Genomic DNA, 54,203 nt, shown 5'->3' with positions numbered 1-54,203 from the left:
GGCGGCCGCGGTGACGTTGGCGGCGGCGGCGAGTTCCGCGGGCGGAGCGAAACGGCGCTCCTCCTTGAGCAGGTTGGCCAGGCTCTCGTTGCTCAACGCGCACTCCTCATCGAGTTTCATATGCCGGGAGATCCCGTGCGGCGGGATTGTCCCGTGTGTTCCAGCGCACAGCTCACCAGGCGAACCGCCATGTTGACAAGAGGCAGCTGCTCTCAATTGGTTTAGACCTTTAAGTGGGCCGGCCCGGACGTGCGCTGGCGGCCCCGCCCTCGGGGGCGTTCCATCCGGCTCCCTGGTTGCCAACCGCCGAGCGCCAACCGACGGCTGCTTTCCGTCGACCACCGACCACCGATCACCGATCACCGACTGCGGGCGGGCTGCCACGAGGAGTATTGACGGCTGGTCCGGCGGGTAATCCACTGAAGGTACGGGCTCGTCGTCGTCACTCGCGGGCCCGCTCCTCAACGCAGCGCTCCCGTTCTTGGGGGGATGCACATGCCTGGAACTCCCGCGACCCCCGCTGCCTCGGCCCGCCCCGGGGAGCCCCTACTTCCGCCCCTTCCAGGGGACTTCGCCGTTGTCCGGATGAACGGCCAGGTCGGCCGCCTGATCAGGATCGGACAGTGGCTCAACGGCGATGGATTCGCCGACTTCGAGCACGCCTTTGTCTACCTCGGCGACGGCGAGCTGATGGAGGCCGAACCCGGCGGTGCCCGGGTCGGGCCGCTGACCGAGTACGAAGGCCAGCCGATCCGCTGGTCGACCGACAGGCTCGCGCTGACCGAGGAACAGCGGCAGGCCGTGGTCGCTGCGGCCCGCGGCTACGTCGGGGTCCCCTACAGTGCGGCCGACTACTTCGCGCTCGCCGCACACCACTTCCATCTTCCGATAGGCCTGCTGATCAAGGCCTATGTTGCGGACAGCCGGCACATGATCTGCTCCCAACTGGTCGACCAGTGCTACCGGGACGCCGGCATCCAGTTGTTCCGGGACGGCCGTTGGCCGGGCTACGTCACCCCGGCCGACCTGGCCAATCTGCTATGGCCCTGACCCACTCTGTCCAAGGTCACAACTACGGCCCCGAGCCTCGAACTCGAGGATCCCCTCGGGGGCCGGGCCCGGTTCTGCCCGACCGGGCCCGGCAGGCGCCGGAGGAGGCGCGCGACGTCAGGCTGCCACTGGCCGTTCGTCGTGCTTTTCCTCCGACACGGACACGAACCGGCTCTTCTCCCGGTCCAAGACGTACGCCTGGGCGGTGGCGAAGTCGAAGTACATGCCGACCAGTCGCAGGGTGCCCTCGTTGACCCGGCGTTCCACCGCCGGGTTGGCCAGCAGCTGATCCAACTGCTGGACCACGTTGGTGATGCAGAGCTGCTCCGCGAGGTCGACTACCGGTCGCCCGGCGAACTCGGCCGGTGCCCGCCTCAGCCGGGCCAGCGACCCGCGCCCGTTGCGCAGCCAGCGGGTCAGCGGTGTCGGCGGCCCCGGCTGTTCGTGGACCCCGTCCAGCAGGGCCTTCATGGCGCCGCACCCGGAGTGCCCGCAGATGGTGATGCTGCGGACCTCCAGCACCTCGACGGCGTACTGCACCGCTGCCGCCACCGAGTCGTCGGCGGCCCCCGGCTCGTACGGTGCCGGGACCAGGTTCCCGACGTTCCGTACGGTGAACAGGTCGCCGGGGCCGCTGCTGGTGATCATGCTGGTGACCAGGCGGGAGTCGGCGCAGGTCAGGAAGAGCTGCGAGGGCGCCTGGCCCTCACGCGCGAGCCGGGCAAGTTCGTGGCGGACCAGCGGTGCGGTGTGCTGCTGGAAGCCGCGGACCCCGTCCAGCAGCCGGCCATGCGGGTCCTCGTTGCCCTGCTCGATGCAGTGGTGACGACCCCAGGGTGTCCAGGCCCGGCAGCGGTGCGGGCCCGAGGAGCTGCCGGAGCGAACGGTGCCGTCCGGGTCCAGTACCCCGTCGTCATGCCGCTCCGTCAGCATCGAGACCCGGCCGCCTCCGGCCTGGTGGCCGACCCGCCAGGTGTGCACCTGCTCGTATGCCGCGTGGTCGAGGAACGAGCCGTCGTGGCATACCGTCACCCGGGCCCGCGGGGGGATCAGGGCGAGTGCCCGACTCAGTTTGGGGACAGCGGCGAAGGTGAGCGGGCCATGGGTGCGGACCAGGTACGAGCCGTCGGGCTCTACCGAGACGTCCACATGGGCTCGGGTCAGCCGGTACAGGGCCAGGAGGACGGCCATCGAGCCGCCCAGGGCGACACCGACCAGGACGCCGAGCAGAACCACTCCCAGCACGGTGGTGAGGTAGACGGGGAACTCCCGGTGCCGGTGCACCCGCCGGATGTGCGCGAAGCTCACCATCTGGATGCCGACCACTAGGACCAGCGCGGCCAGCGCCGCCAGTGGGATCCGGCGCAACCCGCCGGCCAGGGCGACCGCGGCCAGAGCCACCCAGACCCCGTGGAGGACGGCGGATTTGCGGCCGACGGCGCCGGCCCGGATGTTGGCGGTGCTGCGGACGGCGCCGCCCGCCACCGGAAGCCCGCCGAGCAGGCCGCTCAGCAGGTTGGCGACGCCTTGCCCGCGCAGCTCGCGGTTGAGGTCGCTCGAGCTGTGGGTCATCCGGTCCACCGCGACGGAGGAGAGCAGCGACTCCACGCTCGCCACGGCCGTCACCGTCAGCGCGGCGGCCAGCAGGACGGGCCAGTGCTGGACGAACACGGCGGGGCTGGGAGGTGAGGCGAGGGCGTGCCGGCTCCAGGCGGGAAGCTCGACCCGGGCCAGGCTCAGCCCGAGGCCCGCGGAGAGCGCGGTACCGCTGGCGACGGCCACCAGGGCGGCGGGAACCCTGGCCAGTGCGCCGCCCAGCCGGCCTGCCGAGCCCGGGAACCGGCCGAGCCGGGGCCAGCCGCAGAGGATGGCGATGGCGACGGCGCCGACCGCGAGCGCGGGCAGATGTGGACCGGAGAGCTGGCCGGGCAGCGCGAGGAGATTGGCCTGTGCGGAGCTCATCGGTGAGCCGCCGAGTACCACGTGCAGTTGGGCGATGGCGATGGTGAGGCCGACGCCGGCCAGCATCCCGTGCACGATCGCGGGTGAGACGGCGAGCGCGGTCCGCGCGACCCGCAGTGAGCCGAGCAGCAGCTGCAGCAGTCCGGCGATCACGGTGACGGCGCAGGTGACCTGCCAGCCGAACCGGGCGATCAGCCCGGCGACGATCACGGTGAGTGCCGCGGAAGGGCCGCTGACCTGGAGCGGAGTACCGCCGAGGAGGCCGACCACCAGACCGCCGACGGCGGCGGCCACCAGGCCAGAGGTGAGCGGGGCGCCGGTGGCCAGGGCGATGCCGAGCGAGAACGGGACGGCGACCAGGAAGACCACCAGGGAGGCGGCGAGGTCGTGCGGCAGGCCGGTGGGCCGCGCCGGGAGGGGGCCGGTGGCCGTGGTTTCCGGTGGCGCGTGGTCGGTGGTGTCGGAGGCGATCGGTGCGGTGGAGATGTCGAGGGTCATGTCTTCCCGTCTTTCCGGGGAGCGAACGCAGTCAGGTCCGGTGGGGGAGCTCGGAGGCGGATCGGCGTGGGTCGCGACGGTACGGCGGGATGGCGTGGGCGCGGCGGGGAGTGTCGCGGGCGGCCCATGAACCATCAAGAATCAGTAAACCGAGAGTAATGAAAGCTTTGCACAGGGTGAAATTGAGTGGAAGGAAACGGCCCTGGATTCATTCCTATGGGTGGCGGCCGGGTCTTCCGGGAATACGTCCTGACCTGCGCGAGGGCCGACCGGGCGTCGCCGGGCAGCGCGAAGGCCGGCACCCCCTAGGGATGCCGGCCTTCGCGAGGGCCGATCGGCGCCGGTGTGCGAGCTGGGTCGTCAGGCAGGGGCGGCGTCCAGTTGATCGGTGGCCTGTTCGACGCCGAGTGCGAAGTCCTCGTCGATCTGCGAGGCGAGGTCGATCCCGGTCCTCGCGTTGCCCCAGCTCTCCGCGTTGCGGAGGTGGAAGTGGACGGCCTGCCGGGTGTAGCGCAGCGGGTCGCGCAGTCTGAAGGCCGCGTCGGCCTCCGCCTTGAGCCGGGCGAGCACCTCGCGGTTCGCGGGCTCGAGCGTCCTCAGCTCCGGCTCGGCGCCCTGCTCCAGGTGGCGGACCCAGGTGGACTGGCCGAAGGCGGCGAGCAGGTCGTCGCCCACCTCGCGTCGGAGGAACCCGAGGTCGTCGGGGCTCTGCACCTTGTTGCCGACGACCCGCAGGGCCACGTTGAAGTCCCGCGCGTAGTCCTTGTACTGGCGGTACACCGAGATGCCCTTGCGGGTCGGTTCGGCCACCAGGAAGGTCAGGTCGAAGCGGGTGAACAGGCCGGAGGCGAAGGAGTCCGAGCCCGCCGTCATGTCGGTGACGACGTACTCGTCCGGGCCGTCGACCAGGTGGTTCAGTAGCAGCTCGACCGCGCCGACCTTGGAGTGGTAGCAGGCGACGCCGAGGTCCTCCTCGGCGAAGGCGCCGGTCGCCAGTAGGCGGACCGAGCCCTCGTCGAGTGCGATCGGCCGGGCGCAGGCGGCGTACACCGGGTTCTCCTCGACGATCCGCAGCAGGCGTGAACCCCGGCCGGGCGGCGTGGTTTTGATCATTTCCTCGGCGGAGCCGATCAGCGGGTTGCTGCCGCGTAGGTACTCCTTGATCTGCGGCAGGTGTTCGCCGAGCGCGGGCAGCGCGGCGGTCTGGTCGTCGGTCAGTCCGAGGGTTGTTCCCAGATGTTGGTTGATGTCGGCGTCGACGGCGATGACCGGGCGCCCAGCGGCGGCCAGGTGGCGGATGAACAGCGCCGACAGCGTGGTCTTGCCGCTGCCGCCCTTGCCGACGAAGGCGATCTTCATCTGGGACCCCGACTCTCGCTCGGGCGGGACGTGTGCCGCCGGGATTGTTCTTGGAAATCGTTATCGTCACCGATAGTGGCTATGCTAGCGGCGCGCCGGTGCCCCGCGAGGGCGGGAATCGGGGATTGCCTCAAACGGGTGATGGCGGGGTTGCTGTACCGGCCCCAGCGGGTGGTTCATTACTCTCGGGTAGGTGACCACTGGAACTGATCCCCTCGCCCCGCTGGCAGAGCTCCCCGGGGTGCCCGAGGCTGTTGCCGAGGTGCGCAAGGCCGTGGACCGGCTGTACGGACACCGTGTGATGCGCCGCCGTTCGCCCGAGGTGACTTCGGAGGCCGCACTGCGCGGTGCGCGTGCCTCCGCCGCCCTGGACGGGGCGGACTGGCCGCTGGAGGAGGTGCGCCGCCGCAGCGACTTCGGCGGCGATCCCGGGGCCCGGACGGTCGGCGCCGCGCTGCGGATCTCCGCCGAGGCCGGGCAGCTGCTGAGCGTCTGGCGGCACTCTCCGCTCCAGGTGCTGGCCCGGTTGCACCTGCTGGCGGTCGGGGATGCCGACGAGTCCGCCGGGCGGCCCCGAAGTGCGGGGGAGGGGGTGGCCGAGCTCTTCCCGCTGGAGCTGGCCGCGGTCGAGGGTGTCGAGGAGGCGGTCTCCGGCGCGGTGGAGCTCCCGCCCGCACCGCAGGTCGAGGAGGTCGCGGCGCGCCTCGATCAGCTCTCCCGGCTGCTGGTGGCCCGGGCGGAGGGCGCGGCGAGCGGAACCCCCGCGCTGGTCGTGGCCGCGGTGGTGCACGGCGAGCTGCTCGCGCTGCGGCCGTTCGCCTCGCACAACGGCATGATCGCCCGCGCCGCACAGCGGATCGTCCTGATCTCCGAGGGGCTCGACCCCAAGGCCATCTGCCCGGTGGAAGTCGGTCTCGCGGAGCTGGGCACGGCCGCCTATCAGGAGGCCCTGCGCGGCTACCTTGGCGGCACGCCCGAGGGAATGGCCGCCTGGATCGGGCACTGCGGGAAGGCGCTCCGCCTGGGCGTGCGGGAGAGCACGGCGGTCTGTGAAGCGATGCAGCGCGGCATGGTCTGAGCGACCCGGGCACCGTCCCGGCGCAGAGTTGCGGCGGCACCTGATCCTGCTGGGTGCCGCCGCTGGTACAGGTACCGAGTTACCAAGCATGCACCGTAAGTGCCCATCAGGCGGGGATCCTGCCCGTTCACCTGGTGCGGCGGCCCGACAGCGGGTCGGCTGCATGTGGGTGCCCAGCTATCTGTACGCGGTCCGTGGGCCTGAACTGCGTTGTCGGAACGACCCTCATTGGGTCCTGACCGGGTCTCGCGGGCCGTAACTCATTTCTATCGCGGTTCGACGGAAAGCGGAACCCGAAAAAAGAAGTCTTTGCTGTTTGTCCGTTTCGTCCTGATGGAGTGGTTTGCCGACTGGGCGCGCGGAAACCGACTGGGCGCGTAGACCAGTGCGGCGGCCCCGGTGTGACGTCGCCCGGGGCCGGTCGCATCAAGCGGACGGGCGCCGTCGCTTGGCCGCCGTGTACCAGAGCACCCCGGCCGTCAGCAGTGCGGTGCCGACTGCCACGGCCGTCACCACGGAGCGGCTCGGCGCGCTGAAGTCCGGGAGTCGACGTCGGAGTTCGACCGGGCGGTCGAAGGCCAGGACCGGCCAGTCGCGCGCCAGGGCCTCCTTGCGCAGAGCGCGGTCGGGGTTGACCGCGGAGGGGTGGCCGACCGCCTCGAGCAGCGGCAGATCGGTCGAGGAGTCGCTGTACGCATAGCAGTTGGCCAGGTCGTAGCCCTCGGCATCGGCCAGTTCGCGAATCGCCGCGGCCTTGTTCTCCGCGTAGGCGTAGTACTCGATCTCGCCGGTGTACCTGCCGTCCTCGATCTTCAGCCTGGTGGCGATCACATGGTCCGCGCCGAGTAGCGCGCCGATCGGCTCGACCACTTCGGAGCCCGAACTGCTGACGATCACGACATCGCGGCCGGCCGCATGGTGCTGTTCGATGAGCGAGGCGGCCTCGTCGTAGATGATCGGGTCGATCAGCCCGTGCAGGGTCTCGGCGACGATCTCGCGGACCTGCTGGACGTTCCAGCCCCGGGTGAGTGCGGAGAGGTACTCGCGCATCTTCTCCATCTGGTCGTGGTCTGCGCCGCCCACCAGGAAGACGAACTGGGCGTAGGCGCTCTTCAGCACGGCCCGACGGTTGATCAGTCCGCCCTGGTAGAACGGGCGGCTGAACGCCAGGGCGCTCGACTTGGCAATGATCGTCTTGTCGAGATCGAAGAATGCGGCGGTTCGCACCGCGCCATACTGGCGACGCGAGATGGCTGCAGGTGCCGGTTCAGTGCCGTCCGGTGCGGAACGGAACGCGGAGTTCCCGTCGTGCTCGGCGATGTCGGCGTTCTCGGAGGTGTCCACGGGATCTGAGGATAGAGGGCCCGGCAAAACACCCCGCCATTCGGCGTACTCGCGGGCGTGTGGGTTTGTGTTTCTGGCCGCTCGGGTACACCATGGAAGTCACGGATCGTTCGCGACCGTGCTAACCCGGTCCGGCTCCTCCCCCCCGAGTCGGGCTGTGGATAGACGACCCCCGCTCTCCCCCCCGGCGGGGGTCGTCGCACGTCCGGGGCCATTTTCCGGGCTTCTCGACGATCTCGGGGAAGGCTCGCCGACGGTATTCGCGATGGGCGAGAGCGATCTGCCGGGAGGGCTCATCGGCACTGATCCGTCACTCTCCGTGTCTATTGAGTCTTGGGTGGCGAGACGTGACTCCGCCCCCTGGCTGCGGATCTCGGGTGGGGGCGGGCCGCCGCGTTCCCGGGCTTCTTGGCAGTCTCGCGGGTGTCAATTCTTTGCTCATTAACCCCCCGTGCGGGTGAACAAAGTTATCCACAGACCCGACTTGTCCACAGGTAATCGGGAGGGGGCTGACGGATTCGGCCGCGGCCGCGACCTTGGTGTCCGGGCAGCAGTCGTCTCCGTTCTCGGGGAGGCCGCTGACAACCCACCGGCGGGCGCCGGGGCCATGTCCGGTGCCGGCGCCCGGACAGCACCTCACCGGGGGAGACAGCCATGTCCACACCCACCGCAGACCACCATTCGGCCGACCGGACGGCTCCGTCGGGGCCGCTCATCGTCACCGAGGACGAGTCCCTCGCCGAGAACCTGCTTCGGCTCTGTGTCGCCGCAGGCACCGACCCGCACCTGCTGTGCGGCGTTCCACCGTCCCGAGACCTGTGGGAGAACGCGCCGTTGGTGCTGGTCGGAGACGACCAGGCGGAGCGCTGTGCGGCTCTGGGCCGCCGGGCCGGCGTGCTGCTGCTCGGCCTCGATCTGGACGACTGCGAGGTCTGGGTCAGAGCCGTCAGACTCGGGGCCGAGCACGTCCTGTTCCTCCCCGATGCGCAGGCGTGGCTGCTGGACCGGATCGCCGACGCGGCCGAGGGCGTCGGCCCGCCCGCACTGACCGTCGCCGTGCTCGGCGGCCGCGGCGGGGCCGGCGCCTCGACCCTGGCCTGCGCCCTTGCGATCACCGCGGCCCGCACGGGACACCGCACCATGCTCATTGACGCCGACCCCTTGGGCGGCGGGCTCGACGTGCTGCTCGGTGGCGAGGGTGCGGGTGGCCTGCGCTGGCCCGACCTGGCTGCCTCCCGCGGGCGGGTCAATGGAGCCGAACTAGCTAGAGCGCTACCCGAGTTGCACCGGCTGGCCGCCCTGTCTTGGGATCGCGGCGACACGCTCGCCGTGCCGCCAGAGGCGATGCGCAGCGTGGTCGCCGCGGCCCGTCGCCGCGGGGGGCTGGTCGTTCTCGACCTTCCCCGGCACCTCGACTCGGCCGCCGGGCAGGCACTCGAACAGGCCGACACCGGGCTGCTGGTGGTTCCGGCGGAGCTGCGCGCGATGGCGGCGGCGGACCGGGTGGCCTCCGCCGCCCGGATGCGGCTCTCGGACCTGCGCGCGGTCGTCCGGGTGCCGGGACCGGCCGGGCTGGCGGCCCCGGAGATCGCCCGTGGGCTCGGGCTGCGGCTGGCCGGTGAGCTGCCACGGGAGCCCGGACTGGGCGTCGACGTCGAGCGGGGAGCACCGCCCGGTACACGCGCGAAAGGACCGCTGGCGCGGTTCTGCGCAGGTTTCCTGAACGAAGCGATGCCGCCGGTTCCGGCGGATGGAGGGGGTGTGCTGTGACAGGTCGTCTGAGGGGGTCGAGCCGGCCGGGGGAGTGCGACAGGACCACGACCGGCCCGCACCGGCGGCCGCTCGGCCCCGGTATGCGCCTCGGTGGCCGGCCGCACCGGCCGGGCCGGGCCGACACGGGGTATGCGGACCCGAGTCGAGCGGAGGCGGGCGGGCGAGGCCGGAGCGAAAGGGGTCAGGACGCCGGGCTGGACGCGGAAGCGGCGGCCGGCTCCGGGCCGCAGCTCGGGCGCGAGCGGCCCGGTGGAGCGGAGCCGGAGGGGCTGGGGCGGACCGGGGCGGCGGTGGTCCGCGGGCGGACCGATCCGCGAGCCGTGGCCTTGCTCGACGCCGTGCGGCTGCGGCTGGCCGAAGCCGGTGCACAGCCCACCGCGAGGTCGGTGGCGGCGGCAGTACGGGCCGCCAGGCCGCCGCTGGGCGGTGACGATGTCCTCGACGCGGTGCGGGTGCTCCGCTCGGAGCTGGTCGGCGCCGGGCCGCTCGACCAGCTGCTGGGTGAGCCGGATGTGACCGATGTCCTGGTGAACGGTCCCGACGAGGTGTGGATCGACCGGGGAGCCGGGCTGCAGCGGGTGTCCGGCATCCGGTTCCCCGACGCCGCCTCGGTGCGCCACCTGGCGCACCGGCTGGCGACTGCGGCCGGTCGACGTCTCGACGACGCCAGGCCATGGGTCGACGCCCGGCTGCCGAACGGGACACGCCTGCATGCCGTGCTGCCACCGATCGCCGCCGGGTGCACCCACATCTCGCTCCGGATCTCCCGTTCCCGGCCGTTCACCCTGACGGAGCTGGTATCCGGTGGCACGCTGCCCCAGGCCGGAGCGGACCTGCTCCTGGCGCTGCTGAACGCCAGGCTCTCGTTCCTGATCGCCGGTGGGACCGGCACGGGGAAGACCACCTTGCTCGCGGCCCTGCTGGGGCTGGTCGGGCCGGGGGAGCGGATCGTGCTGGCCGAGGACTCGGCCGAACTCCGGCCGGACCACCCCCATGTGGTGCGGCTCCAGGGCAGGCCTCCGAATCAGGAGGGGCTCGGTGAGCTGACCCTGCGGGATCTCGTCCGGCAGGCGCTGCGCATGCGGCCGGACCGCCTGGTGGTTGGTGAGGTCCGAGGGGCCGAGGTGGTCGACCTGCTGTCCGCGCTCAACACCGGTCACGAGGGCGGCTGCTGCACGGTTCATGCCAATACCGCGACCGATGTCCCGGCCAGGCTGGAGGCGCTCGGCTCGCTCGCCGGCCTGGACCGACTCTCCCTGCACAGCCAATTGCGCGCAGCCCTCGATGTGATCATCCACTTGGTGCGTGAGTCGCACACCGGGCTGCGCCGGGTCGCCGAGATCCACATGCTCACGGGCGACGAGCGAGGGCTCGCGACGACCACGTCGGCGGTCACGTTCACGGCCGACGGTACTTGTGAGCCGGGTCCCGGCTGGGACCGGCTGCGGCAGCGCTGTGCGGTCCGAGGGGTGGAGCTGCCGGGGAGCATCCGATGAACGTGCGGCAGATCGAGATCCTCTGGGCGCTGCTCCTGTGCGCCGCCGCGTTCGGTGCCTGGCGGCTGCTGCAGTCGGCCAGGAAGGGGTTGCAGTGATCAGCGGCCAGCTGTTCTGGGTGGTCGGAACGATCGGTGCGGTGGCCGGATTCCGGTCGACTCTGGGGCGCAGGACGCGAGCGGCCGAGCGGGTACGAGGTCTCTTCGGCAGGGCGGCAGGAGGTGGACGTCGCGACCTGGCACACGGCCTCCTGGCTAGGGCCCGGTCGGGCTGGCTTGGCCGACTGGCTCCGGAACTCCTCGTGCTGCCGGTCGGGTTGGCATTCGGACTGCACGTGAGGTCGCCAGTACCACTGGTGGTGGCGACTGTTGCCGTGGTGCCGCTGCGGCGGTGGCGGCACCGCCGTCGGTTGGCGGCGGAGGCGCGCACGCGGGCGACAGCGGTGATCGAGCTCTGCACCGGCCTGGCCGCCGAGTTGCGCGCGGGAGCGACGGCGGACCAGGCGCTGGGCTCGGTGATCGTCCGTACGTCCCTGTGGGCGGGGTTGGGAGCGGAGCCTGCCGCCCGGTTGGCCGCCGGCCGGTACGGCGCCGACATCCCCGCCGCACTCAGATTCGTGGCGGAGTTGCCCGGCGGGCAAGGCGCGGCGGCCGTCGCAGCCTGTTGGGAGGTGACCGCGGAGAGCGGAACCGGCCTGGCCGCGGGTCTGGACCAACTCGCCGACGCGTTGCGGGCCGAGCGGGCCTTGAACGAGGAGATCGCCGGAGAGCTGGCCGGGCCGCGGACGACCATCGTGGTACTCGGTGCACTGCCACTGATCGGGCTGCTGCTGGGTGCCGCGCTCGGCGCGAAGCCCATACAGGTCCTGCTGCACAGGCCGATCGGCCTGGGATGCCTTGTCATCGGGGCGCTGTTGGAGGCGGCCGGGCTGGCGTGGACGGCCCGGATCGTGCGGGCTGCTGAGGCCGCCGGGGGCTTGCCGGCCCGAGGGGGACCAGTGGGCCGCCCGGAGCCGCCTGCTCGCCGGCCGGTGGTGGAGCCGGACCCGGCGCGGGACGAAGCGGCGACTCGCGACGCGGGGGGTCGCCGAAGAGCAACGGACGTGCAGGGGTGCGCGATTGAGTGCGGGATCTCAAGGAGTCGGGCCGGCCGGGCGGAGGTGGGGTGGTGAGCGTGGGAGTTCCGGTGTTGTCGTTCGCCTTGTCGGTCGTGGTGATGGCGGCTGTCGGGGAGGTGGCCGGGGTGGGACGGCGCCGGGTCGCCCGGCGTCGGGCCGGCCGATGGATCGCCCGTGCCTCCGGTGCGGAGGCCGGCCTTCAAGGCCATCATGGCCTGGGGAAACGCCGATGGTCGGTGCATGGGCTCCACCGAGCAGGTCGAAGCTCGTCGACGCGGACTTGGCGAACCCGCGCGACCGAACTGGCGGGAGCCGAGTGGACGGCACCGGTCGTGGTGGGGGTCGGTGCGGCGGCTGTGGTCGGTGGCCCGGTCGGACTATCGGCCGGAGTCCTGCTTGCCCTCGCCGCGAAGCGGTGGCTGCCGCGGGTGCGCTCTCCGGCCGAGCGGCGGACCGCTCTGGAACAGGAGCAGTTGTCCCGGCAACTGCCATTGACCGCCGAACTGTTGGCCGCCTGTCTCGGTTCCTGCTCCTCGCCGGGCGAGGCTGCCGTGGCGGTGGCGGCGAGCGTGAGCGCGCCGATGAGCGACCGGCTGGCGGGGGTGGCGGCCGAGCTGTCGCTCGGAGCACCGCCGGAAGTCTGCTGGGAGAGGCTCGGCGCGGACTGTCCGACACTCGCCCCGCTGGCTCGGTGTCTGGTGCGGACGAGCACCAGCGGTTCGCCGCCGGCCGCACCCCTCATCGGACTGGCCCAGACCCAGCGGGAGGCCGTCCGCCGGGCCGCGCACGTCCGTGTCCGCCGGGCCGGGGTGCTTGCCACCGCTCCACTGGGCGTCTGCTTCCTGCCCGCATTCATCCTGATCGGGGTCGTTCCCGTGGTCATCGGGTTGACCTCGCTCTTCGCCAAACGAATCTGACTTGATGTCAGATTTCTTCGCCCTCGGACATCGTCGAGGACGAACTCACGGAACAGGTCCGGACACGTGGAACAAGCCCCGAGTGAGGGACCAAGCCCCAACTCGCGGAACCGCTGCGAACTCACGGAACAAGTCGAAGGAGATCTGCCATGACCGTTTCCATCGCGGTTGCGACCGGCCGACGGCACGTCCGCTCCATCCCGCCGGCCCGGAGGGTGCGGAGGTGGCTGTCCGCGCGGCTGAGGAGACTGCGCGGGGCGCGGAGCGACGCGGGAATGTCGACGGCCGAGTACGCCATCGGGACGGTCGCCGCGTGTGCGATCGCTGCGGCGCTCTACAAGTTGGTGACCAGTGGGGTGTTCACCGATGCGTTCACCGAACTGGTCAACCGGGCGTTCCATGTCATCTGACCCGCCCGGGCGGCGGGTTCTCCGACCGGGCGGACGGTGCGGCCGAACTCCGCGGGGGCACGACGGCAGGACGGCCGGGGACGGCGGGTTCGTGACAGCCGAGACCGCCGTCGCACTCCCGGCCCTGGTGTTCCTGGCGGCCGTGCTGATGTGGGGAGTTGTGGCGGCGGCTGCCCAGATCCGGTGCGTGGACGCCGCGCGGATCGGGGCGAGAGCGGCCGCACGCGGTGACGCGAACGCCACTGAGCTGGCACAAGCCGCGGCACCGGCCGGGGCTGCCGTCCAGGTCTCCCGGGACGGCGAGACGGTACGGGTGGCGATCGACGCGCCCTGCCCGGGGCCCGGGCGTCTCGCGGCGGCTCTCACGGTCCGGCTGGGGGCATCGGCGGTGGCGGCCCGCGAGGACATCATCGGTAAGGCGGAGGGCGGTGGATGATGGCGGTCCGAGCACTGGGCCCGTACGTTCCCCGCGATCCCCGTTCCTGCGGCTGGACCGGGTTCGGTGGGATCAGGTTCGGCCAGGCCGGTTTCGGCGGGCCCGGGTTCGCCGAGGTCGGGGCGGGCGGATCGCTCAGGTCGCCTCGGGTGGCCAGGTCGGCAGAACTGCTCAGGTCGGCTGACCCGGCCGGCCCGGTCGTTACGGAGCCGGCTCCGACAGGACCCCCGTCTACCGCACCGCGCCCACCAAGCTCCACCGAGCCGACCGCCGCCGCACCGTGCCCCGCCATGCCACTCGCCACCCCCGACGCCGGTTCGGCGACTGTCTGGCTGGTGACGCTGATGATGCTGGGCTGCGTGGTCTTCGCCGCCAGCCTGGTCGTCGGGTCGGTGGTGGCCGCGCGGCACCGCGCGGAGTCGGCGGCGGATCTCGCCGCTCTCGCTGCCGCCGATCGACTCCTGCTGGACCCGGACGGCGGCTGCGGCTGGGCCTCCCGGATCGCGGACGAGCACCGGGCGGCGCTGGTGTCCTGCTCGGTGGATCCGGGCGCGGATGCCGTCACGGTGACCGTCGAGGTCGAAGTGCCCCGCGGGGGGTTGCCGTTTCCGGTCGGTCCGGCTCAGGCCCGGGCCAGGGCCGGACCGGTCTGGTCCTGGGGAGCAGACGAGTCCGAGCCGCCACGGCCCACGGCCGATCCGGTGGCGGAGAGCTCGGCCGGTGGCGGCCCTGCGAAGGCCGGACCGCCGGGGGCGCTACACCTGCGCGTGACGCGCACGCCCCACCCGCCGGTGACAGGCGATGCGCCAGCGGCGGCTCAGCCGTCACCCCCGGCCGAGGCGCCCTGCCCCGGAGCCCCGGCGAGCAGGACATCCAGGAGTCTCACGGCTGCCGCCTTGTCGAGCGGGTCGTTGCCGTTCCCGCACTTGGGGGACTGCACGCACGACGGGCAACCCCGCTCGCACTCGCACGCCGCGATCGCGTCCCGGGTCGCCGTCAGCCACTGCCCCGCCCGTCGGAACCCCCGTTCGGCGAAGCCGGCGCCGCCGGAGTGCCCGTCGTACACGAACACCGTCGGCAGCTGGGTGTCGGGATGGAGCGGCACGGACACGCCGCCGATGTCCCAGCGGTCGCAGGTGGCGAAGAGCGGGAGCAGGCCGATGGAGGCGTGCTCCGCCGCGTGCGCGGCGCCCGGGAGCTGGTCGAACGGGATCTCCGCGTCGAACAGCTGGTCCTCCGTAACGGTCCACCAGACCGCTCGGGTGCGCAGTGTCCTGGGCGGCAGGTCAAGCTTGCTCTCGCCGAGGACCTCGCCGGTGGCGATGCGCTTCCGCAGGTACCCGACCACCTGGTTGACCACCTCGACCGAGCCGAAGCAGAGCCGCGCTTCACCCCACTCGACGGTGGTGTCGGTGCCGAGGATGGCGATGGAGGTGATGTCCCGAGCGGATGTCGTGTAGGGCGGGTCCGCCTGTTCGACCACGGCCACGGAGGTCTCCAGGTCGAGGTCCTGCACCAGGTACGTACGGCCCTGGTGCAGGTGGACCGCGCCGGTGTGCACGGTGGTGTGGGCGGCGGCCGCGTCCACGGTGCCGAGCAGCCGGCCGGTGCGTCCCTCGACGATCTGCACCGGGCTGCCGCCACTGCCGCGCAGGTCGACCGCGTCGGCGGCGCGCTCACGCCGGGTCCAGTACCAGGCCTTGGCACCGCGTCGGCGCAGCAGCCCGCGTTGCTCCAGCACCGGGAGCAACTGGGCGGTGGAGGGACCGAACAAGTCGAGGTCGCTCTCACCGAGCGGGAGTTCGGCCGCCGCCGCGCACAGGTGCGGGGCCAGGATGTGGGGGTTGTCGGGGTCGAGCACGGTGGCCTCGACGGGGTTGGCGAACAGGGCCTCCGGGTGGTGCACGAGGTAGGTGTCCAGCGGGTCGTCCCGGGCGATCAGCATGGCGAGTGCACCCTGGCCCTCTCGTCCCGCCCGCCCGGCCTGCTGCCAGAGCGAGGCCCTGGTGCCCGGGTAGCCGGCCATCAGGACGGCGTCCAGACCGGAGACGTCGACGCCGAGTTCGAGGGCGGAGGTGGAGGCGAGACCGAGCAGCCGCCCGGAGTACAGGTCGCGTTCCAGGGAGCGACGTTCCTCGGCGAGGTAGCCCCCGCGGTAGGCGGCGACGCGGGCGGCAAGGGGTGGGCCGAGCTGCTCCTGGGCTTGCAGGGCGACCAGCTCGGCGGCGCGGCGCGACCGGACGAACACCACCGTCCGGGTTCCGGCGCCGACCAGGTCGGTGAGCAGATAGCCGGCCTCGGCGGTGGCGGTACGGCGCACTGGCGCGCCGTGTTCGCCGACGTTCTCGGTGAGCGGCGGCTCCCACAGCGCGAAGACCAGCGGACCGCGCGGTGACGCATCCTCGGTCACCGCCACGGCCGGGAGGCCGGTGAGCCGCTCGGCGGTGGCCGCCGGATCGGCGGTGGTGGCCGATGCGAGCAGGAACACCGGCTCTGAGCCGTACTGGGCGCACAGCCGCCGCAACCGTCGCAACACCTGGGCGACGTGCGAGCCGAAGACACCGCGGTAGCTGTGGCACTCGTCGATCACGACGTACTTCAGCGTCTTGAGGAAGGAGGACCAGCGTGTGTGGCCGGGGAGGATACCCCGGTGCAGCATGTCCGGGTTGGTGAGCACGTACGAGGCGTACTGGCGGACCCACTCGCGTTCCTCGGGCGGCGTGTCGCCGTCGTAGAGGGCCGGGCGGACCCGGTCCGGGGCGAGTTCGGCGGCGCGTCTGCGCTGGTCGGCGGCCAGAGCCTTGGTCGGGGCCAGGTAGAGGGCGGTCGCACCGCGCCCGTTCGGGGCCTCGGTGCCGTCCAGCAGATCACTGAGGACCGGCGCCAGATAGCCGAGCGACTTGCCCGAGGCGGTCCCGGTGGCAATCACCACGCTTTGGCCGTTCTTGGCCAGATTCATCGCCTCGGCTTGGTGCGCCCAGGGCAGTTCGACGCCCAGGGTCCGGGCGGCGGCCACGATTTCCGGGCGGATGCCGTCCGGCCACGGCGAAAAGCATGCCTGACGGGCTGGCAACTGCTCCGTATGGGTGAGGCGGTCGGAACGGGACCGGCTACCGGCGAGGGCGGTCAACAGGGCTTCGGGCGCGCGATGGTGGGGCGGCATGAGGACCCAGTGTGTCACCGGCGTGACGGAGAATCGCTCCAAGCCATCGTGCGGGCATGGTCACAGGTGGTTGAATGAAGCCGTGACGGCCGCATGGCCGAGGGTCGCAACGCCGGGGTTCCATTTGCCGTGGCGGTGTGCCCGCTCTGCGGCCAAGCGATGGCGGCCGACCGGCCGAGGTTGCAATGACGTAGCAAGGCAAGGTGCTGGAGGTTCCGTGGACCTGTCCCTGTCGACCCACACGATCGGCGACCGCACGGTTGTCGAGGTCGGTGGCGAGATCGATGTGTACACCGCCCCCAAGCTGCGCGAGCAGCTGGTCGAGCTCGTCAACGACGGTAACTACCACCTGATCGTCGACATGGAGGGCGTTGACTTCCTCGACTCGACCGGTCTGGGCGTCCTTGTCGGCGGCCTGAAGCGGGTCCGGGCACACGAGGGTTCGCTGCGTCTGGTGTGCAACCAGGAGCGCATCCTCAAGATCTTCCGGATCACCGGCCTGACCAAGGTCTTCCCGATCCACAACTCGGTCGAGGAAGCGGTCTCCGCGACCGACTGATCCACCTTCGACACGCCGATGTGAGCAGACCGGCGGGGCGACCGTGCCTCGCCGGCTGTGCGGGACCGGGAACGGACCCGGTGCCGCAATGAGCGGTGAGGTGTTGGGGAGCTACCCCGGAGGGGGAGAGATGGCAACCGTCGAACTTCGATTCAGTCCGCTTCCCGAGCACGTGCGCACGGCCCGGCTGGTGGCCGCGGCTGTGGCGAGACGTGCCGGTGTCGATGAGTCGGTGCTCGACGAGGTGCGACTCGCGGTCGGCGAGGCCTGCTCGCGCGCGGTCGGGCTGCACCGCCGTGGCGGCGTCGACGGAGCGGTACGGGTCGCTCTGATTGACCAGGAGAAGCGTTTCTTCATCGAGGTGGAGGATGAGGCCGGTCCAGCCGGAATGCCCGCCTCCGATCGAGACGCGGGGGCCGATGCCGACGAGGACGCACTCGGCCTCGCGGTGATCACCGGCCTGGTCGAGGACGTCGAGGTGACCAGCGGCGCCGACGGCGGCCTGATCCGGATGAGCTGGCCGATGCCCGACCCGGCGACCGACGACTGAGCCCTGCGGTTCCCGATCCCGATCTGCCCAGCTCCCGGTCGCCCCGATTTCGGCTGCCCGTGTCGCTCTGCCCGGGCTCACGCTCACACGGGTTCACGCTGTTTGGCTCCCGCCTGCCCGGGTTCACTCTGCCTGTTCCTGCCTGCCCGGGTGCGTGGCGTCCGGATGCACCCCGTGGGCGGCCGGGCAGGCGCCGGCAACTCTGTGGTCGACACACCGAGGAGGCCGGCGCCCGGCAGGTCGTAGAGCCCGGCACGCTTGCGTTCCGGACCGGCGGCGACGGCCCGGTGCGGCCCTACGAGCCCACGCCGACCTCGCGCGGCGACGAGTGCCGGCTGGCTGGTGCCTGCAAGATCCTTGGTGTGTCGGACCCGGAGTGTCGGCCGGTGACCGTAGGTACTGCGTACCGTCCGGAGTGCGGACCCGATCCGGGTCGGGTGGGCCTGACCGGCACCCGTTGTCCCAGCCGTCTGCCCTTGCCGAACTGTCCTCTAGGGCCGTGGGGGGCCGGGCGCCTGCGGGCCGAACGCGTGGCCGTGTAGGTTCGCAGGTCGATGACCGACACCGAAAGGGCCTTCCCGGTGAAGAAGCGACTGCTGACCGTATCCGCGCTCGGTGCGCTGCTGGCGTTCGGCGCCGTCGGGTGCGGTGGCGACGACAACAGCGCCTCGCTCAACAACTGGGCGAAGAACGTCTGCGATGGCGCGCAGGGCCCGATCGGGAAGTCCAGCGACGCCCTCGCCGACACCGGCAGGGTCAAGCAGGGTGAGGCCCCGGTGGACCTCCAGAAGCGACTGTCGACCGATCTCGCGGTGCTCGCGACCGCCAACCAGCAGCTGGCCGACGCGATTAACAAGGCAGGCGCGCCGAAGGTGAGCGACGGCGCGAAGCTGCAGCAGGGGGCCGTGGACGAGCTCAAGCAGGCCACCCAGGGCTACCTCGACGTCCAGAAGAAGCTGAACGTGCTGGACAACGCCGACCAGGCGCGGTTCGCGGACGGCCTCAGGAGCATCGGCGACCAGATCCAGCGGCTGGCCCAGCAGTCCACCTCCGCGCTGAAGAACGTCCAGAGCGGCGACCTCGGGGTGGCGATCAGCAAGCAGCCGGGTTGCAAGGCGAAGCCCGGTGCGGGAGCGGCGAGCGGAGGGCCGTCGGGCGGGGCGGCCGGTGCGCCCACCGGTGCCGTGACCGGTGCCCCAGGCGCCGGTTCCTCGGACCACGGCGGATCGCGGAGCGGCTCCCCGGAGGCCTCCCCGACCGACTCCCCGTCGGTCGCCGCGTCCAGTGCGGCTCCCACGGACGGCGCTGCGGACACGGCCGCCGCGTCGCCGTCGGCCTCCTCGTCCGGCAACTGAGCGGGCTGGCGGGTAACCCGATCCAGCAGCCTGACAGCAGTCGCATCAGTCGTCCGGCGGCCTACCGGTCAGGTAGCCGTCCGGGGCGGCGCCGACGGTCCGGCGGCTGAGCAGTTCGCCAGCCGGGCATCCGGCGACCGGCTGTTCCGGGCACACCGGCTGCCCCGGGAACGGTGCCGCGACGGCAGCGGTGCCGCGCGGTCGGGGTGGTGAGGGACGGGGGACAATGGGCCGGTGACCAGTAGCCCCGTTCTTGACCTCGGCCGCCTCGCGAAGCTCCGTGAGGCGCTGCTCGCCGCCTCGTACACCGCCGACGGCTGCCTCGACCTGCTCGGGCCGGCCGGCTACGCGGCACTGGCCCGCAGCGAGGCGGTGCCCGCGCTGCGTGCGACCCGTGGCGGGAGCCCATTGGAGACGCTGGTGCGGCTCTTCCTGCTCCAGCGGCCGGTCCCGTACGCAGCGGCGGCTGCGGCCCTGCCGGTCGAGGACTGCCTGACGGACGGCTGGCTGATCCGCGACGGCGAGACCGTGCGGGCCACCGTGGACGTTCGCCCGTACGCGAACGAGGTCGCGGGGCTGCCGAGCGCGGATGCCTGGGTGGTGTCCGACCTCGGGTGCGCGGTCGGTGGCGCGGGCGGCATCGGTTCGGGAGAGACCGCACACGGAGTGGCCCGTAAGGACCTGGTGCTCGGTGTCGGCGGCGCGTCCACCACGCTGGCGAACCTCGCCGTACGGCGGCCGGTGCGGGAGGCGCTGGACCTCGGCTCGGGCTCCGGGGTGCAGGCGCTGCACGCCGCCCGGCACGCCCAGCGGGTCACCGCCACCGACCTCAACCCCCGCGCGCTGCACTTCACTCGACTGACCCTGGCCCTCTCCGGGTTCGAGAACGTCGAGGTGGCCGAGGGTAGCCTGTTCGAGCCGGTGGGCGACCGGAAGTTCGACCTGATCGTCTCCAATCCGCCGTTCGTGATCTCGCCCGGCAGCCGCTTCGTCTACCGCGACGGCGGGATGGCCGGGGATGACCTCTGCCGCAGTCTGGTCCGGGGCGCGGCCGCGCACCTGGAGCCGGGCGGGTACTGCCATCTGCTGGCCAACTGGCAGCACGTCAAGGGCGAGGACTGGCACGACCGCCTGGCGGGCTGGGTGGCGGGTACCGGGCTGGACGCCTGGGTGGTGCAGCGAGAGGTCCAGGACATCGCCCAGTACGCCGAGCTGTGGCTGCGGGACGGCGGCGACCACCGTGGTTCCGGCTCCGACTACCAGACCCGCTACGAGGAGTGGCTGGAGACCTTCGAGGCCGCGGGCGTCGAGGGCATCGGCTTCGGCTGGATCACCCTGCGGGCCGGCGGTGCGGCCCGGCCCGCCGTACGGATCGAGGAGTGGCCGCACCCGGTGGAGCAGCCGCTCGGCCCGCACATCGAGAGCTGGTTCGCGCGCCAGGACTTCCTGCGGACGCACGATGACGCGGCCCTGCTCGCAGCGCGCTACCTGCTGGCCGACGAGGTGGTCCAGGAGCAGGTCGGCGCGCCCGGGGCGGAGGACCCGGAGCACGTGATCCTCCGTCACAACCGCGGTATGCGGCGGGCGACCAAGGTGGACACGGTCGGCGCGAGCTTCGTCGGGGTGTGCGACGGAACGCTCACGGCTGGCGAGATCATCGACGCGATCGCGCACCTGCTCGGTGAGGACCGGGTGGTGCTGCGCGACCGGACGCCCGAGTCGCTGCGCCTGCTGACCGAGCAGGGTTTCATCAACCCGGTGATCTGAGGCGGCACTTGGCCGCAGGGGCGTCCCTGTGGCCAAGTCCGGGCCCATGGTGGGTCCAGTCGGAGGCCGGCCCGGTCTGGCTTGGTCCGGTTGCGGCTGGTGAAGGCGCACGCGGCGGGTGATCGAGCCGGACCCTCCGGCCGTGGTCCGGCGCCCTCTACCGGCGCAGTTGCCACGGGAACTACTTCCTGATCAAGGTCGACTCCGGTGGCCAGATCGTCGCCGCCGAGCTCGGCGGGGAGGCGGAGGGGGAGGACGCCCCTGCCCCGGTGGCCGGACGTGATTCGCAAGCGACAGGGAGGGACAGAGAGAGTCAGCACGGCACCGGCCAGGCAGGCTGTATTGAGTGCCGGTCGGCGAACGAACATGACCGCGTCCCCCCGAAGTTCCCCTGTTCTCCGGAAGCGTTTCCCGGAAGCGCCGAGCGGTCGCCCGGCGCCGTGCTTCGGTAGTGCGGTCCGTGCGGTCCTCGTGCGCGTGGCAGTTCACCCGCCCGTCCCCCCGGTGTTCTCCACCGTACTTCGAACGTCAGCCCCGGGTTGTCCCCGAGCTGCCACGCTCCCGTGCACCGGCTCAAGTGGTCGGGCGGACACCAGTGGTGCACAGCGCGGAGGGAGACGTACATGGAGACGCAGACGGCGACCGCGGCAGGGTCCGTCCTCATCCTGTTCGGCGGCGCGCTGCTCGTCTGGTGCGCTCTCGAACTGCGGCTCCGCCACCGGTTGCGCCGCCACGGCGTCCCGGCCACGGCCAGGGTCGTGGTGGACGGCGATCCGTACGGGGAACTCTACGGCGACCCGTACGGCGAACTCGACACCGCCCCGCTGCTCTCGTACTCCACCCTGCCGACCGTCGGAGCGGCGGGTGCGGGCGAGGCCGAGTCGGTGCTCTCCCGGCCGCGCGGGCACACCAGGCTGCGGCGTCCGGCCGGGTTGCTGCCCGGGGCGGTCGTCCAGGTCGCGTACGACGCCCGTCGTCCGAGCCGCGTGGTCCTCGCCGCCTCCGAGACCAGCCCCTGCCTGCCCAGTGACGTCTTCTGGGTGCTGCTCGGCACGAGCGCGCTCGCGGTCGGCCTGAGTCTGATCGCGAGCGCGCTCCAGAGCTGAGGATGCGGCGGCCGCCGGACCGGGGCCGCTGGAACCCCGGGTCACCGATGGTCTCCGCAGGGTCACGCGAAGTCCCGGAAAGCCCAGCGGGTTTCGGCGAGAAGTAGATCCCTGACCACGACTTCAGCCAGCCGCACCACGGCTCAGGACCCGGCCCGCTGCCGCTCAAGCCCCGGCTGATCGCGGTTCCGCAGACGGGCCGCTCGCCGACGGCCGAAACCGGCCGGTGGCAGGCCCTCGCCACCCCTCCGCGCGGCACGACCGCGCATCGTCGGGTTACCGTTCGAGTGGCGTGGGTCGACCTTGCCGGTGAAAAAGCGGGAACCGTCCGTTTGACAAGGGTGGCCAGGGTACGGTCACACTCCGCTGGTGGGGCCGTCGCGCAGCGGCAGCTCCGGACGGCGATGGTCAGGCGGGACGTCTTCCTTCGCCGGTGCGCCGCCCAGCACAGGAAACGACCGGGAGAGAAGAGCGAAGGTGTCCCCGAGCAGCGAGACCGCGCACGGCAAGCGACTCGTCATTGTCGAGTCGCCGGCCAAGGCGAAGACGATCAAGGGCTACCTCGGCCCCGGCTACGTCGTCGAGGCCAGCGTCGGGCACATCCGCGACCTGCCCGGCACTGCCGCCGAGGTCCCGGACAAGTACACCGGCGAGGTGCGCCGCCTCGGGGTCGACGTCGACCACGACTTCGCCCCTATCTACGTGGTCAACGCGGACAAGAAGTCGCAGGTCACCAAGCTCAAGGGCCTGCTCGCGGAGTCCGACGAGCTCTACCTCGCCACCGATGAGGACCGCGAGGGCGAGGCCATCGCGTGGCACCTCCAGCAGGTCCTGAAGCCCAAGGTGCCGGTCAAGCGGATGGTCTTCCACGAGATCACCAAGACCGCCATCCAGGAGGCCGTCGCCAACCCGCGCGAGCTCAACCAGCGCCTGGTGGACGCCCAGGAGACCCGGCGCATCCTCGACCGCCTCTACGGCTACGAGGTCTCGCCGGTGCTCTGGAAGAAGGTCATGCCGAAGCTCTCGGCCGGCCGGGTGCAGTCGGTCGCCACCCGTCTGGTGGTCGAGCGCGAGCGTGAGCGGATCGCCTTCACCAGCGCCTCCTACTGGGACTTGACCGGTGTCTTCGGCACCGGCCGCACTCCGGCCGACGCCGCGAACCCGGAGACCTTCGGCGCCCGGCTGGCCGCCGTTGACGGCAAGCGGATCGCCAGCGGCCGCGACTTCGGCCCGGACGGCCGGCTCAAGACGGTCAACACCCTGCACCTGGACGAGACGGCCGCCCGCGCGCTGGCCGCCGCCCTGCAGCAGACCGCGTTCTCGGTCCGCAGCGTCGAGTCCAAGCCCTACCGCCGCTCGCCGTACGCGCCGTTCCGCACCACCACGCTCCAGCAGGAGGCCAGCCGCAAGCTGGGCTTCGGCGCCAAGCGGACCATGCAGGTGGCCCAGAAGCTGTACGAGAACGGCTTCATCACCTACATGCGTACCGACTCCACCACGCTCTCCGACACCGCGATCACCGCGGCCCGGGCCCAGGTCACCCAGCTGTACGGCGCCGACTACCTGCCGGATGCGCCGCGCACCTACGCCTCCAAGGTGAAGAACGCCCAGGAGGCGCACGAGGCGATCCGCCCCTCCGGTGACCGCTTCCGTACGCCCGCGGAGACCGGCCTGTCCGGTGACGACTTCCGGCTCTACGAGCTGATCTGGATGCGGACCGTCGCCTCCCAGATGAAGGACGCGGTCGGCCAGTCGGTCACCGTCAAGGTCGGCGGCCGGGCAGCGGACGGCCGGGACGTCGAGTTCTCCGCCTCCGGCAAGATCATTACCTTCCACGGCTTCCTGAAGGCCTACGTCGAGGGCGCCGACGACCCGAACGCCGAGCTGGACGACCGTGAGCGCCGGCTGCCGCAGGTGGCCGAGGGCGACCCGCTGGCCGCCGAGCAGCTCACCCCAGAGGGCCACGCCACCAAGCCGCCGGCCCGCTACACCGAGGCCTCGCTGGTCAAGGAGCTGGAGGACCGCGAGATCGGCCGTCCCTCCACCTACGCCTCGATCATCGACACGATCATCCAGCGCAAGTACGTCTTCAAGAAGGGCACGGCGCTCGTCCCGTCCTTCCTCTCCTTCGCCGTGGTCGCCCTGCTGGAGAAGCACTTCGGCCGACTGGTCGACTACGGCTTCACCGCCAAGATGGAGGACGACCTCGACCGGATCGCCCGGGGCGAGGCGCAGTCCGTGCCGTGGCTGAAGCGCTTCTACTTCGGCGAGGGCGAGGGCGCCGGCGGTGCCGCCGAGGCCGGGAACGGCGACGGCGACCACCTGGGCGGCCTCAAGGAGCTGGTCACCGACCTCGGCGCGATCGACGCCCGGGAGATCAGCTCCTTCCCGGTCGGCGACGACATCGTCCTGCGGGTCGGCCGCTACGGGCCGTACGTCGAGAAGGCCGGGAGGACCGCGGACGAGCCCGGCCAGCGCGCCGACGTCCCCGACGACCTGCCGCCGGACGAGCTGACCGTCGAGCTCGCCGAGGAGCTGCTGGCCAAGCCCAGCGGCGACTTCGAGCTGGGCGTCGACCCGGTCAGCGGCAACATGCTGGTCGCCAAGGACGGCCGCTACGGCCCGTACGTCACCGAGATCCTGCCCGAGGGCACGCCCAAGACCGGCAAGAACGCGGTCAAGCCGCGCACCGCCTCGCTGTTCAAGACGATGTCGCTGGACACCGTCACCCTGGAGGACGCGCTCCGGCTGCTCTCGCTGCCCCGGGTGGTCGGCACCGACCCCGAGGGCAACGAGATCACCGCGCAGAACGGCCGCTACGGCCCGTACCTCAAGCGCGGCACCGACTCGCGCTCGCTCACCAGCGAGGACCAGCTCTTCACCATCACCCTTGACGAGGCGCTGGCGATCTACGCCCAGCCCAAGCAGCGCGGCCGGGCCGCCGCCGCTCCGCCGCTCAAGGAGCTCGGGACCGACCCGGTGAGCGAGCGTCCGGTGGTGGTCAAGGACGGCCGCTTCGGTCCGTACGTCACCGATGGCGAGACCAACGCCACGCTCCGCAAGGACGACTCGGTCGAGACCATCACGCCCGAGCGCGGCTACGAGCTGCTCGCCGAGAAGCGGGCACGCGGTCCGGTGAAGAAGGCCGCCAAGAAGGCTCCGGCCAAGAAGACGGCCGCGAAGAAGACCGCGGCCAAGACCACGGCGGCCAAGAAGACCGCCGCCAAGAAGACCACCACGGCGGCGGCGAAGAAGACCGCGGCCAAGAAGACGGTGGCCAGGAAGGCCGCAGCGCCCGAGGAGGGCTGAGCGATCCGCGCGGCGGGCCCGGCGTTCCGGTGACGGGACGCATGGGTCCGCCGTCCGGTCGGTGGGCGGGGTCGCACACGTCACAACCCTGTCATGAGGGCCTGTCGGGGCTCGTTCCCGGGCTTCGCCGCAGGGCCCGCCCGCTACCCTGACCGTATGACGAGCGAGGAGCAGCCCACCAGCACGAGCGCCGCCCGACCAAAACTCCCCGAGGCGGCCCCGGCCGGGACTCCCGGAGAGCGGGCCCGCGCGCTGCTGCGGTTGCGCCCCTACCGCCGGCTCTGGACGGCGCAGCTCGTCGGCGGTACCGGCGACCGGCTGGGCCTGCTGGTGCTGCTCGCGCTGACCTGGGCGGCGGCGATCCTCGGCGGTCAGTTCGGGCACGGCTACCGGGCGCAGGCGCTCGCGGTGGCGGCCGTGCTCGGCGTCCGGGTGTTCGCCACCCTGCTGTTCGGGGCGGTGCTGCTCGGCCCGGTACACGGCCTGGTGGCCGGGAAGCTCGACCGCCGCTGGGTGCTCTTCGGAGCCGACGCGCTGCGTGCGGTGCTGATCGGCGTCGCGCCGTGGTGGCTCGGCTGGAGCCCCGGCTCGGCCACCTACCTGCTGCTCGGCACGGTCTTCCTGACCGGCGCCGCGGAGCGGGTCTGGTCCGTCGCCAAGACGGCCGCGGTGCCGTCGCTGCTGCCGCCCGCCGATGCCGGCGCCGCACCGTCCGAGCAGCGGCCGTCCGTGGCGAGCCTGGACGCCGTACGCACCCTGGACATGCGCACCGGCTGGGCGACCGTTCCGCTCGCGGCCATCGCGCTGGTGGCCTTCACTCTGGTCAACAACGTCTTCGCAGCGCTCGGTTCGCACTGGCTGCGGACCCACCAGTTCACTGCGGCCGGGGTCGGCGCGGCCCTGCTGCTGGCCGGCTCCGCCGCGCTGATCTTCCTGCAGGAACTGCCCGGCGGTACGGCGGCCGCGCCGCGCTCCCCACTCCAGGGCCTGCGCGCCCCCACCGACGCCACTCCCGGGCCGACGCTGCGCAAGGGCCGCACCGGCTCCGCCCCCTACTTCACCTTCTCGGTCGCCGCGGCCTATGCCTCGATGGCTGGCGTCGCCGCGCTCGGACTGCTCACCGCCATCGGCCACCGGGCCGGCCCGATCGGGTTCGGCTTGCTGGTGCTCGCCGCGGCCGGTGCTCCCGCGCTCGGCGTACGGATCACCCGGGCGACCCTGCCCTCGCTCTCCCGGCGCCGCCTGCTCGCGCTCGCTCTGCTCATCGAGGGCGTGGCGCTGATCCTGGCCGGTCTGGTGCTGGACTTCGTCCTGGTGCTGATGCTCACCGTGCTGGCCGGACTGGCCGCCGGAGTCGTGATCGCCACCGGCCGGACCCTGCTCGCCCAGGAGGTCGAGGAGATCCGGCTGCCCAAGGTCACCGAGCACCTGTACGCGGTGCTGCGGGCCGTGGTGGGCGGTGCGCTGATCGTCGTCCCGCTGATCGCCGCCGGCTACGGCGAGGTCGAGTACGGCCGGGTCGGGCCCGGCGGCTTCACCTTCATCCACGACGGGGCCGCGCTGGCGATCGCCACCGCCGGGCTGCTGACCATGGTGCTGGCCGCGGTGGTGCTGCTGAAGACCGACGACCAGCGTGGCAGCGTCCCGCTCGGGCGCGAGCTGCTGGAGTCGTTGCGCGGCGGTGCGGCGCTGGCGCCGCACCGGATCAGCGGCACCGGCTTCTTCATCGCGTTGGAGGGCGGCGACGGCGCCGGCAAGTCCACCCAGGCCAACGCGCTGGCGGAGTGGATCCGCAGCAAGGGCCACGAGGTGGTGCTCACCCGTGAGCCCGGTGGCAGCCCGATCGGTCAGCGGCTGCGCTCGCTCGTCCTGGACGTCGGCAACACCGGCCTGTCGCACCGCGCCGAGGCCCTGATCTACGCGGCCGACCGGGCCGAGCACGTCGAGAACGTCATCCGGCCCGCGCTGGAGCGGGGCGCGGTGGTGATCACCGACCGCTACATGGACTCCTCCATCGCCTACCAGGGCGCGGGCCGCGACCTGGCCGCCACCGAGGTCGCCCGGATCTCCCGCTGGGCCACCGGCGGTCTGGTGCCCGACCTGACGGTGGTGCTGGACGTCGACCCGGGCAAGGCCAGGGAGCGCTTCACCGAGGCGCTGGACCGCCTCGAGTCCGAGCCGACCGAGTTCCACGCCCGGGTCCGGGCCGGGTTCCTCGCCCTGGCCGCTGCCGATCCGGCGCGCTACCTAGTGGTGGACGGCAGCCAGCAGCCCGCCTTCGTGACCACCGCGATCCGCCACCGGCTCGACCGGGAGCTGCCGCTGTCCGCCCAGGAGCGGGCGGCCCAGGCCGAGCAGGAGCGCCTCGCCCGCGAGGAGGCCGCCCGGCGTGCCGCCGAGGAGGCCCGCAGGAAGGCCGAGGAGGAGGCCGCCGAGCGCAAGCGCCAGGAACTGCTGGAGCAGCTGCGGGCCGAGCAGGCCGAGCAGGAGCGCCTGGCGCGCGAGGAGGCCGAGCGGGTCGCTGCCGAGGAGGCGAAGAAGGCGGCCGAGGAGGCCAGGCGCAAGGCGGAGGCCGAGGCGAAGCGGCGCGCCGAGGAGGAGGCCGCAAGGCAGGCCGAGCTCGAGGCCGAGCTCGAGGCCAAGCGGAAGGCGGAGGAGGCCGAGCGGGAGCGGCTGGCCGCGGAGGCGGCGGCGCAGGCGGAGCTCCAGCGGCAGCGCGAGCTGCAGCGGGCCGAGCAGCGGCGCCGGGCGGAGGAGGCTCTGCAGCGGGCCGAGGCGGCCCGGCTGGCGGAGGAGGCTGCGGCCGCGAAGGCCGCGAAGGCCGCCGAGGGTCCGGCTGCGGCCTCGACCGTGGAGCTGCCGAAGGTCGGCGGCACCGAGGAGGTCACCCGGGAGATCTCCGAGCCGGAGCGCCGGGCCGCGGTCCGGGCGGCGGAGGCACTGGACGCTGATCCGGCGGAGGAGACCACGGTGCTGCCGACGGTCGGGGCGGCAGAGGAGACCACGGTGCTGCCGACGGTCGGGGCGGCGGAGGAGACCGCCGTACTGCCGCGGGTGGAGCCGACGCCGCGGTCCGGCACCGCCGGCGGCGGAGCGCGGACGTCCTGGGGCAGGAGCAGCGGCTCGCGCACCGAGTCCGGTCCGGCCGAGGACCGGGTGCCGCAGGGGCTGTGGCGCGCCGAGCAGCCGTCCGAGGCGGAGACCGCCGCGGAGGCGACCAGGGAGCTGCCCTCGGTCGAGCCGGAGGGCGGTCCCAGCCTGACCGACACCCTGCTGGGCTCCCGCGAGGAGTGGGAGCACAGTGACCGGCAGGGCGAGGGCCAGGACGGCCGCGGCAAGGGCCGCAAGTGGCGCGGAGGCCGGGAGTAGGTCCCGCCCGGGGCGGCCGGATCCGGGTGTCCGATCACCCGGTTCCCCGCTCCCGCGCCTGATGCCCCTCGTTGATCCGGAGACCCGATCGAGACCGCGCACCGCCCGGGTCGGTCGTGCGCCAACGACCGCGGGGCGGGACGGGACGCCGGATTCTGAGAGACTGCTACGCCTGCCCCGTTCCGTCCGGCGTCTAGGAAGTCATCACACGTGAGAGCCACCGACCCTGCCCCGAAGACGCCACCGCGCGGTGGGCGGCTCGCCGCGCTGGACGGTCTGCGGTTCGTCGCCGCGCTGATGGTGGTGACGTACCACTACGTGGCGTACGGCTCGGACTGGGGCCGGCCGCGCGCCGAGGTGTTCCCGGTGCTGCACCTGCCCGCCTCCTACGGCTGGCTGGGCGTGCAGCTGTTCTTCCTGATCAGTGGCTTCGTGATCTGCCTGAGCGGCTGGGGCCGGTCGGTCTCCGACTTCTTCACCTCGCGGGTGATCCGGCTCTTCCCGGCCTACTGGCTGGCGGTGCTGGTGACCACGGTTGCGCTGGTGCTGATCCCGGGCGGTTCGCCGCGTTCCTGGCAGGACGTGCTCACCAACCTGACCATGTTCGAGCACCCGTTCGGGGCACCGTACGTGGACGCCGTGTACTGGAGCCTGTGGGTGGAGGCCAGGTTCTACCTGATCTTCGCGCTGGTGGTCTGGCGCGGACTGACCTACCGCCGGGTGCTGACCTTCTGCATGGTCTGGTCGGCCGCCGGGGTGCTCACGTACGCCCTGTCGAACGAGGCCTGGCTGCAGGTACTGGTGATGCCGGAGCACTGCTGGTTCTTCATCGGCGGGATGGCGTTCTACCTGATGCGGCGGTTCGGCCCGGACCTGCTGCTGTGGCTACTGGTCGGCTTCAGCTACCTGGCCGGGCTGCGGACGGTGCAGCCCACCTTCCAGTTCGTGCAGAAGAACACCGACTACCACCTGCCCGGACCCGCCGTGGCGGTGGTGCTCGCGGCGTGCTACCTGCTGATGGCCGGGGTGGCGCTGGGCTGGTTCGACCGGATCGACTGGCGCTGGCTCACCACCGCCGGGGCCGTCACCTACCCGCTCTACCTGTTGCACGAGTACATCGGGTGGGCGGTGATCGATCAGCTCCGGTTCCGGGTGAACCCGTGGCTGCTCGCCGGCGGGCTGCTGGTGGTGATGATCGCGGCCTCCTGGCTGGTGCACCGCTTCGTCGAGCGGCCGGTATCCCGCTGGATGAAGCGGCACCTGCGGAACTCGTTCGCCCGGGTCCGGGCTGCCGACGAGCCGGCCGTCGACGAGGGGGCGGTGGCGGCCGGGACCGCGGCGGGGCCGGGCGGTCACCAGCCGCTGCCGGAGCAGCAGGCCGCGGCGGAGCCGGTTGTCGGCCTACGGCGTTAGGCTCGACCGGAAGCGAGGAGTACCGGTGGTCGGCGGGAGCGCGGCGTGAGTGTGTGGGACGACCTGGTCGGCCAGGATCGGGTGGTCGAGCAGCTGAAGGCGGCCGCCCAGGCCGCCCGGGCCACGGTGGCCGCAGGCCGTACGGCTGCGCCGGAGACCGGTGGGAACGCCTCGCTGATGACGCACGCCTGGCTGTTCACCGGTCCGCCCGGGGCCGGGCAGACCACCGCCGCGCGGGCCTTCGCCGCCGCGCTGCAGTGCACCAGCCCCGATCTGGAGCTCGGCGGGGTGCCCGGTTGCGGGTTCTGCGAGGGCTGCCACACCGTGCTCTCCGGCAGCCATGCCGATGTGAAGTTCGTCCGCACCGACGGTCTGTCGATCGGTGTCGGCGACATGCGCGACCTGGTGCTGCGCGCCTCCAGCTACCCGACCGGCGGCCGCTGGTCGGTGATCCTGGTGGACGCCGCCCACCGGCTCACCGAAGCGGCGGCGAACGCGCTGCTCAAGGGCGTCGAGGAGCCTTCCCCCCGGACGGTATGGCTGCTGTGCGCACCGTCCGTGCAAGACGTGCTGCCCACCATCCGCTCCCGCTGTCGGCTGCTGGTGCTGCGTACCCCCGCGGCCGAGGCGGTCGCCGACATGCTGGTCCAGCGGGACGGCGTCGACCCGGAGACGGCCCGGCTGGCGGCGCTTGCCGGACAGGGCGACGTGGAGCGCTCGCGCCGGCTGGCGGTGGACGAGCAGGCCCGCGCCCGCCGTCTGGACGTGCTGCGCATCCCGCTGGAGGTCGCCGACATCGGCGGATGTCTGGCCGCTGCCCAGCGGCTGGTGGACACCGCCAAAGCCGACGCCGAGGCCCTTGCCGAGAGCCAGGACGCCAAGGAGACCGACGACCTCAGGGCTGCCTACGGCGCCACGGAGGGGAGCCGGGCGCCGCGCGGAATGGCGGGTGCGGTCAAGGAGCTGGAGAAGCGCCAGAAGAGCCGGGCGACCCGGACCAGGCGCGAGACGCTGGGGGTCGCGCTGCTCGACCTGCTCGGGTTCTACCGGGATGTGCTCGCCCTTCAGCTCGGGGCGACGGGTGCGCTCGCCAATGACGACCAGCGGGCCGCACTCGCCAAGGTTGCGGCCGCGGGCGCCCCGGAGAACACCTTGCGCCGGATCGAGGCGGTGCTCGCCTGCCGGGAGGCGCTGGACCGGAACGTGGACCCGCTGCTGGCGGTCGAGGCCATGACGGTGGCCCTGCGGGCCGGCTGAGCCCGCTCGGCCGGCTTGCGGGCCCGACCAGGGCAACGGCTTCCGGGCATCGCGCGGGCCCGCGCGCCGGGCGGTGCGGCCTGTTCGAGCCGTGGGTGCCCCGGGGCCCCTCGCCCTATCGGGTTGTTCACGGGACGGTGTGCGACTCGCTCGTTCGAGTGAACACCGGGGTGCGGCAGGAAAGCCTCGCGGGCCGGGAACCCGGTCGTCTTGCACCCTGTGGACCGAGTACGCCGCGGTGGTCCGCGCCGCTGATGGCCAGACCCGGGCGGTGTCGGTTCCTCCGAGGTGGTGCGTCCCATGCCCCGTTCGCTCCTCGCCGTTTCCGTGCTGCCGGTGGCCGTCGTCGGGATCTGGCTGCTCCGCTCCGCCCTGCTCCGCTGGCGTGACCTCCGGGTGGCCCAGACGTACGAGCTGGCGGCCGAGCAGCGGCCGCTGCTGCTGCGGGTCGGCGGCGCGATGGTCTGCGGGATGTGCGCCACCGCGCTGGTCGTGGCGGTGGTGATGGGCGGGTACGGCGGACGGGACGCGCAGGAGACCGCCTCCGTCGATCGGAGCGTGCAGCCTCAGCCCGTTCCGCCCGCCCCGCCGTCCCAGGTGGCGCCCTCCCGGGAGCCGCAGCCGGTGGTCACCAGGTTCCAGGAGGTCGGGCAGCCAGCCGGGGGACAGCTGCTGGAGGGTGCGGTGGCAGGCCCGGACGGTCATCCACGTACCGTGCGGGTCTGGCTGCCGGCGGAGTACAAGGAGGACCCCAAGGCCCGCTTCCCGGTGATCGTGCTGCACGCGGGCGGCGCCGGGACGACCGCCGACGCCGAACTCCCGGACGTCTTCGACGGGGTCGCCTCGGCGGTGAAGCTGGGCCGGTCCCAGCCGTTCGTGGTGCTCGCCCCCCAGCCGCCGCCCGGCCCGGCAGGCCCGTGCGAACCGGTGGCCGCCGCCCCGCAGGCGGTGGCCGACGACGCCGCGCTGCGGACCGCCGTAGCCGCCGCGTTCCGCACCCTTCCGGCCGACCCGGGGAACTGGGGCGCCCTCGGTATCGAGGCCGGGGCGCCGTGTGCGGCCGTCGCCGGGCTGGCCCGACCCGACCTGTACGGCGCGGCCGCCGCAGTCTCCGGCCGCTACGACCCGGCAGCCTTCGCCCGGGCCGGCGCCGACGCGTCCGGCACGGTCACCGCCAGACTGCTGCTCGCGGCCGCCAGGGCCGACACCGCCGGACTGGACTCCGCCCGCAAGCTCCAGGCCGTGCTGCACGGAGGCCGGGGCCGGGCCGCGCAGGCCGAGGTGAGGATCTCCGACATCGTCCAGGATTACTCCCCGGAGCGGGTGCGGCTGCGGCTGGTTCGGATCGCGGTGCAGTACCTGGCGGAGAGCCTGGCCAAGCCGGCGCAGTGACCCGGGGGCGACGGAGTACCTGCTCATCCGCTCCGGGAGGAGGCGAAGCCGGGGCGGCGGGGCCGGGTGCCGCCGGATGGGCTGTTCCCCGCCCGGCCGTCGTCGGTTGCCGGGCGCGATCGGTACGTCCGGCTACGCTCTGCACAGCCGGGTGATCAGCGACTCGGCCACCCGAGCGACCTCGCGGTCGGTGTCCGATGGGAGAGAGCCTCCATGCGAGCTGTCCGGTCGACCCGCGTCCTGTCCGCCATGGCGGCCGCCGCCGCGCTGCTGCTGGCGGGCTGCAGCTCGGGCGGCGGGGCATCGGACTCCAGTGTCCGCGGCGCCCAGCAGGGCCGGCCCGCGACCGCGCTCGAACCGCTCCCCGCCGCGATCCCGGCCAACCTGTCCGCGTACTACGCACAGAAGCTCAGCTGGCAGGCCTGCGACCAGGGATTCGAGTGCGCCACCTTCAAGGTGCCGCTCGACTACGCGAACCCGGCCGGCGGCGACCTGACCCTGAGCGCAGTCCGCAAGCCGGCCGGCGGCGCGGCGCAGGGGTCGCTGCTGGTCAACCCGGGTGGTCCCGGCGGGTCGGCGATCGACTACCTGGAAGGCTCGATCGACAGCTTCGACCCCGGCCTGCGCGCCGCCTACCACCTGGTCGGCCTCGACCCGCGCGGTGTCGGCCGCAGCTCTCCGGTGGCCTGTCTGAGCGGCCCGCAGATGGACGCGTACACCGCGACCGACATGACCCCCGACAACCTTGGCGAGATCAACGCCCTGGTCGCCGCCGACAAGAACTACGCCGCCGCCTGCGAGATGCAGTCCGGCAGTTTCCTCGGGCACGTCAGCACCGCGGAGTCGGCCCGGGACATGGACGTGCTGCGCGCGCTGGTCGGCGACAGCAGGCTGAACTTCCTCGGCAAGTCGTACGGCACCTTCCTCGGCGCCACCTACGCCGGGCTCTTCCCCAGCCGGGTCGGCCGGATGGTGCTGGACGGGGCGATCGACCCGTCGCTCGACTCGCTGGCAGGCAACCAGACCCAGGCCGGGGGCTTCGAGGTCGCCTGGGCCGACTTCGCCAAGGACTGCGTCACACACCAGGACTGCCCGCTGGGCCGGACCGAGCAGCAGGCCGGGCAGGGGATCGACGCCCTGCTCAAGCAGATCCACGACCAGCCGCTGAACACCGACTCCGGCCGCAAGCTCACCGAGTCGCTGGCAACCGCCGGAGTCATCGAGGCGATGTACGCCGACTACCTCTGGCCCTCGCTGCGCTCCGCGCTGACCAGTGCCAAGGCGGGCGACGGCAGTGCGCTGCTCAAGCTCGCCGACGCCTACTACGAGCGGTCGCCGGACGGCAGCTACGCCAACCTGATGTTCGCCAACACCGCCATCAACTGCCTCGACCTGCCCGCACCCTTCAGCAGCCCGGAGGACGTCGAGCGGGCGATGCCCGCCTTCCAGAAGGCATCCCCGCACTTCGGCCGCGACATGGCCTGGATGGCGCTCAGCTGCGCGTACTGGCCGTACAAGGCCACCGGAACGCCGCACACCATCCGGGCAGCCGGGGCGCCCCCGATCGTGGTGGTGGGCACCACCCGCGACCCCGCGACCCCGTACGTCTGGGCGCAGGCCCTGGCGGGCCAGCTGGAGTCGAGCCGGCTGCTGACCTACGACGGCGACGGCCACACCGCCTACCAGCGGCACAACGCCTGCATCGACAACGCCGTCAACGCCTACCTGCTCGCGGGGACCGCCCCGAACCCGGGGACCCGCTGCGCCAAGTAGCCACCGTGGCAGCCGCTCGGGACGCGGATACGATGGCCCGTCCCCCACCCCTCGTATCCGCTCCTGGAGTGCACCGTGCTTGGAGTCAACGACCTGGCGACGTATGTCCTCGGCGCCCTCGTCATCATCCTGCTGCCGGGACCGAACTCGCTGTACGTCACGTCCGTGGCCGCCCGCAAGGGCATACGGGCCGGCTACCGCGCCGCCGCCGGGGTCTTCACCGGCGACCTCACCCTGATCTCGCTGACCTCGCTCGGCGCCGCCTCGCTGCTGCGGGCCAACCCCGCGGTCTTCGCGGTGGTCAAGTTCGGCGGGGCGGCCTACCTGCTCTGGATCGGCTTCGGGATGCTGCGAGCGGCCCGCGAGCTCTGGCGTGAGCGCCGGGCCACCGCGGAGCGGGCCGAGGGCGCGGAGGCGTCCGACGGCGCGGCCGGGACCGACGCGGAGCGCCCGTTCCGCAGGGCTCTGGTGATCAGCCTGCTCAACCCGAAGGCCATCCTCTTCCTGCTGTCGTACTTCACCCAGTTCGTCGACCCCTCGTACGGGCAGCCGGTGCTCTCCTTCGCCCTGCTCGGCGGCATACTGCAGTCGTTCAGCCTGCTCTACCTCTCCGCGCTGATCTTCGCGGGCACCTCGCTGGCCGCCGCCTTCCGCCGCCGCAAGCGCCTCACGGCCGGCCTCACCAGCGCCGTCGCCATCCTCTTCGCGGGCTTCGCCGCCAAGCTCGCCGTCTCCTCCGCCTGAGCGTCCGTTCCGGCTGCGGGGCGTCCACCTGAGCGGTGGCGGGTGCGGGTACGGACCACGACCCGAATGTGTGTAGACTTGCGCCCGTTGTCAGTGCGACGATCATTCGGTCCCGCACGACGGCGGTGCCGCCTTAGCTCAGCTGGCCAGAGCAACGCACTCGTAATGCGTAGGTCACGGGTTCGAATCCCGTAGGCGGCTCCGAGAAGGCCCAGGTCACATAGCCCGCGACCTGGGCCTTTTGCCGTTTCTTGACGTGTGAGCAGGCGTCAGCGACGCGCTTCAAGATCGCTTGCGTGAGCGATGCGTGAGCGCGGGTGTTGATCTTGGGTTAGCGCTTGGTCTTCTTGGCCTTGGACTTCGCCTTCTTGGCGGCCTTCCGCTTGGCCTTCTCCGCCTCGGCTGCGGCCTTGGCGCGAGCCTCGGCTTCGGTCTTCCGCTGGAGGGGGACGAGCTTCGCGGCGGCCTCGGCGGCGTCCTTGGCGATCTCGGGCAGGACGCTGGTGTAGATGTCCGAGGTGATCTTGATGGAGGAGTGGCCGAGCATGTCGGACACCACCTTCATGTCGACTCCTCCTGCGAGCGCGAGGGTGGCCGCGCCGTGGCGGAGGTCGTGCAGGCGGATCGGCGGCTGGCCGGACGCGGCCACGAGTCGCTCGAACATTTCGGTGACCTTGCCGGGGTGGAGCCAGGAACCGTCCTCGTTGGTGAAGACCCGGCCGGTGGCCTTCCAGGCCGGCCCCCAGTCGGCCCGCTCCTTCTGCTGGCGCTCGCGGTGGCGTCGGAGGACGGCCACCGTGTCGTCGTCCAGCGCCACGGTCCGGAAGCTCCCGTCGGTCTTGGGGTCGGACTCCTCGACCTCCCAGCCGTCCTGCACGAGCTGGGCCGTTACGGTCAGCGAGCCGTTGTCGAGGTTGGTCTCGGACCACGGCTGCCCGCATGCCTCGCCCCGGCGAAGCCCGCGGAAGGCGATCACGTGCCACATCGCGTACAGGCGGTCGTCGGCCACGGAGTCGAGGAACGCGCCGGTCTGCTGCGGCGTCCAGACCATGACGGGGAGGGCTTCACGCCGGTCGCCTGCCACTGGGCGACCCGCTCTGGCGTCCAGACCAGAGCCTTCGGCTTGGCGGCCGGGTCGAGTTTGACGTGGGCGGCCGGGTTGAGGGTGATCAGGCCCTCGGGGATCGCGTCGTTCAGGGCGGTCCGGAGCGTGGCCCGGATGCGCTGGCGGGTGGCCGCACCGGTCGTGCGCCGGAAGGGCGGCATCTCAGCAAGTTCGGCGCGCAGAGCCTTGCGGCGGGCGCGGTTCTCCACGCCCTTGATCGGAACCGTGGCGAGCTCGGCCTTCAGCGCGTGCCGCAGGGCGTTGTTCTCCAGGATCTCCTCGTTGGCGTCGGCGATGGCCGTGAACATCTCGGCGAGCGTGCTCACCCGCAGCCGGTCGACGCGGATGTGCCCGATGCGGGGCTTGAGGTGGACCCGCACGTCACACTCGTAGCGGGTGATCCCGGACTTGCGGATCTTCTTGCCGGCCAGCCAGGTATCGAGCCACTCGCCCACAGTGACGCGGCTGGAGAGATCCTGACCGGCCTTCAGACGGTTTCGGGTCTCCTCGATGTCGGGCAGCTGGGCCTTCTCGTCGGCGACCTTCACCAGCAGCTCGGCGACCAGGGCCAGGTCGTCGGGATCCTCCTTGCCGAGGGCGAGCAGGCCACGGATGTGGTCGAGGTCGGCCTGCGCCTCCTTGAGCGTCTCGTAGCCGGCGCGGTTGAACGAACGGCGAGTGCCGTCCTCGGAGTTGGGCAGCTCCTGGCGTATGGAGTAGGCGCCGTGCTTTCGGCTGCCGAGCTTCGGGCACGCCTTGCCGAGCGGCTTTCCGGTCTCGGCGTCGCGGCAGTAGCAGCGGTGGTAGGTGGAACCCTTCATTCGTCCTCCAGATCGGTATCGGTCTTCAGCGGGGGGAGTTCGGCGTCGAGAAAGCCGAGACTCGGTGCGAGGTGCGGGACTTCCAGGCCGATCTCGCGCAGGTGTGCCCTGACGGGTTGAAGCCGCTCGCGGACGGCGGCGACGAAAGCGTCGAGTTTGTCCTGTGAGCCGGGAGGCCATTCCTCCCGGAACAATTTGAATTCCAGCTGGAACGCGTCGTGATGTTCCTCCTGGAGCTCCTGCCAGATCCGTTCGTGCTCCCGGTAGAGGCGGAGCCGGTACATCCCGAGCGAGTGGCGGGCCTCTCCTGTGAAGTGGGTGAGCGCCGACCAGCGGTCGCTGGGCATCTCCGGCAGGTAGTCGACCCAGCCGCCGAGGGCTGGGGAGAAGAGCAGCTCGACCGGTGCGATGTCCAGGGCCTCGGCCACGACGATCAGCTCGGGAATCGTGATCGTCTTGCGCCTGCCGGACTCCCAGTTGGCGATGACGTTCCGGGGGACTTCGTAGCCCAAGTCCCCTGTTTCGTTGGCCACATCCTGCGCGGACAGTCCAAGGTCTTGCCTCCGTCGGGTGATTGCTCGGATCACGTCCTTGGTGATCCGTTCGGGCCAGTCGGGCGCGTCTTCGTCGTCGGTGGACCAGTGTTCCTCGCGGCGTTGTGTCATATCGACACAGTAGCCACTGGAAAGCTCTTCTCCGTTGCGGCACTCCGCCGCAGCCCCCCGTCCGAGGAAGCTCGGATTTGGAGTTCATGTGCGAACTGGTGACATATCGGCGACGGCGCAGGGGATGGGTCGGGCCGAACTTCTCAGGCTGCCGGCGGCCATCGACCTCGACACCGCCAACCGGGCCATCGGCCTCGGGCGGAGCAAGGGCTACGAGCTGGCCCGCCTCGGTGCCTACCCCTGCCGGGTCCTGCGACTGGGCAGGAAGTACCGCGTGATCACAGCGGACCTTCTGCGCCTGCTCGGCATCGACGCGGCGTTCGGCGAAGGTTCGGCGGCTGATGCAGCTTGACGTGGTGAGAGCCCGATCCACAAGCCTGTCTGCCGTGGGCGTACTTGCCCGAGTGGAGTGGATCTTCCTGCGGCATGACCGTACGTTCGTGGTCCCTCGGCGGCCTCGGCCGCCGAGGGACCACCGCCAAGGTGCAAGCAGTCCCTGCGAGTTGAGAGGGCCAGGATCCCCGGCCCGACCACCCCAGGGTGCACGAAGGCCCCCGGTGCTGCGAACACCGAGGGCCAGGCGAAGTCCTTACCCACGACCTTCATCGGCGGCGCGCGACGGATCAGGTCCCGCGCCCCAGTCTGGAGCTTCAGCATGGAGTCTACGTCCCACCGGCCCGATCCGGCAGCTTCCACCGTGAGTTGGCCGCCGGTCGCGAAGCCCGGCGAGCCCGGATCCTTCCTGCCGGGTCAACAGCCGGAGCCTGTGTCCACAACCTGTGGACACGACGCCGAGGCGGCGCCCGCCGAGCCCACCGCCCGGACGGGACCGACCTGATACCCGACGCGGAGGCGACCGAGGGCGCGGACCTGCTCGCGCAGCTGAGGGCCCAGATCGCGAAGTTCGTGATCCTTCCCTCCGAGCAGGCCCTGGACGCCGCCACGCTGTGGGTCGCCGCGACCCACCTGCAGGGCTCGTGGCAGCACGCCCCGCGCCTGGCCGTGGTCGGCCCAGCCAAGCGCTGCGGCAAGTCCCGCCTGCTCGACGTCCTCACCGAGACGGTGCACAACCCCGTGGCGACGGTGAACTCGTCTCCGGCCGCGATTTTCCGCTCCATCACCGAGGAGCCGCCCACCCTGCTGGTGGACGAGGCGGACACGATCTTCGGCAGCCCGAAGATGGCCGAGAAGAACGAGGAGATGCGCGGCCTGCTCAACGCCGGGCACCAGCGCGACCGCTACGTCCTGCGTGTGGTCGGCAAGGAGCACACCCCGGGCAGGTTCCACACCTTCGCCATGGCGGCCATCGCCGGCATCGGCGACCTCCCCGACACGATCATGGACCGCTCCATCGTGATCCGCATGCGCCGCCGCGCCGAGGGCGAGCGCGTCTCCCCGTACCGCACCAAGCGCGACCGCCCCGCCCTGCACGCGATCCGCGACAAGATCGCCCGCTGGACGGCGCCGCTCGCCGACCGGGCCCTGCGCCTGGAGCCTGCCATGCCGGTCGAGGACCGCGCGGCCGACACCTGGGAGCCCCTGGTGATCATCGCCGACCTCGCCGGAGGCCCCTGGCCCCGCCGTGCGCGCCAGGCGTGCAAGCGCATGGTCGACGCCGAGGCGAAGGCGGAGGAGGACAACCCTGGCGGCGCACGGATCCTCGCCGACATCCGCCGGATCTTCCACGCCAACCGCGAGGCGGACAGCCTGACCACCGACCAGCTGCTGCGCGAGCTCAACGACAACGCCGAGGCCCCGTGGGCCGAGGCGGCCCGAGGCGGCCTGACCCCGCGCGCACTCGGCGCGATGCTCCGCGAGTTCGGCATCACCTCCGGCAACGTGCGCCTCGGCGACGGAACCCAGCGCAAGGGCTACACGCGCCACAAGTTCCTCGACGCCTGGCGCCGTTACTGCCCCACCGTCCACCCCGTCACCACGGCCACGGCCGAGAGTACGGGCACGGGCAGCAGAGGCTGACCAGCCTCCCCGAACTGCCGTCCCTGCCGTCCCTGCCGTAACAGCGCAGGTCACAGCACCTGCCGCCGGGACGGAACGGCCGCCCAAGACGGAAACGCGCCCACCCCGGGACGGCAGCACCCCGCCTGCAAGACGGCGCGCGGGACGGCAACCGCCCCACGCCGCCATCGGCCCGCCGCCGCCCGAACCACGGCGCGAGCGGCCGGCCCGCCCCGGGACGGGAACCACAACCGTCTTGTGCCGTCCCAGCCGTCCCTGCCGTAAAACCGCAGGTCAAAGGCCCTTCCGCTGGGACGGATACGGGACCCAAGACGGGTACGCGCCTTGTCCCGAACCTGAACAGCGTCGCGCCCACGGTGCTACCGGCCAGCCGCGCCCGCCCCAGCCCAGAGCCCGTCCGACAGCGCCAAGACGGCAAGACGGCAAAGACGGCAATCCCGCAAACCACCACCCGATCCGCGAGGACCACCTTCCGCATGACCGCCACCAACCCCATACGCCCCCGCCTGGACGCCGTCCTCGTGCAGGCCGCCATCGCGGGCGCCCTGTCCTTCGCCCACCTCCACGACATCGCCGAGGCCGCCGGACAACACGGCTGGAAAGCCTGGGCCTACCCCGTCTCGGTCGACCTACTGCTCGTCGCCGCCTGGCACCGCATGCGCAACCTGCGCGCCACCGGACACCCGGCCGGCACCGCCTGGACCTGGTTCGCCATCGCCCTGACCGCCTCCCTCGGCGCGAACGTCGCCACCGCCGGCCTCCTCGACCTCGACCACGTCCCCGCCTGGCTGCGGATCCTGGTCGCAGGATGGCCCGCCCTCGCCTTCTTGGGCGGCACCCTCCTCGCCCACAACACCACCACGACCAAGGCCCCCGCCGAACCCGAACCCGCCAAGGACGAACTCCCGCTCCACGAAAACCCCGAGCCCTCCCCGGCACCCCAGCCCGTACCAAACGCGGAGCAGGACGGCCTGTCCAGCCCCGCGCCGGTGGCTGAGCGCAGGGACGACGTCCCGGCCTCCGACGAAGAACCGGCCGCGCCTCGCAAGCGCACCGGACGCCCACCGGCGAAGACCATGGACCAGCTCGTGGAGATGATGCGACCGGTCGTCGCCGAGCACGGTGTCAGCGTCGCAGTGGTCGAGAAGGCCCTCAGCGACGCCGGGATTCCGATCAGCAGCAAGCGGCGGACGGAGCTGATGACGCTCCTGCGGGATGAGCAGGCCGACCCTCAGCCCGACCACGCCGACCGCGAGCCTGAGCAGGCGCGTGAGCACCCGGTGCCCGCCTGACGCGTCACCGCTCCATAGGTGGCCGCCCGCCAACGACCCGCACGGCGCTTGGCGGGCGGCCCCTTCACCGCCAAGTGGCCTGGCGGATGTCCACCTCGTGGTCAGCGAGATCCGCCACAGCACCGGACCACCCTTCCGCCGAACCGGTCGCCGCCCGATCCGGTCCGTGCGCCGCGTTCGCATCCCGCTCGCACCACAGCACCTCGACGACCCCGCGACAGGAGATCAGCCCGTGACCGACACCCAGTACCCCCGCGGCACCGCCAGCGAGAGCGCGAAGGAGAGGAAGAAGTCCCACACCGTGAAGGGTCTTTGGCAGCGGGCGTTCGGCAGCCGTGCCCCTGGCGGAGCCAGTAGTACCCCGTGTCCGACTCGTGGCCGGACTCGCGGGATCTCCGCCCCAGGGGTGGCGGAGACGGCCCAGCGCGAGGGCGCGCCGGGCCAGGAGGTCGGGGTCGAGGGCGGCCCCGACCCGGACAAGCTCCTTGCCGTCCAGCAGCAGATCCTCGCCGACGTCCGCCCGACCGAGACCGACAACGAGTCCTCCGACCACAGCACCGCCGATGATGCCGCGCCGAAGAACCGCCGCTGCACCGGCACCAAGCGCGAAGAGCGCGTCGGCCCTCTGCGGTTCGAACCCGAGGAAGAGCCTCGGCTGCGTGCGGCTGCCACCGCCAACGGCTACCGCGGCTTGTCCGGGTTCGCCGCCGACGTCGTCCTGGCCTTCATAGCCGGCCGGTTCTTCATCGACCTGCCCCTGGCGGAAGAACGCCGACTCATCCACGAGTTCCGCGCCCGCGTCCTGCGCCAGATCAGCGGTATCGCCAGCAACGTCAATCAGATCGCCCGGGCCTTCAACGGCGGATACGAGCCCCCGATCGACATCCGCCGCACCCTCGACGAACTGCACGGCCTGCTCACCGAGATCGCCGAGGCCCTTCGCCAGCCCGCCAACCAGGAAGGCTGAACACCGCCGTGATCGCACCCATCAAGGGCCCCGGCTCCAACACCCGCGGCCTGCTCGCCTACCTCTACGGCCCTGGCCGCCATGACGAGCACCGCGACCCGCACATCGTTGCCGGCTTCGCCATGCTCGCCATGCCCGACCCCGGCCGCGACGAGAGCGCTACCCTCTCCCAGCTCGCCCGTTACCTCGACGAGCCCGTCCGCCTGCGCAACAGCGAGCCCGGCAAGAAGCTCACCGACCACGTCTGGCACTGCCCCGTACGCGCCGCACCCGAGGACCGCTACCTCTCCGACGCCGAATGGGGCGAGATCGCCGAGCGCATCGTCCGGGCCGCCGGCATCGCCCCCAAGGACGACGACCTGGCGTGCCGGTGGATCGCTGTGCGCCACGCGGACGACCACATCCACATCCTCGCCACCACCGTCCGCGAAGACGGCCGCCGCCCCAAGCTCCACAACAGCGGCCAGCGTGTCGGAGCCGAGTGCCGCGAGATCGAGAAGGACTACGGCCTGCGCCAGCTCGGTACCGGCGACCGGACCGCTGAACGCTGCCCCACCCAGGCCGAGATGCACAAAGCCAAGCGCCTCGGCTGGGAACAGACCAGCCGCGAGTGGCTCCAGGACCGCATCCGCGCCGCCATCCCCCACGCGAGCAACGCGGAGGAACTTCTCGCCTACCTTCAGGCCGATGGCGTCGAGGTCAAGATCCGCCGGTTCCCGTCCGGCGACCTTCAGGGCTACTCCGTCGCCCGCCCCGGCGACCTGAAGGCCAACGGTCAGCCGAACTACATCCCCGGCGGGAAGATCGCCCCCGACCTGTCCCTGCCCAAGCTCCAGGCGCTCCTCGCGGCCAGCACACCGGAGGAACACCCCACCGCCCGCCGCAACAAGCCCGCCACCCGCTGGCAGCACGCCACCCACGTCCTCGACACCTTCACCACCGACCACGACACCACCGGCGACAGCGGCGACGCGCGTGCGCAGGCGCACATCACCGCCCTCGGTGAACTGATCGAAGCCACCGCCCAGACCGCGCCCCAGGACCTGCGCGCCGAACTCCGAGCAGCAGCAAAGACCTTCGCCCGCGCGCAGCGCTCCCAGATTCGTGCCGACCACGAGGCCCTTCGGCCTGCGGCAAGCCGCCCGCGACCTTGTGAACGCTGGCAGCGGCAAGGACGGCAGCACCCTCGCCGTCTTCGTCGCAGCCCTCGTCTGGGCCGCGATCCTCTCCCAGCGCTGGCACACCGCCAAGGGCCATGCCCAGCAGGCCGAAGCCGCCCGCCGAACCGTCCAGCACCTCCAGGCCGCCTACGACCAGGCCGCCGCTGACCAGCTCGCCTTTCTCGCCCAACGCCAGCCCAAGGAGCAGACCCGCAACACCCTCGCCAGCGACGTCCGCGCTGCCATCCCCGACCACGCGGCGCGGATCCTCGCCGACCCCAACTGGCCCGCCCTCGCCACCGTGCTCGCCGACGCCGAGGCCGACGGCTACGTGCCCCACCAGCTCCTCACCGAGGCCGCTCCCGCCGCGAACTCGGCAGCGCTCGCCTGCCCGCCAAGGTCCTCATCGCCCGTATCCAGCACACCAGCTACAACCCCGCACCCAACCGCACCGTCGAGGCGGCACTCCTGCGCTCGTCTGCCGCCCCGCTCGTCCGCCACCCCACGACCAACCCGTCATTCACCACGACTGCCCTGCAGCGCCCCGGCACCCAGCCCCGACATCGCTGACCACCAGCGACCGGAATTCTGCTGCCGCTGTGGGCGGCCACCAGTTGGTGGTCGCCCACAGCTGTTCACTCAGTCTTTGAGCGCGATATCCAGGTATGCCTGTACTGGCTCGAAGATCCCGTACGGGACGTATTCGGGGATCTCTGCAAGCGCCACCCACGCCAGTGCGTCCAGTTCTCGTGGGTCACCGACGGCAGCGGTGCCGCTGACGATCTCGCAGACCATGTACGACATCCATCGGCCAGTCTCCGGGTGGACGCGCTCGCCGAGGACCTTGACGACGGCCACGTTCAGCCCCGTCTCCTCTGCGGTCTCGCGGACAGCCGCTTGCTCGGGAGACTCGCCGGGCTCGATCTTGCCTGCCGGGAACTGCCACAAGAGCTGGCCTTCGCTGACTCGGCGCCGGACCATCAGCACCCGACCCTCTCGGATCACGATCGCGGCAGCGACACCTGGCGGCCCGTCTGAAGGCGGGAGCACCGGCTAATCCCTCTCCGCCACTGAGGCCGCCACGGGGCGGAGCAGGTCGAGGACGTGGGTCCAGTTGTACTTGTCGCGGCCTCCGCCGGCCTTGGGCTTGTGGGGGACGTAGTCGCCGAGCAGGACGCCCATCGACCGGAGCCGGGCCAGGCTCTCCGCGTACGCGGGGTGCGCGGCCTGGGCGGAGTTGACGTAGGGCTGGACGGCCACGGGGATGCCGAGGCCGTACGCCTCGCAGAGGATGCCGAGCGCGAGGGTGTCGGAGATGCCGGCGGCCCACTTGTTGATGGTGTTGAAGGTGGCCGGCGCGACGGCGATCGCGTCGGCCGGGGGCAGCGGCTGGGGGATGCTCGGCGTGCGCCAGGCGGAGCGGATCGGGTAGCCGGTCTGGGCTTCGACGGCCTCCTGGTCTATGAAGCCGAGTCCGTTCGGGGTCGCGATCACGCCGACTCCCCAGCCCTCGGCGTGGGCAGCGGTGATCAGTTCGCCCACTCCGTCGGCGATGCCCGACGCGCAGACGACGACGTAGAGGAACGGCTTGCGGTGCTCGGTCAAACCTGGACTCCCAACTCCTGGCAGAAACGGCGAAGCTCCGGGACGGCGCCGCGCCGGTCGCGAGCGGCCATGTCACCGGCCAGCTCGAGCACGCTGGGCCGCCGGCGGATGTCCTCCGAGGCACAGCTCTCCGCGATCCTGAGCGCTTTGTATCCCTCCGCCAGTCTGCCCTGCTGGCTGTAGGCCCGTGCAGCCTCCACCCACAGTGCTGCCCGGCGCTCGGGGACCGGGATGCGCCTGCGCATCAGGGGCTGGGCGGCTTCCAGCGCCGTTCCCGCGTCGCCGAGGACGACCGAGGCGCTCACCGAGTGGAGCGCGACGTTGGTCGGACTGAAGTTCGCCCATGCTTCGGGGCCGTCGAGGCCGACGTAGCGGGCGACCTCCTGAGCCTCGGCGAGGAACTCGGCGGTGGTGGCACGGTCGCCGCCTGCGCTTGCCGCCGTGACGCCGCGAAGGAGCATGAGCCCCAGCGCGGCGAGGTACTCGGGCGCGCGCCGGTCGTAGCTACCGGAGAGCTGGTCGGCGGTGTGCCGGATGAGGGTGACGGCTGGCGCGGTGTGCCGGTCGCGAGCGAGGACGTGCGCCTGGACGCGGACGCTGGAGGCCATCACCACGGGGTCGGCGCTCCGCTCGGCCTCGGCCATGGCACGGCCGACCGCGAGCCAGGCGTTGCCGTGGTCGCCGAGCTTGAGTAACAGGCTCACCGCGGTCTGGTACGCCGTCGCGAGGAGCCCGGACAGGGCTTGATCGCCGCCGCGGGCGGCGTCCTGGGCCTGGCGAAGGTCGGCGATCAGCGACGGCAACGCGCCTTCGAGCTCGGCGTACCGGCAGGTGTAGAAGAGCCTCCGCGCCTGGGAGAGCCGGGATGCGAGTGCCGCCACGGGTTGTGGCGCGTGCTCAGTTGGAACGGGTCCGGGCAGCAGTGCCTGGACCAGCTCTATCCCCACGCGAGGAGTAGGTGTCGGGGCCGCGAGCGCGACGACGCTCGCGGCCAAGAAGTTGCGACGGTGCATGTCGTCCGTCCTGCTGTCCGCACTGGTATGGGAGGACAGGCCGAGGCTTCCCAGCGGGATGTCGAGCACGGCTGCGACAGCGCGCAGGACATCGATGTCCTGCGTCCCCTTGCCGCTCTCCAACCGGCTGATCTTCGACTGGTGGTAGCCCAGTTCGGTGGCCACGTCCGCCTGCGACCGCCCGCTCAACACCCGTGCGCGGCGGATTACTTCTCCGATCCCGCCCGCTGCGGAGTGTCCTTTGGCCGTCTGCGACATGGCTTCTCCTGCCAATGCTGATCCTGCCTGGTGAGCCGAGCGTAGCCGCACCAGGACAACCCGTCATGCACGATCTGCATGGATCATGCACGCGGAGCCCATGCCCTAACCGCGGTGCATCGAGATGGAGTTGTCTGGTCGTCAGCAGCTCGACCACCATCGCAGCTCGCGATTCCCCGCTCCCGCATGACCGAGGCCCATCTGCGGTCTCTCGCATGCGTGGCTTCACCCAGTGGCTAAGGAGAAGCGCCGATGACCCTCCGCTCGGACGCACAGAGGGGCGACACCGCGCACCAGCGGGACGCAGTGGCCGTTCCTCTCGCTTCGGAAGACGGCCGGGCGTCGAACACAACCGCGAGCCACTCAGACCGTGCCGCCGCGCGTCGCGAGCGCCTCGCCACCGCCGGCACCCACGCCCGAGAGGTCCTCGACCGCCACCAGTTCGAGGACGGCCGGTGCAGCGACGGCTGCGGCCCCTGGCCGTGCAACAGCGTCGTCGATGCTGTCCAAGCCTGCGACGGTGACCGGTGACCGCCTTCACCCACGCTCGGCGTATTTCGTTCATCGGCACCAGGCGTGACCACGTCCCACCAGCCCGAGAAGCCGTCGTCCGAGTCGCCCGCTCGTGGGGGATCGACCCGACTTCGCTTGGCGACATCGCTCTGGTCGCCGACGAGCTGCTCGCCAACGCGGTCATCCACGCGCCGGGGAGACTGCTCGCCGGCATTTACCTGTCACCGGACGGGGACCGGGTGGTGATCGAGGTGTACGACTCGTCGCGCCGGATGCCCACCGGCGCCGCGAACTTCGGCAACGACGAACTGACCACCGGTCGAGGCATGCTGCTGATCGAGGGCCTGTCGGAGACCTGGGGCGCGGAACCGACGACCCATGGCAAGAAGGTCTGGGCCGAACTGGCGGTGCCCGCTGTCGCGGTACCCGAGCACCCTCGCTCGGCCCGCCGGGCGGCACTCATCGCCAGCCTCGTCCGCACCGACCGTCCCAGGCCCCGTCCCCACGCGCCCACCTGGCCACGCGCCCGCGCGTACAGATGGTTCGAGCAGCACCGCTCGCCGCGCGCCTACCGACTCCGCCCGTGCTGGTCCAGGCGCACCGGCCGGGCGGTGACGGGGGCCGGTCGCTCTTTCCCCCGGGAGCGGCCGGCCTCACCCCGTCCGACTCGCGCGGAGCAGCCGTGCTCCACCCGAACTCTGCTCTACGGAAGGATGGATGGATGAGTGACTGGGAGTTCGTGAAGGACAGAACGGCCACGCAGGGCGCGGTGTGGAGGTCCGCCGACGGCCTGCTCTACAAGCGGACCGGCGGTGAGGATCTGCGGGTTGAGACCGAGTTCCAGCAGCTGGCCGCCGGCTTGGACTATCCGGTGCCGGAGATCGTCGACAGCGGCTGGGAGGACGGGCGCTACTTCGTCGTCGAGCGCGCCATCGGCGAGGCCTCGCTGCACGAGGAGGCGCTGGCCGACGCCGGGCGGGACGGTCAGGTCAGCTACCAGGTGATCAGCACGGCGGCTGCCGTCGCATCGAAGCTCATGCAGGCCCAGGCGAGGCACCCCCTCCCGGTTACGCCGTGGTTCGAGAAGGCGGCCTTCGCGGCAGAGGTCTTCGAGGAGAACCCGGACCTCGACACCCCGCGCGTCCACGAAGCGGTCAAGCACGCCCTCGACCGGCTGGCCCAGCTCCCGATGGTGCACGGACATCTCGACTACGGCCTGCCCAACGTCCTCCAGGCCGGCGTCATCGACTGGCAGCACCACGGACCGGTCCCGCTCGGCTACGACGTCTACCCCGCGCTCGACATCGTGGCCTTCAAGGGCGGAGGAAAGGGCTACAGCATCACCTCGGAACAGCGCGCCGCCTACACCGGCGCACTCGATGAGACCACCGCATCCCTGATCGGGCAGCGGGTGAGCGAGCACCTGGGCGACTTCCTGCTCGTCAAGTGCTTCTTCTTCCTCGCCCTCATGCGGCCCACCGACCCCACACGGTACGACAAGCACATCAAGTGGCAGTACCGCCGCACCCTCTTCACGATGGGACTTGATCAGTATGAGTCGTCCAACACGATCGACACCGGCACCTTCCCCACTCTGGAACGGTTCACCGCTGAACACCGGTAGGCCGGTTCCCACCGTTCGCGACCGCGACTACCTGATGGACCACCACGGAGTCGTCTTCAAGGTCATCGGCGACAGCCACCCTGGCAGCCACTACCTCGGCTACGTCAAGTACCACCCTGACGAGAAGGGCGACCGCCGGCTCTTCGACCGGACCTACCGGCAGAACAGCGTCGTGTCGAAGTCCTTCGGCATCCTCGCCGGCAGGCCGGAGTGCTACGTCTACTCCGACACCCTCGGCTGCGTCATCACCGGCATCCCGCGCGAGGACGTGGCCGTCCACTACTCCTGCCGCCAGGCCCTCGCCGCCATCCACGAGGCCCCCGGCGCGGTCGCCGACAACCCGGCAGGCAAGGACCTCCTGGCGATCACCGAGTGGATCACCGCGAACGACGCCCAGGGCCTGATCGGCGTCACCGGCTCCTTCCTCGTCGGCTGCTTCAACGAGCGCTCCGACATCGACCTCGTCTGCTACGGACCTGAGGGCTACCAGGCCGCACAGGAGCTCTTCCAGCAGACCGACCTGATCCGGCCGTACGACGGAGACGACCTCACCCGGCTGTACATCCGCCGGGCCAAGTACATGGAGGGCAGCTCATTCGACGCCCTCATCAAGCAGGAACGCCGCAAGCTCCAAGGACTCACCGCCAGCTCCGGCGCGCACATCAACTGCGAACCCATCCGCTCCGACCGCGACAAGACCTTCGCCCGGATCTCCTCCAAGGAGATCGGCGAGATCTCCCTTCTCGCGAAGATCACCGACCACGCCGAGGGGCTCACCACCCCGGCCGTCTACGGGATCAAGGTCAAGACTATCCTCAGCTCGACCATCGACGAGGTCGACTCCTTCGCCCGCCGGATCACCCACATGCGCTCCTACCTCGGCGCCTACACCGGCGCCTTCAGGTCCGGCGACACGGTGCACCTGTCCGGCAAGCTCGTCCACACCCAGGACGGCGAACACAGCGGCTTCGGCATCGAACTCACCCCCTGGACCGTCAGCGGCTCCTACGTCGCCAACCTCGCCGGATAGGAGCCCCGTCTTGCCCCTGCTCGTCATCCGACACGCCGAGTCCGTCGAGAACGCCGACAAGTACAACGGCTTCTACCAGGACCCCCGCCCCTACAGCGGCCCTGCCGCGCACGCTATCTCCCGCACCATCGTCGGCCTGACCCCGCGCGGCTTCCTGCAGGCCCAGTGGCTCGCCGGTGTCCTGCCGGGGCTCGCCGGCCCCGACCCGCACGTCTACACCTCGACCTACCGCAGGGCGATCGACACCGGCGCGATCGCCCTGCCGGTCCTCCCAGATGGCTGGCCCCGGCAGACCGCGCTCCTGGACGAGCAGCACTACGGCGACGCCACCTACATGACCAAGCGTGAGCTCTACGACAGCTACCCCGAGCTCGCCGAGGACCGCCGCCTGCGCAAGCACGTCTGGACCGCGCCAGGCGGCGAGTCGCTCGCCGAGGGCGTGCTCAACCGGGCCGCCGAGTTCGCCGCCCTCGCCCAGGCCGAACTCCAGGAGGCCCGCACGGTCCTGGCCTTCACCCACCAGACCGCGGCGGTGGCCCTCCGCTCCCTGCTCGAACTCCGTCCCCTGCCCGAGATCCTCGCCGAGGAGCGGAAGGGCAAGATGCCCAACGCCGCGATCCTCCACTACGAGCTGCACGACGGCCGGTTCACCCGGACGGGAACCACCACCCCGCCGATCTAGGAGGAGCCCGTGCGACACCTGTTCCTCAACGGGCCCGTCCAGAACGGACCCTTCACGTTCACCACCCGCCCCGGCAAGGCCGTCGGAATTCGCCTCGCCGCCGCCCTCAACGCCATCCTCGGCTTACCGCCCGCACCCCACCTGTGGAACACCGTCACCCTCGCCGGAGACCTCCGCCACCGCGAGGCCGACGGCCCGAAGAGCCCCCGCCAGCGCTTCGAGGCCGACCTGATAGCTGACAAGTACCCGCCCGGACAGTCCCCAGCAGGTGGCATCATGACGGACGCTGACGCCGAGGTCGCCGGCCTCGCGCTGGAGATGATCGAGAACAACCTCCGCGCCGGCACACTCACCATCAGCCGCGAGACCGTCCCCACCTGCCGAGCCTGCGGTCACATGACCGGCACCGGCGGCCACCCCTGCAACGCCTGCGGCAGCACCGACACCCAGGAACGCACCGGCCTACACCTCGTCGCCGAACTCGCGAAGAACCGCCCCGTCCTCGACCGCTCGGACATCCACGCCAGCCACCGCCAGCAGCCCAAACACCTACAGCACACCGCTGGCAACGTCGCCCAGCGTCTGATCCTCTCTCGAACCCGCGACCACGGCATCGACCTCTCACCTCTCGGTCTCAACGACCTCGTCCTTGACCCACGCGCCGGCATTCACGCCACCGTTCTTGCCGCAGCCCGGAAGCAGCAGGCAGATCTGGCCGTCATGACCATCACCGAGAACGCGGCCAACCACATCGTCGCCCACGGTCAGCACTTCCGAGAGCACGACGGCACCCGCCTCCAATATGCCCTCCACGGCCACCTCCCCTACGACCACATGGCCAGCCTCGGGTCGCTGCACGAGGCGTACCGAGCCACCCAGGCGATTACGGACGGCTTCGAGCAGTGGTTCCTCCCGCTCTTCTCCCTGAAGGCCAAGACTGCAACTCGGCCGGACCAGCTGCCCGGGCTCTTCAAGCACTACATGCGGGCACACCTGGCTCAGCCCGCTGAGGCCAACGAAGCCGCTCTCAAGGCAGTGCAGTACTCGGCCTCCGTCGGCGACACGGATTGGATCACGAGCAAGCAGACGCTGGCCAACGTTCTGGCTGCCCGCGGAATAGTGTCGGTCTCCGCTGTAGAGATCTGACGAGCGGCTCCGTTGCGCCCACCGACCTGAATGCTCCGCGACAGCGCCCTTCTGGACGCCGGACCAGGAGCTGGCCCACGCTAGAGCAATCGCTACACCCGTCAAGCCGCGAGTCGGACATGAAGTTCACGTTCAAGGGCTGGAGACGACAGGTGGCCACGCGGGTGCCGCGCAACTACATGTGGCACGCGGGAAGGCCGCGACCTCGACAGCGAGATCGACATGCGGTGCCGGCAAGGTCTGTGAAATCAGCGCATCCTGAAAGTCCGGCAGTTGCCGGTAGGAAGCGATGTCCCGACCCACGAACAGATCTGCGAGCACACGAAGCAGGCTGTCGACTCGAGCTGGCAGCGGAGAAGACGGGTCCGCGTAGGCTTGGCTGAGGGACGCGCCGATGTTGGCTGCCTTCCACGTATTGTCCTTCTCTTCCGTGATGCCGAGCCAGCGCTCGATGGTGCCGGTGAGACGAACCGCGCCCGCGAAGGATGATCCGGGATCATTGGCAGACGCCGCCAGCGCGGTGAGCGCGGACTCGTCCTCGCACAACCTCTTCTTACGGTCGTTCTGACTGGCGGCCATGACCGCGTCCTCGTCCCAGAGGACGACGTGCGGAATGCCGAACAACGACAGCGTGCTCGTCGCGCGATGCAGCTCGAACTTGCCGAACGCACTCAATACGCCAACGTTCGGGCCGAGGTCGGCCAGAAGGCCTCGACGGGCCAACCATTCGAAGAACAGCACGTCGCTGGGGCCTTCGACGACGATCACCCGGTCGGCGAAGAACGCGGCGGCCCGGTGTGCGTCTAGATCGTAGAGAACCCGATTCCGCTCCTCGTCGGCCGCGGTCTGTCGGGCCGTCTTGAAACAGGAGCGAGAACCAATGGCGTAGGCCGAGCGTGTGTGGATGTCCGCAAGAACCTTGCTCAGCAGATCGGGAGAGGGCGATGCCACCTCGATCCCGTGCAGCGAGCGGTGCACACGAGTGATCGACTCGGGAGAAGTCTCGGCCGCGGCGAGCACCGACGCGTTGTGGGTGGTGATGGTCACTGCAGTGTTACCGGCAGCGACGAGTTGGTGCAGGTCGTGGGCGAGCCGTGTCACCTGAGAGGGATGCAGGAATGCCTCGGGCTCCTCGAACAGGATCCAGCGGAACGTCCCTTCCTTCGCCTTGGCTCGTAGCCGTGCCGCCGCTTGAATCAGCGCGGCGATCATGGCGCGCTGAACGCCGGACCCTTGGGTCTCCAACGGGCGATGGGTGCCTTCCTGGTGGAGTCGCAGTTCAACGAGATGGCGCATGATCAGCTCATTGGACAGCTCGCCGACGTTGACCTTCGCAGAGAGGCTCCAAGGCATCAGTGCATCGTCTAGATCGCTCTCGAGGTCGGTGATGGGCCCTTCCTGTAGAGCGCTGCTCAGCGTCCCGAGGGCGGCCCTAGCGGTCATGAGCATGGTCTCGATGTGCCGCTCCGAGAAGGCCAACAGCAGCACATCTCGCAATGGCGAGGGGGCAGAGAGCGATGTGTGCTCGGCCATGTTGCTGATCGCCGGGATATGGACGCACTGGCCGAGCTTGGCAGCGCTTGTCCAGCCGGTGGGCTGCGGTTCGCCGCCATCTGGAGGGATCAGGTAGTAGGCCCCGGCAGTGTGGTCGCTGCTCTTGGTGAACCAGCGCCGGATACGGAGGGCCTCGCCGTCTACGAGATCGACGCCGATCTGCTTGGCCTCAGCGGCATCAACGCTGTAGTCGATCTGAACCCAAGACTCCCCGCCAAGCTCTGCATGCCATGGAAGGTCTCTGGCTTCATCCCAGTCCAGTGCCCCGTAGAACAGTAGGACTGCGTCCATCAGGGTTGACTTTCCGGCGTTGTTCGGGCCGATGAGCGCGCCGAACGGACGCAGGTGCAATTCGACGTCAAGGGCACCGCGCACGTTCCGGACGGCCACACGTAGGGGGCGCATGGAGGGGCTCCTTGAGGTCAGCGGGGGAGGAACGGGCTGGGAGCCCCGGAATACGACACGTACAGCCGGTCACGGGCACGAGTGCACGCGACGTAAAGCACGCACCGCTCGCGCTGCAAACTCTCCAGGTGGGCAGTCATGTCAATCTCCGCCGGAACGATCGCCCGGTCGTGCGGTACCACCCTGTCCTGAACCCCAACGACCGCGACGCACTGGAACTCCAACCCCTTCATGCTGTGCATGGTGCCGACCTGGACCCGGCCGCCGGATGGCCCTGGCGGCTCGGACTGGACACCCGCGGAGCGAAGCGCGTCCGCTACATCGTCAGCTTTGGCCTTGACCCGGGCCACGACTGCGATTGCCCCAGGCTCGACACCGTCGGCCAGCCAGGTCCGGACTTGGGATACAACCGCGGTCATCTCCTCGGACCACTCAGCGAAACGCCGGACGATCGGCCGACGGCCATGCATCAGCGACTCATAGCCCTCCCGGCTGTCGGGCCAGCCATCGAGATCCTCTTCGGATACAAGCCCAAGCACCCTGACTGCCCAGTTGAGAATCTCCTCGGTGGTGCGGTAACTGACGGTGAGCCGTTGAGTCCGGCCGACGATGTTGACCCCAGTGCTCCTCATCGGTACCCGGTGCTGCCAGATCCGCTGATGCGGGTCCGCAACGAGGAACAAGTCGTCCTCGCCCGGACGGACAGCTGCCCGAAGCAGCCGCCATTGTGCGGGATGTAGGTCCTGGGCCTCGTCGACGATGATGTGTTGATAGATGGCAGGTCCGTTCTCCTGCCGCAAGATCCGTGCTGCCTCATCGGCCAGCTGCAGGACCGACCAACACCCGCGATTGCTCAGCTGAGTGCGTAGCTCCTCAACGGCAGCCCAGACTGACTGTCGCTCGAGGCGAGGCAGAGCCTGGCGGCGGCCAGCGCGGGTGGCTGCCAGGTACTCCTCCAGCGTGGTGATCTCCTGGGCGAGTAGGACTTGCTCCCATTCGTCGACCAGGAACTCGCCGGCATAGTCCGGGTGCACGGTGTCGGCCAGTGTGACCAGTTCGCGGGACGCCAGGACCTCCGGGTGACCGCCGTGCCGGTCGCCGACTACCGATGAGGCAAGCTCGCTTGTGGTAATCACCTCGACCCGGTCGCGCTCCTCGGGACTCTCGATGAGCTGGTTTAGCTGGCGCG

40 protein-coding genes, 1 tRNA gene and 3 pseudogenes (1 of these 44 running past the window's edge) are annotated in these 54,203 nt (G+C 71.1%); 32 read left to right on the top strand and 12 right to left on the bottom strand.

The window, feature by feature from the left end; all coding sequences use genetic code 11:
* Positions 1-585: 585 nt before the first annotated feature.
* Positions 586-1,050, top strand: a complete 465-nt coding sequence (locus ABD369_RS05735) for a hypothetical protein (RefSeq protein WP_344635085.1) — start codon at positions 586-588, stop codon at positions 1,048-1,050.
* A gap of 117 nt (positions 1,051-1,167) precedes the next feature.
* Here the strand turns inward: ABD369_RS05735 and ABD369_RS05730 are convergent, their stop codons facing one another.
* Together ABD369_RS05730 and ABD369_RS05725 are read right to left on the bottom strand one after the other, a co-directional pair.
* Positions 1,168-3,510 carry a SulP family inorganic anion transporter gene (locus tag ABD369_RS05730; protein ID WP_344635084.1) on the bottom strand — a complete coding sequence of 781 codons (2,343 nt, stop codon included), beginning with the start codon at positions 3,508-3,510 and terminating at the stop codon, positions 1,168-1,170.
* 360 nt (positions 3,511-3,870) lie between these two features.
* Positions 3,871-4,869, bottom strand: coding sequence for a nucleotide-binding protein (locus ABD369_RS05725; RefSeq protein ID WP_344635083.1), 999 nt, complete (start codon positions 4,867-4,869; stop codon positions 3,871-3,873).
* A gap of 193 nt (positions 4,870-5,062) precedes the next feature.
* On the opposite strand from ABD369_RS05725, the gene ABD369_RS05720 reads away from it, so the two are divergent.
* Positions 5,063-5,947 (top strand): Fic family protein, encoded by an 885-nt coding sequence (locus tag ABD369_RS05720; protein ID WP_344635082.1) that lies wholly within the window; start codon positions 5,063-5,065, stop codon positions 5,945-5,947.
* 426 nt (positions 5,948-6,373) lie between these two features.
* Here the strand turns inward: ABD369_RS05720 and ABD369_RS05715 are convergent, their stop codons facing one another.
* On the bottom strand, positions 6,374-7,198 hold the full coding sequence (locus ABD369_RS05715) for an HAD family hydrolase (RefSeq protein WP_344635111.1): 825 nt from the start codon (positions 7,196-7,198) through the stop codon (positions 6,374-6,376).
* A 747-nt stretch (positions 7,199-7,945) separates the two neighbouring features.
* On the opposite strand from ABD369_RS05715, the gene ssd reads away from it, so the two are divergent.
* From ssd to ABD369_RS05680, 7 genes and pseudogenes are all read left to right on the top strand, one after another.
* On the top strand, positions 7,946-9,061 hold the full coding sequence (ssd, locus tag ABD369_RS05710) for a septum site-determining protein Ssd (RefSeq protein ID WP_344635081.1): 1,116 nt from the start codon (positions 7,946-7,948) through the stop codon (positions 9,059-9,061).
* 323 nt (positions 9,062-9,384) lie between these two features.
* Complete coding sequence (locus tag ABD369_RS05705; protein ID WP_344635080.1) at positions 9,385-10,560, top strand: TadA family conjugal transfer-associated ATPase; 1,176 nt, start codon at positions 9,385-9,387, stop codon at positions 10,558-10,560.
* Between the two features lie 355 nt (positions 10,561-10,915).
* Positions 10,916-11,731: a type II secretion system F family protein gene (locus tag ABD369_RS05700; RefSeq protein ID WP_344635079.1), complete on the top strand. Its 816-nt coding sequence runs from the start codon at positions 10,916-10,918 to the stop codon at positions 11,729-11,731.
* A gap of 374 nt (positions 11,732-12,105) precedes the next feature.
* Positions 12,106-12,594, top strand: coding sequence for a type II secretion system F family protein (locus ABD369_RS05695; protein ID WP_344635078.1), 489 nt, complete (start codon positions 12,106-12,108; stop codon positions 12,592-12,594).
* A 149-nt stretch (positions 12,595-12,743) separates the two neighbouring features.
* On the top strand, positions 12,744-13,004 hold the full coding sequence (locus ABD369_RS05690; RefSeq protein WP_344635077.1) for a DUF4244 domain-containing protein: 261 nt from the start codon (positions 12,744-12,746) through the stop codon (positions 13,002-13,004).
* Positions 13,005-13,095: 91 nt separating this feature from the next.
* Complete coding sequence (locus tag ABD369_RS05685) at positions 13,096-13,440, top strand: TadE family type IV pilus minor pilin (protein ID WP_344635076.1); 345 nt, start codon at positions 13,096-13,098, stop codon at positions 13,438-13,440.
* Positions 13,437-14,075 (top strand): annotated as a pseudogene (locus ABD369_RS05680) (Rv3654c family TadE-like protein); the annotation flags it as partial. The gene ABD369_RS05685 and the pseudogene ABD369_RS05680, both read left to right, overlap by 4 nt.
* 182 nt (positions 14,076-14,257) lie before the next feature.
* Here ABD369_RS05680 and ABD369_RS05675 read toward each other — a convergent pair.
* Positions 14,258-16,603 carry a DEAD/DEAH box helicase gene (locus ABD369_RS05675; protein WP_344635075.1) on the bottom strand — a complete coding sequence of 782 codons (2,346 nt, stop codon included), beginning with the start codon at positions 16,601-16,603 and terminating at the stop codon, positions 14,258-14,260.
* A 217-nt stretch (positions 16,604-16,820) separates the two neighbouring features.
* On the opposite strand from ABD369_RS05675, the gene ABD369_RS05670 reads away from it, so the two are divergent.
* The 13 genes from ABD369_RS05670 to ABD369_RS05610 all read left to right on the top strand — a co-directional run bounded on the left by ABD369_RS05670 (position 16,821) and on the right by ABD369_RS05610 (position 35,398).
* Positions 16,821-17,162, top strand: a complete 342-nt coding sequence (locus ABD369_RS05670; protein WP_045299370.1) for an STAS domain-containing protein — start codon at positions 16,821-16,823, stop codon at positions 17,160-17,162.
* Positions 17,163-17,292: 130 nt separating this feature from the next.
* The gene (locus ABD369_RS05665; RefSeq protein WP_344635074.1) at positions 17,293-17,712 is read left to right on the top strand and encodes an ATP-binding protein; all 420 of its coding nucleotides are present in this window, start codon (positions 17,293-17,295) and stop codon (positions 17,710-17,712) included.
* 554 nt (positions 17,713-18,266) lie between these two features.
* Complete coding sequence (locus ABD369_RS05660) at positions 18,267-19,067, top strand: hypothetical protein (protein WP_344635073.1); 801 nt, start codon at positions 18,267-18,269, stop codon at positions 19,065-19,067.
* A gap of 234 nt (positions 19,068-19,301) precedes the next feature.
* On the top strand, positions 19,302-20,834 hold the full coding sequence (locus tag ABD369_RS05655; RefSeq protein ID WP_344635072.1) for a DUF7059 domain-containing protein: 1,533 nt from the start codon (positions 19,302-19,304) through the stop codon (positions 20,832-20,834).
* A 623-nt stretch (positions 20,835-21,457) separates the two neighbouring features.
* Positions 21,458-21,940 (top strand): DUF3592 domain-containing protein, encoded by a 483-nt coding sequence (locus ABD369_RS05650; RefSeq protein ID WP_344635071.1) that lies wholly within the window; start codon positions 21,458-21,460, stop codon positions 21,938-21,940.
* A gap of 477 nt (positions 21,941-22,417) precedes the next feature.
* Positions 22,418-25,249 (top strand): type I DNA topoisomerase, encoded by a 2,832-nt coding sequence (gene topA / locus ABD369_RS05645; RefSeq protein WP_344635070.1) that lies wholly within the window; start codon positions 22,418-22,420, stop codon positions 25,247-25,249.
* Between the two features lie 156 nt (positions 25,250-25,405).
* Positions 25,406-28,618, top strand: coding sequence for a dTMP kinase (gene tmk, locus ABD369_RS05640; RefSeq protein ID WP_344635069.1), 3,213 nt, complete (start codon positions 25,406-25,408; stop codon positions 28,616-28,618).
* Between the two features lie 210 nt (positions 28,619-28,828).
* Positions 28,829-30,031 (top strand): acyltransferase family protein, encoded by a 1,203-nt coding sequence (locus ABD369_RS05635; protein ID WP_344635068.1) that lies wholly within the window; start codon positions 28,829-28,831, stop codon positions 30,029-30,031.
* 45 nt (positions 30,032-30,076) lie between these two features.
* Positions 30,077-31,288, top strand: a complete 1,212-nt coding sequence (locus ABD369_RS05630) for a DNA polymerase III subunit delta' (RefSeq protein ID WP_344635067.1) — start codon at positions 30,077-30,079, stop codon at positions 31,286-31,288.
* Between the two features lie 300 nt (positions 31,289-31,588).
* Positions 31,589-32,680 (top strand): alpha/beta hydrolase, encoded by a 1,092-nt coding sequence (locus ABD369_RS05625; RefSeq protein WP_344635066.1) that lies wholly within the window; start codon positions 31,589-31,591, stop codon positions 32,678-32,680.
* 213 nt (positions 32,681-32,893) lie between these two features.
* On the top strand, positions 32,894-34,453 hold the full coding sequence (locus ABD369_RS05620; protein ID WP_344635065.1) for an alpha/beta hydrolase: 1,560 nt from the start codon (positions 32,894-32,896) through the stop codon (positions 34,451-34,453).
* A gap of 75 nt (positions 34,454-34,528) precedes the next feature.
* Positions 34,529-35,197 (top strand): leucine efflux protein LeuE, encoded by a 669-nt coding sequence (gene leuE, locus ABD369_RS05615; RefSeq protein WP_344635064.1) that lies wholly within the window; start codon positions 34,529-34,531, stop codon positions 35,195-35,197.
* A gap of 127 nt (positions 35,198-35,324) precedes the next feature.
* Positions 35,325-35,398: transfer RNA gene (locus ABD369_RS05610), tRNA-Thr, on the top strand.
* 130 nt (positions 35,399-35,528) lie between these two features.
* Here the strand turns inward: ABD369_RS05610 and ABD369_RS05605 are convergent.
* Positions 35,529-37,123 (bottom strand): annotated as a pseudogene (locus tag ABD369_RS05605) (tyrosine-type recombinase/integrase).
* Positions 37,120-37,788: a helix-turn-helix domain-containing protein gene (locus tag ABD369_RS05600; protein ID WP_344635063.1), complete on the bottom strand. Its 669-nt coding sequence runs from the start codon at positions 37,786-37,788 to the stop codon at positions 37,120-37,122. The pseudogene ABD369_RS05605 and the gene ABD369_RS05600 overlap by 4 nt, the downstream one beginning before the upstream one ends.
* A gap of 124 nt (positions 37,789-37,912) precedes the next feature.
* Between ABD369_RS05600 and ABD369_RS05595 the strand changes: the two genes are divergently transcribed.
* The 5 genes and pseudogenes from ABD369_RS05595 (at position 37,913) to ABD369_RS05575 (ending at position 43,754) form a co-directional block, all read left to right on the top strand.
* Positions 37,913-38,140: a hypothetical protein gene (locus ABD369_RS05595; protein ID WP_344635110.1), complete on the top strand. Its 228-nt coding sequence runs from the start codon at positions 37,913-37,915 to the stop codon at positions 38,138-38,140.
* A 554-nt stretch (positions 38,141-38,694) separates the two neighbouring features.
* Positions 38,695-39,765, top strand: coding sequence for a DUF3631 domain-containing protein (locus tag ABD369_RS05590; RefSeq protein WP_425557538.1), 1,071 nt, complete (start codon positions 38,695-38,697; stop codon positions 39,763-39,765).
* 476 nt (positions 39,766-40,241) lie between these two features.
* Positions 40,242-41,057: a DUF2637 domain-containing protein gene (locus tag ABD369_RS05585; RefSeq protein WP_344635062.1), complete on the top strand. Its 816-nt coding sequence runs from the start codon at positions 40,242-40,244 to the stop codon at positions 41,055-41,057.
* A 232-nt stretch (positions 41,058-41,289) separates the two neighbouring features.
* The gene (locus ABD369_RS05580; protein WP_344635061.1) at positions 41,290-42,024 is read left to right on the top strand and encodes a MobC family plasmid mobilization relaxosome protein; all 735 of its coding nucleotides are present in this window, start codon (positions 41,290-41,292) and stop codon (positions 42,022-42,024) included.
* A gap of 8 nt (positions 42,025-42,032) precedes the next feature.
* A pseudogene (locus ABD369_RS05575) lies at positions 42,033-43,754 on the top strand (relaxase/mobilization nuclease domain-containing protein).
* 69 nt (positions 43,755-43,823) lie between these two features.
* On the opposite strand, the gene ABD369_RS05570 reads toward ABD369_RS05575, so the two are convergent.
* From ABD369_RS05570 to ABD369_RS05555, 4 genes are all read right to left on the bottom strand, one after another.
* Positions 43,824-44,234 (bottom strand): NUDIX hydrolase, encoded by a 411-nt coding sequence (locus ABD369_RS05570; RefSeq protein ID WP_344635060.1) that lies wholly within the window; start codon positions 44,232-44,234, stop codon positions 43,824-43,826.
* A 3-nt stretch (positions 44,235-44,237) separates the two neighbouring features.
* Positions 44,238-44,789 (bottom strand): flavoprotein, encoded by a 552-nt coding sequence (locus ABD369_RS05565; protein ID WP_344635059.1) that lies wholly within the window; start codon positions 44,787-44,789, stop codon positions 44,238-44,240.
* Complete coding sequence (locus tag ABD369_RS05560; RefSeq protein ID WP_344635058.1) at positions 44,786-46,060, bottom strand: helix-turn-helix domain-containing protein; 1,275 nt, start codon at positions 46,058-46,060, stop codon at positions 44,786-44,788. The genes ABD369_RS05565 and ABD369_RS05560 overlap by 4 nt, the downstream gene beginning before the upstream one ends.
* 363 nt (positions 46,061-46,423) lie before the next feature.
* Positions 46,424-46,570, bottom strand: a complete 147-nt coding sequence (locus tag ABD369_RS05555) for a hypothetical protein (RefSeq protein WP_344635057.1) — start codon at positions 46,568-46,570, stop codon at positions 46,424-46,426.
* A gap of 17 nt (positions 46,571-46,587) precedes the next feature.
* On the opposite strand from ABD369_RS05555, the gene ABD369_RS05550 reads away from it, so the two are divergent.
* The 5 genes from ABD369_RS05550 to ABD369_RS05530 are packed head-to-tail and all read left to right on the top strand — an operon-like array spanning position 46,588 to position 51,055.
* Entirely contained in the window at positions 46,588-47,298 is a 711-nt protein-coding gene (locus tag ABD369_RS05550) for an ATP-binding protein (protein WP_344635056.1), read from the top strand.
* Entirely contained in the window at positions 47,295-48,197 is a 903-nt protein-coding gene (locus ABD369_RS05545) for a phosphotransferase (protein WP_344635055.1), read from the top strand. Before ABD369_RS05550 ends, ABD369_RS05545 begins: the two co-directional genes overlap by 4 nt.
* A gap of 34 nt (positions 48,198-48,231) precedes the next feature.
* Entirely contained in the window at positions 48,232-49,227 is a 996-nt protein-coding gene (locus ABD369_RS05540) for a nucleotidyltransferase domain-containing protein (RefSeq protein ID WP_344635054.1), read from the top strand.
* Between the two features lie 10 nt (positions 49,228-49,237).
* Positions 49,238-49,909, top strand: coding sequence for a histidine phosphatase family protein (locus ABD369_RS05535; RefSeq protein WP_344635053.1), 672 nt, complete (start codon positions 49,238-49,240; stop codon positions 49,907-49,909).
* Between the two features lie 9 nt (positions 49,910-49,918).
* On the top strand, positions 49,919-51,055 hold the full coding sequence (locus ABD369_RS05530) for a hypothetical protein (protein ID WP_344635052.1): 1,137 nt from the start codon (positions 49,919-49,921) through the stop codon (positions 51,053-51,055).
* Positions 51,056-51,187: 132 nt separating this feature from the next.
* Here the strand turns inward: ABD369_RS05530 and ABD369_RS05525 are convergent, their stop codons facing one another.
* Positions 51,188-53,014, bottom strand: coding sequence for an ATP-dependent nuclease (locus ABD369_RS05525; protein WP_344635051.1), 1,827 nt, complete (start codon positions 53,012-53,014; stop codon positions 51,188-51,190).
* Positions 53,015-53,031: 17 nt separating this feature from the next.
* Positions 53,032-54,203, bottom strand: partial view of a 3'-5' exonuclease gene (locus tag ABD369_RS05520; protein WP_344635050.1) — the 3' portion only. The gene runs 919 nt beyond the window's last position; 1,172 of the gene's 2,091 nt are visible here — the last part of the coding sequence; its start codon lies beyond the right edge, outside the window — the gene reads right to left on this strand; it ends in the stop codon at positions 53,032-53,034.

The organism is Kitasatospora cystarginea, assembly GCF_039533515.1.
GTDB classification, from domain to species: domain Bacteria; phylum Actinomycetota; class Actinomycetes; order Streptomycetales; family Streptomycetaceae; genus Kitasatospora; species Kitasatospora cystarginea.
The sequence above is the reverse complement of the archived record's forward strand: the minus strand, read 5'-3'. Positions and strand labels throughout refer to the sequence as shown.

What these genes read in the sequence shown, in the direction of transcription:
- tmk (WP_344635069.1), top strand. Translation starts at nt 25,406, where the DNA reads ATGACGAGCGAGGAGCAGCCCACCAGCACGAGCGCCGCCCGACCAAAA.
- ABD369_RS05660 (WP_344635073.1), top strand. Translation starts at nt 18,267, where the DNA reads ATGACCGACACCGAAAGGGCCTTCCCGGTGAAGAAGCGACTGCTGACC.
- ABD369_RS05595 (WP_344635110.1), top strand. Translation starts at nt 37,913, where the DNA reads ATGGGTCGGGCCGAACTTCTCAGGCTGCCGGCGGCCATCGACCTCGAC.
- ABD369_RS05545 (WP_344635055.1), top strand. Translation starts at nt 47,295, where the DNA reads ATGAGTGACTGGGAGTTCGTGAAGGACAGAACGGCCACGCAGGGCGCG.
- ABD369_RS05650 (WP_344635071.1), top strand. Translation starts at nt 21,458, where the DNA reads ATGGAGACGCAGACGGCGACCGCGGCAGGGTCCGTCCTCATCCTGTTC.
- ABD369_RS05725 (WP_344635083.1), bottom strand. Translation starts at nt 4,869, where the DNA reads ATGAAGATCGCCTTCGTCGGCAAGGGCGGCAGCGGCAAGACCACGCTG.
- ABD369_RS05540 (WP_344635054.1), top strand. Translation starts at nt 48,232, where the DNA reads ATGGACCACCACGGAGTCGTCTTCAAGGTCATCGGCGACAGCCACCCT.
- ABD369_RS05675 (WP_344635075.1), bottom strand. Translation starts at nt 16,603, where the DNA reads ATGCCGCCCCACCATCGCGCGCCCGAAGCCCTGTTGACCGCCCTCGCC.
- ABD369_RS05620 (WP_344635065.1), top strand. Translation starts at nt 32,894, where the DNA reads ATGCGAGCTGTCCGGTCGACCCGCGTCCTGTCCGCCATGGCGGCCGCC.
- ABD369_RS05525 (WP_344635051.1), bottom strand. Translation starts at nt 53,014, where the DNA reads ATGCGCCCCCTACGTGTGGCCGTCCGGAACGTGCGCGGTGCCCTTGAC.
- ABD369_RS05625 (WP_344635066.1), top strand. Translation starts at nt 31,589, where the DNA reads ATGCCCCGTTCGCTCCTCGCCGTTTCCGTGCTGCCGGTGGCCGTCGTC.
- ABD369_RS05665 (WP_344635074.1), top strand. Translation starts at nt 17,293, where the DNA reads ATGGCAACCGTCGAACTTCGATTCAGTCCGCTTCCCGAGCACGTGCGC.
- ABD369_RS05690 (WP_344635077.1), top strand. Translation starts at nt 12,744, where the DNA reads ATGACCGTTTCCATCGCGGTTGCGACCGGCCGACGGCACGTCCGCTCC.
- ABD369_RS05600 (WP_344635063.1), bottom strand. Translation starts at nt 37,788, where the DNA reads ATGACACAACGCCGCGAGGAACACTGGTCCACCGACGACGAAGACGCG.
- ABD369_RS05560 (WP_344635058.1), bottom strand. Translation starts at nt 46,060, where the DNA reads ATGTCGCAGACGGCCAAAGGACACTCCGCAGCGGGCGGGATCGGAGAA.
- ABD369_RS05730 (WP_344635084.1), bottom strand. Translation starts at nt 3,510, where the DNA reads ATGACCCTCGACATCTCCACCGCACCGATCGCCTCCGACACCACCGAC.
- ABD369_RS05735 (WP_344635085.1), top strand. Translation starts at nt 586, where the DNA reads ATGAACGGCCAGGTCGGCCGCCTGATCAGGATCGGACAGTGGCTCAAC.
- ABD369_RS05585 (WP_344635062.1), top strand. Translation starts at nt 40,242, where the DNA reads ATGACCGCCACCAACCCCATACGCCCCCGCCTGGACGCCGTCCTCGTG.
- ssd (WP_344635081.1), top strand. Translation starts at nt 7,946, where the DNA reads ATGTCCACACCCACCGCAGACCACCATTCGGCCGACCGGACGGCTCCG.